Consider the following 57671-nt stretch of genomic DNA (forward strand, 5'->3'; position numbering starts at 1 on the left):
CCCCGAAGCCCGATGCCGCCGCAACACCCCCACCTCACGGAACGACCCCTCGTCCAGCAACAGCGCGATCCGCTCCCGCGCCGTCAGCTTCCCCTTCCCATGCTGCGCCGCGGTCGCCCGCTCCGAAGGCCCCGCCCACGCCTCCTCCCGAATCGCACGCAACTCCGCGACCCGGCCGCGCGTGTCGGCGGGAGCGGCCGTTTCTGATGCGTCCGTCGATGCATGATCGGTCATGTATAGACCCTACGAAATGCGGCCGCACTTGGCTCTCGTCAGATCCGTACAGTCTCCGCAGGTGTTTCATGGCCGCGCTGGACAGAACGCGAGTACGGGCGAAGGCCGGGTGCATGCACCGTACAGCGGAGCCGGAGCGGCACTGTTGGCTTTCTACAGTGCCGCTCGGCTCAGCGTGAGGGCTCAGTCACTCGGCCGCAGGCCGGCGCGCAGGAGGCCGTAGGTGTAGGCATCGTCCAGCGCCTGCCAGGAGGCCGCGATGACGTTGTCCGCGACGCCGACCGTGGACCACTCGGTGGAGCCGTCGCCCGTCGTGATCAGGACGCGCGTGGTCGACTGGGTGCCGTGCCTGCCCTCCAGGATGCGCACCTTGTAGTCCACCAGCTGAATCCTGGCCAGCTGCGGGAAGCTCCGCTCCAGCCCCGTACGCAGGGCGCGGTCCAGCGCGTTGACCGGGCCGTTGCCCTCACCGGTCGCGAGGATCCGTTCGCCCTTGGCCCAGATCCGCACGGTGGCCTCGTTGTCCACCGAGCCGTCCGCGCGCTGGTCGGCGATGGCGCGCCAGGATTCCAGGGAGAAGAAGCGCTGCGGGCCGCCGTGCACCGCCTCGCGCAGCAGCAGCTCGAACGAGGCGTCGGCCGCCTCATAGGTGAACCCCTGCTGTTCCCGCTCCTTGACCCGTTCGACGATCCGGCCGACCAACTCACGGTCACCCAGGTCGTAGCCCAGCTCCTTGCCCTTCAGCTCCACCGAGGCCCGGCCGGCCATGTCGGACACCAGCATGCGCATCGAGTTGCCCACCAGCTCCGGGTCGATGTGCTGGTACAGGTCCGGGTCGACCTTGATGGCGGAGGCGTGCAGCCCCGCCTTGTGCGCGAAGGCCGAGATCCCGACGTACGGCTGGTGGGTCTCGGGGGCGAGGTTGACGACCTCGGCGATGGCGTGCGAGATGCGCGTCATCTCGGTCAGGGCGCCGGGCGGCAGCACGCGCCGGCCGTACTTCAGTTCCAGGGCGGCGACCACCGGGAAGAGGTTGGCGTTGCCGACGCGTTCGCCGTACCCGTTGGCGGTGCACTGCACGTGCGTCGCGCCCGCGTCCACGGCGGCCAGGGTGTTGGCGACGGCACAGCCGCTGTCGTCCTGCGCGTGGATGCCGATACGCGCGCCGGTGTCGGCCGCGACGGTCCGCACGACGGCCTGCACCTGCGCGGGCAGCATCCCGCCGTTGGTGTCGCACAGCACGACGACGTCCGCGCCGGCCCGGTGGGCGGTGCGCACGACGTCGAGGGCGTAGCCCGGATTCGCGGCGTGGCCGTCGAAGAAGTGCTCGCAGTCGACGAAGACGCGCCGCCCGTGGGCCCGCAGGTGGGCGACCGTGTCGCCGACCATCGCGAGGTTCTCCTCCAGCGTGGTGCGCAGCGCCAGCTCCACGTGCCGGTCGTGGGACTTGGCGACCAGCGTGACGACCGGGGCGCCCGAGTCGAGCAGCGCCTGCACCTGCGGGTCCTCGGCCGCGTCGGCACCCGCCCTGCGGGTGGAGCCGAACGCGACGAGCTGGGCGTGCCGGAACGCGATCTCCTCGCGGGCGCGCCGGAAGAACTCGGTGTCCCTGGGGTTGGCGCCCGGCCAGCCGCCCTCGATGAACCCGACGCCGAACTCGTCGAGGTGGCGGGCGATGGTCAGCTTGTCGCCCACGGTGAGGCTGATGCCCTCGCGCTGCGCGCCGTCGCGCAGCGTGGTGTCGAAGACGTGGAAGGCGTCGCCCACGGCCTGGGTGTCCGGATCGTCCGTCGTCATGGCGGTGCGTGCTCCTGTGATGGGGGAAGTCGGGGAGTCGGGGGCCCGGGAGCGTGCCCGGAAAACGAAAAGACCCCTCGCGGATGCGAGAGGTCTGCACGCGGGTCCCGGAGGTTTACCGAGGACCGGCGCGCCGGTCACCAATAATCATGGCGAAGCGAAGCATGAGGGCAGTGTGGCACAGGCGCGGGCCTGTGCCACCCGCCGTCTCACCATCCGGACCGCGGGCCGGACGTCAGGCGATGTGGTGCATCCAGCCGTGGCGGTCCTCGACCGTTCCGGTCTGGATGCCGAGGAGCTGCTCCCGCAGCCGCATGGTGATCGCGCCCGGCTGACCGTCGCCGACCGTCCAGGCCGCGTCGGCGGACTTGACCGAGCCCACGGGCGTGATCACGGCCGCGGTGCCGCAGGCGAAGACCTCGTTGATGGTGCCGTCCGCGTTCCCGCGTTCCCAGTCGTCGGTGGAGATGCGGACCTCGTCGGTGGCGTAGCCGAGGTCACCGGCGATGGTCAGCAGCGAGTCGCGGGTGATGCCGGGCAGCAGCGTGCCGGTCAGCGCGGGCGTGACGATGGCGGCGCCGGCGCCCGTTCCCCTGACGAAGTACAGGTTCATGCCGCCCATCTCCTCGACCCAGCGGCGCTCGTCGGAGTCGAGCCAGACGACCTGGTCGCAGCCCTGGCGCGTGGCCTCGGCCTGGGCGACGAAGGCCGCGGCGTAGTTGCCGCCGCACTTGGCCTCGCCGGTGCCGCCAGGGGCGGCGCGCACGTACTCCCGGGACAGCCAGACGGAGACGGGCTTGATGCCGCGCGGGAAGTACGCCCCGGCGGGCGAGGCGATGATCATGAAGAGGTATTCGTTGGCGGGCCGGTTGATGCCGAGGCCGACCTCCGTGGCGAACATGAACGGCCGCAGGTAGAGCGACTGCTCCCCCTCGGTCGGGACCCACGCCTTGTCCTGGGCGACCAGCAGGTCGATGGCCTCGACAAAGGTCTCGACGGGTAGTTCGGGCATGGCGAGCCGGCGCGCGGAGAGCTGGAAGCGCCGGCCGTTGGCGTCCGGGCGGAAGACGGCGACCGAGCCGTCGGGCTGCCGGTACGCCTTCAGCCCCTCGAAGATCTCCTGCCCGTAGTGCAGGACCATGGTGGCCGGGTCCATCGGGACCGGGGCGTACGGCTGGAGCTGGGCATCGTGCCACCCGCGGCCCTCGGTCCACCGGATGGTGACCATGTGATCGGTGAAGTAGCGGCCGAACCCCGGATTGGCGAGGGCGGCGGCGCGCTCCTCATCGGACAGCGGCTGGGCGGCGGGCTTGAGGTCGAACGGGATGCGGGTGGTCATGGATTACGCGTCCTTCACGTCAGGGTCGGGCGGGCTGTCTGCCCGCCGCCCGCGCGGTAGTAGGACGTCCGAGCATCGGGGGACGACGGCCCCGCGTCGATTATTGCTCGGTGGTCCCGCCGCACGGTACGGAGGTTCAGGCGGCCCTGGGAACGATGGTGGCACCCCGCGGCGGACTTGCGTAGGCCGCCGGGCACCCGAGCCCGGCGGCACGTGCGGCCGGCGGGACTAGCCGGCTACTCGTCGGGCGAGGGCGTCGCCGGTCTCCGCGGTGGTGCGGGGGGTCGCGGCGTCACGTTCGGCGAGGTCGGCGGTGACCGCGTCCTCGACGCGGGCGGCCTCGGCCTCGTGCCCGAGGTGGCGCAACAGCAGGGCGACGGACAGCACGGTGGCCGTGGGATCGGCCTTGCCGGTGCCGGCGATGTCGGGCGCGGAGCCGTGAACCGGCTCGAACATCGACGGGTAGGTGCCGGTCGGGTTGATGTTCCCGGACGCGGCGAGGCCGATGCCGCCGGTGACGGCGGCGGCCAGGTCGGTGAGGATGTCGCCGAAGAGGTTGTCGGTGACGATGACGTCGAAGCGCTCCGGCTGCGTGACGAAGAAGATGGTGGCCGCGTCGACGTGCAGATAGTCGGTGGTGACCTGGGGATACTCCGCGCCGACGCGGTCGACCGTGTTCTTCCACAGGTGGCCGGCGTGCACCAGGACGTTGTTCTTGTGGACCAGCGTCAGCTTCCGGGCGGGGCGGGCCGCGGCGCGCTCGAAGGCGTCGCGCACGACGCGCTCGACGCCGTAGGCGGTGTTGATGCTGACCTCGGTGGCGACCTCGGCGGGCGTGCCGGTGCGCATGGAGCCGCCGTTGCCGACGTAGGGGCCCTCGGTGCCCTCGCGGACGACGACGAAGTCGATGTCGGGGCGGCCGGCCAGCGGGGTCGCCGTGTTCGGGAAGAGGCGGCTGGGCCTGAGGTTCACGTAGTGGTCGAACGCGAAGCGGAGCTTCAGCAGCAGGCCGCGCTCCAGGACACCGGAGGGCACCGACGGGTCGCCGATCGCGCCCAGCAGGATCGCGTCGTGGCCCTTGAGCCGGCCGAGATCGGCGTCGGGCAGCGTCTCGCCGGTGGCGTGCCAGCGGGCGGCACCCAGGTCGTAGGCGGTGGTCTCCAGCTTGACGTCCCTGGGCAGAACGGTCGTCAGGACCTTCAGTCCCTCGGCCACCACCTCCGGGCCGATGCCGTCGCCGGGAATCACTGCGAGATCGATGCTCCGAGCCATGGGGGGACCCTACGCCGCGTCCCAGGAACTGACACGACGCGTCCACGATGCGGACGGGTCAGTGCTCCCCCGCCCCGCCGTTGTCCCTGCGGTCGAGCGCGCGCTGGAGGGCCGCGGCGGCCTGCCTGCGGCTGGCCTCCCGGGCCTCGCGGGCGGCGGCCCGGGCGCGGCCGAGGGCCGACCCCGCGCCGGAACGGGAGGTGGTGCCGCGCTGCGGAAGGGTGGCTGTGGCATCCATGACGGATCAGCTCCAGTGAGGGAGACGTGACGGCAGGGGGCGACGGTGCCCGAAGTGCGACCTCCACAAAAGTAGCGGTGATCCGCCGTGATGTCTCGCCAAATACCTGGGCGTCCTACTATCTGAGACGACCGGGCTCCCCGTCCGTTTCGCCTGTGGCGGACGGGGAGCCCGGGACGTGCGGGGCCGGGGGGCACCCCCGCACGTCAGCCCATGTGCGGGTAACGGTGGTCGGTCGGCGGCACCTGCGTCTCCTTGATGACACGCGGGGAGGCCCAGCGCAGCAGGTTGAACTTCGAGCCCGCCTTGTCGTTGGTCCCCGAGGCGCGCGCCCCGCCGAAGGGCTGCTGGCCGACGACGGAGCCCGTGGGCTTGTCGTTGAGGTAGAAGTTGCCCGCGGCGAACCGCAGCCGCTCACCGGCCGCCGCGGCCACCGCCCGGTCCCGCGCGAAGAACGCGCCGGTGAGGGCGTACGCCGCGACCGACTCCATCTGGTCGAGCATCGTGTCGAACGTGTCGTCCTCGTACACGTGCACGGCGATAACCGGTCCGAAGTACTCGGTGCTGAACACCTCGTTCTCCGGGTCGGAGCAGGTGAGCACCGTCGGCCTGACGAACCAGCCGACCGAGTCGTCCCAGGTGCCGCCCGCGACGATCTCGCAGGACGGGTCGGCCTTGGCCCGTTCCAGCGCCGCCGTCACCTTCGCGAAGGACCGTTCGTCGATGAGCGCGCCCATGAAGTGCGACAGATCCGTGGGGTCGCCCATCGACAGGCCGTCCGCCTCCTGCGCGACGGCGTCCCGCAGGCCGCCCTCCCACAGCGAACGCGGCACGTAGGCGCGCGACGCCGCCGAGCACTTCTGGCCCTGGTACTCGAACGCCCCGCGGATGATGGCCGTCTTGACCGCCGCCGGGTCGGCGGTGGGATGTACGACGATGAAGTCCTTGCCGCCGGTCTCCCCCACGATCCGCGGGTAGCCGCGGTAGTTCTCCAGATGCGTGCCGACCTGCTGCCACAGGTGGCGGAACGTCGCGGTGGAACCGGTGAAGTGGATGCCGGCCAGGTCGGGGTGCGGCAGCGCCACCTCGGACACCGCGCGGCCGTCGCCCGTCACCAGGTTGATGACGCCGTCGGGCAGGCCCGCCTCGCGCAGCAGCCGCATCAGCAGCACCGCGGAGTGCGTCTGGGTGGGCGACGGCTTCCACACCACGACGTTGCCCATGATGGCGGGGGCGGTCGGCAGGTTGCCCGCGATGGCCGTGAAGTTGAACGGCGTCACCGCGTAGACGAAGCCCTCCAGCGGGCGGAAGTCCATGCGGTTCCACACGCCCTTCGGCTGGACCGGCGGCTGCTCGGCCAGGATCTCGCGGGCGAAGTGGACGTTGAACCGCCAGAAGTCGATCAGCTCGCAGGGCGCGTCGATCTCCGCCTGCTGCACCGTCTTGGACTGCCCGAGCATGGTGGACGCGGCGATCGTCTCCCGCCACGGCCCCGACAGCAGCTCCGCGGCCCGCAGGAAGACCGCCGCCCGGTCGTCGAACGGCAGCGCGCGCCAGGCCGGCGCCGCGGCGAGGGCCGCGTCGATCGCGTCCCGGGCGTCCTGCTCCGTGGCATGCGCGGCCGTGCCCAGCCGCGCCTCGTGCTTGTGCGGCTGCACGACGTCGAAGCGCTCGCCGCCGCCGAGCCGCTCCGTGCCGCCGATGGTCATGGGCAGCTCGATCGGGTTCTCGGCCAGCTCCTTCAGCTTCCGCTCCAGGCGGGTGCGTTCGGGGGAGCCGGGGGCGTAGGTGTACACGGGCTCGTTGACCGGTGCGGGAACCTGGGTCACGGCGTCCATGGCCGTCAACTCCTTCGGTGTCTGCGGCTGATTGCGGCGGTCGGCGGGGCACCGCCCGGAACGGGCCGGGCGGCGGGCGGGGTCAGGTCCTGGTGGCGAGGGAACGCGCGAAGAAGGCCAGGTTGGCGGGCCGCTCGGCGAGGCGGCGCATGAAGTAGCCGTACCAGTCGGTGCCGTACGGAACGTAGACCCGCATGCGGTGCCCGTCGGCCGCCAGCCTGCGCTGCTCCTCCTCGCGTATGCCGTACAGCATCTGGAACTCATAGGCGTCCCGCGCCCGGCCGAGGCGGGCGGCCAGCGCCTGCGTCACGGCGATCAGGCGCGGATCGTGCGTTCCCACCATCGGGTAGCCCTCCCCCGCCAGCAGAATCCGCAGGCAGCGGACGTACGACCGGTCCACGTCCCGCCGGTCCTGGTACGCGACGGCGGCCGGCTCGCGGTAGGCGCCCTTGACCAGCCTGACCCGCGCCCCCGCGGCGGCCAGCGCGTGGCAGTCCTCCTCGGTGCGGAACAGGTACGACTGCACCACCGCGCCGGTCGCCGGGAACCGCGTCCGCAGATCGCCGTGGATGGCGAGGGTCGAGTCCGTCGTCGTGTGGTCCTCCATGTCCAGCGTCACCGTCGTGCCCGCCGCCGTCGCGGCCTCCACCACCGGCAGGACGTTCCGGTGCGCGAGGTCGTGACCGCCGGGCAGGGCCTGGCCGAAGGCGGACAGCTTCACGGACAGCTCGGCGTCCCCGGCGAGACCCGCGCGCCCCAGCGCCTCGACGAGGGCCAGGCAGGCATCGCGGCTGCGCTCGGCCTGCGCCTTGTCCGTGACGTCCTCACCGAGGTGGTCGAGCGTCACGCCGAGGCCGCGCGCGGCCAGCCCGGCCGAGACGGCCACGGCGTCCGGCAGCTGCTCCCCCGCGACGAAGCGGGCCACGACGGAACGGGTGACCGGGACGGCTGACACGGCACGGCGGATGCCGTCGCTGCGCGCCGCGGCAAGAAGAACGGGTCCCAGCACGGGCCACCTCCGGGTATCAAGGCGAGTTACCCGAGAAGGTAAGGATCGCCCGGGTTCGCGGCCATCGACAGGTGTCCTGCATCGGTGTCCCCGATCTCAGACAGTTGTATGAGGCCGGGCGAGAATGGGAGGTGAGGAGGTGAAGGACGAGGCATGAGAGCGGACTACCAGGAGCTGATCGACGAGGTCAGCGCGCTGCTCGGCACCCCGGCGACGCTGGAGGGCCGCGACTTCGCGCTGATCGCCTTCGGCGCGCACGAGAGCGAGGACGACCGGGTCATGGACCCGGTGCGCACCCGGTCCATCCTGCGCCGCCGTTCCCCGCCCGCGGTGCGCGCATGGTTCGAACGCTTCGGCATCGCCACCGCGCGCGCCCCCGTGCGCATCCCGCCGGAGCCGGCCGCAGGCGTGCTGACCGGGCGGATCTGCCTGCCCGTGCGGCACGGGGCGGTGGTGTACGGCTACATCTGGCTGCTCGACGACGACGTGCTGACGCTGGACGACCCGCGGCTCGACGACGCCATGGCCACGGCCGGGCGGATCGGGACGCTCCTCGCCGAGGAGGCGCGGGCCGGCGCGCGGCTCGGCGAACTGCTGCACGCCCTGCTGGCCGAGGCCGGGCAGGGTGCGGCCGACGCGCTGGCCGAGGCGCTCGGGCCCGCGGCCGAAGGGCCGCTGACCTTGGTCGCGGTGACCCCCTGGCCGGTCACACAGGGCAGGGAGCCGGCCGACGTGCCGACGGCACCGCCGGGCGCCCTCGCGCTGTGCCTGATGCCCGGGGGCCAGGCGCACGGCCGGGTCGCGCCGGCCGCGCTCGCCGCGCTGACGCGCCCCGGCGCGGCGCGCGCGGTCGCGGAGCGGCTGCGCGGCGGCGCCACCGCCGGCATCGGCGGCGCCGGTCCCGGCCCCGAGGATCTGCCCGGCGCCTGGCGCCAGGCGCTGGCCGCGGCGCGCGCCGCGGGAGCGGAGGACCGGCTCGGCGCCGTCGCCGCGTGGACGGCCCTCGGCCCCTACCGGCTGCTGACCGCGCTGCCCGAGGGGGCGCCCGATCCGGCGGTCGCGCCCCTGCTCGCCCCCGGGCACCGGGAGCTGGCGCGCACCGCGGAGACGTTCCTCGACCATGCCGGGCAGGCCGCCCGCACGGCCGCGGCCCTGGGCATCCACCGGCAGACGCTGTACTACCGGCTGTCCCGCGTCGAACGGCTCACCGGCCTCGACCTGGGCTCGGGTGCGGACCGGCTGCTGCTGCACATGGCACTGAAGGCGGACCGGCTGCGGCCCTGACGGGCGGGGAACGGGAATCCGCCGTCGCAGGAGGCGGACCGGCCGCGGTGGACCAGCGGGTCCGCGACTGGCCCGGCAACGACTTCGGTCAGCGGCGGTCGGCCGGTCGGCTGTGCACCACTGCCGGTACCGGTAGTGGCCGGAAACCGGGTGCGGACCGCCAGCGCGTTCGTGTGTGATCGGGAGTATGACGATTGCGTTGGGCAGGCCGGGAGTCGACGGGTTGAGCGAGGCTGTGGGCACGCTGCGGGAGTGGCAGTACGACGGGGCGCCGATGCGGCTGCATCCGGGGGACCTGGGCTGGTTCTGGCGGTTCGGTGCCGAGGCGACGGCCGCGGCGGTCCGGACCTGGAGCCGGAACGGACAGATCCTCGCCGTCGGGCTGCTGGACGGTCCCGAGCTGCTGCGGCTGACGATCGCGCCGGACGCCCAGCGGGACGAGGAGCTGGCGCGGCAGTTGGTCGAGGACATGGCCGAGCCGGAGCGCGGCGTGCTGGGAGAGGGGCGGGCGTACATCGAGGCACCCATGGGCGCACTGGTCCAGGACCTGCTGTCCGAGGACGGCTGGAGCACCGACGAGCCGTGGACGCCGCTGCGCCGGGACCTCACGGAGCCGGTGGCGGAGCCGGGTGTGCGGATCGAGGTGATCGGGCCGGAACGGGCGCACGTGCGGACCGCCGCACATCGGTCGTCGTTCGGCAGATCGACGTTCACGGACGAGCGCTGGCACGCGATGGCGGCTGGATTGCCGTACGCCGACGCCCGGTGTCTGGTCGCGTACGACGACCGGGGCAACGCGGTGGCGGCGGTGACGGTGTGGTCGGCCGGCCCGGGGAAGCCGGGGCTTTTGGAGCCGATGGGCGTGCCCACGGAACATCGCGGTCACGGCCACGGCAAGGCGATCACCGTCGCCGCGGCGGCGGCACTCCAGGAGCTGGGCTCGTCGAGCGCGATCGTCGGCACCCCGAGCGCCAACGCCGGCGCCGTCGCCACCTACGAGTCGGCCGGCTTCCGGAAACTCCCCGAGACCCGGGACCGACGCCGCGACGCCCAGGGTCGCCCTGTCCAGCCGACCGAGCACCGGTAAGCATCACCGTCCGGCACTGCGGCAGCACGCGCGCCTGGTGCTCACGAGTCCGCGGGCTCCGCACCTGACGCCGGGCCTCATCCGGTGCCGCGTCGGCCGCCGCGGCGTTCCTGGAACGGGCGACCGCCCTCGCCGGCCGGGGCCTCACCGGGGAACGACGCGGAGCCCCGTCCGCTGCCGGGGCGGCGGACGGGGCTCGCGAAGCGGTGGCGCGGGCGTCAGCGCGTCAGTTGAAGTTGACGTCGCTGCACAGGTAGTACACCTGGTCCATGTGCGAGGCCTGCCAGATCGTGAAGACGACGTGGTGGCCGCTGCGGCCGGGCGCGCTCACGTCCACGGAGATGTTCTGGCTGGGGGCGTAGCTGCCGGTCTCCTCGACCAGTTGGAGGTCGTCCCAGCCGAGCGGCTCGCTGGCCGGGTCGAAGCCCTGGCGGGTGACGTAGATCTGGAAGTAGTCGGCCCCGTGGCTGGCCTGGTCGTAGAGGTGCACCGAGAAGTTGGCGCCGACGTCGGTGGTCTTCCAGGGACCGACGGCGTCAAGCGAGTTGTACCGGCCGCCCTCGGTCTGGCCGCCGCTGCAGAGCTGACCGCTCGGCACCTGGCCCTGGTGGTTGCCGCCGACGTTGTTGCGGTACAGCCCGTTCCAGTTCCACATGGCGTTCGGGTTGTCCTGCCACGCCTGCCAGCACATGGGGTCTTCCTGCGCCATGGCCGGGTTCAAGTGGTCGTCGCCCCAGCGGTCCCAGCAGCCGTAGTTGCGGGAGGCGGGGTCGACGATCGATCCGTGGGCGGCGGCGTTGTCCGCCCAGGGGATCAGGAACATCATCGCCGCGGACAGCAGCGCCAGGGCGCGGAGCGCCCAGCGGGGGGTGTGAGTCTGTCTCAGTACGTGCATGACGCGGTCTCCGACTTCCGGTTGTGGGTTCCGAAACTGGGAGCGCTCCCAAATTACCGTGGCTTTACCCCACGACACACTGCCGAAACCGGCGCGCCGAGATCCGGCGCGCCCCCGAGCGCGCCGGAGCACCGTTCCGCGACGATGCGCGACGGGCCTCACCGCCACGCCGCATCACCTTCGCGGATGAATGCCGACAAACCATTAGCAAGCAGGCTCGACCGGTGAGCGAATGCCGACCCGTTCCCTTCGAGTGCGTCCTCACCGTTTACTCGGCTCAATCGAACCGCTATGTTCTGCGGCTATGGGAGCGCTCCCACCCCCCCCACATTTTCGTCCCGAAGGGAACGAGCCTGCATGCGCACCCCACGAGCCGCACAACCACCCGACGACCGCACACGCCCCCGGCGCGCCCGGCGCGCCCCCCTGCTGCTCGCCGCCGGCGCGGCGCTCGGCGGCGTGTTCGCGTGGACCGCCCTCCCCACCGCCCAGGGCGCCTCGGCCGACCTGCCCGGCGACGCGGTGTTCCACAACTATCCGCTCCAGGTGCACGAGTGGGTCGAGGAGAACGCCGGGGACGCCCGGCAGCCGCTCATCGCCGAACGGATCGCGAGCCAGCCGCAGGCGGTGTGGTTCTCCAATTACGAACCCGGCACCGTCACCCAGGACGCGGCGGAGGTCACCTCCGCCGCCGCGGCGGCGGGCGAGGTCCCCGTGCTGGTCTCGTACATGATCCCCAACCGCGACTGCGGCGGGGCGTCGGCAGGCGGCGCCCCGGACTTCCCGAGTTACCTGGAGTGGGCCGAGGGCTTTGCGGCCGGGCTCGGCAGCGACCCGGTCGCGATCATCCTGGAGCCGGACTCGCTGGCCCTGACCACCTGCCTGGACGACGCGGAACGCGCCGAACGTTTCTCCGCGCTGGCGCAGGCGGCCGACACCATCCACGCCGCCAATCCCGAGGCTCGCGTGTACTTCGACGCCGGGCACTCGGCCTGGCACGAGCCGGCCACGATGGCCGGCACGCTCACCGAGGCCGGAATCCTGGAGAGCGGGGACGGCATCTACAGCAACGTCTCCAACTACCGCGTCACCGAGGAGGAGGTGGCCTTCGCGGAGGGCGTGCTCGCCGCGCTGGGGGACGACAGCCTGCGGGCGGTCATCGACACCAGCCGCAACGGCAACGGCCCGGACGGCGCCGAATGGTGCGACCCGCCCGGCCGCCTCGTCGGTGAAAACCCCACCGCCGACACGGGGAACGACCTGATCGACGCCTATCTGTGGGTGAAGCCGCCCGGTGAGCTGGACGGCTGCGCCGGCCCGGCCGGGCAGTTCTCGCCCGATATGGCGTACCAGCTGGCAGGCGGCTGACGCGGTCCTTGAACCGCGCGCGACGACGTCAGTCCGTCTGCCCGAACCGGTGCCGCCCCTGCCTTCCCAGGGCGGCACCGGTTTCGACTGCCGTGATCACGCGTCCCACTGAGACAAAAGTCCCACTGGGACATCTCGGCGTACGCTGGAGAGCGTGACCACCGAAGCTCCGGCGGCCGACCGCCGCCGACGCAAGGCCCTGCGGACCAGGAAGGCGCTGGCGAATGCCGCGTTCGAGCTGGTGCTCGACCACGGGCTCGCCGCCGTGACCGTCGAGCGGATCGCGGAGCGCGCCGACGTGGCGCGGCGCACGTTCAGCCGGCACTTCGGCAGCAAGGAGAGCGCGGCGCTCGACGTCATCCGGGCCGACGGCGCGCGTATCAACGCGCTGCTGCGCGCGCGCCCGGCCGACGAGCCGCCGCTCGCCGCCTACCGCGCCGCGGTCCTGTCCTGGCTGGCCGACGCGACCGAGCCGCCCTGGCCCTACCGGCCCCGGATGCCCGAGTTGCTGCGCCTCACGCTGCGGGAGCCGGCGCTCCACGCCGCCTTCCACCACATCCGGGCCGAGGCGCAGCGCGAGTCCACGCGCATCGTGGCCGCGCGGCTCGGCCTCGACCCGCACCGCGATCCCCGCCCCGCCGTGCTCGCGGGCGCGGCGGCCGGCGCCCTGAGCGCGGCCCAGGAGCTGTGGATCGCCGGGAGCGAGGAGGGCGGGGCGGACGCGGGGAGCGACCTCACCGCACTGGTGGAACGTGCCTTCTCCGTTCTGGCCCTCCGCCCCGGGGCGCTGCCGAGGCAGCGCGCGGAGGACGGGGCGGACCGGAGGACCGGCAGGACCAGTAGCACCGGCAGCACCGGCAGCACCGGCAGCGAAGGAGCAGCAGGCACATGACCGTCACCGACTACCGCACGGAGTTCTCCGGCCGGACCGCCCTCGTCACCGGCGCGGCCTCCGGGATCGGCCGGGCCGTCGCCGACCGCCTCGCCGCGGGCGGCGCGAGCGTCGTCCTCGCCGACTACCAGGAGACGGCCGCCGCGAAGGCCGCCGACGAGATCGCCGGCACCGGCGCCCAGGCCGCCGCGATCCGCATGGACGTCACCGATCCGGCGTCCGCGGAGGCCGCCGTCGCGTTCGCCACCGGAACGTTCGGGGCCCTGCACCTGGCCGTCAACAACGCGGGCATCGGCGGGGCGAGCGCCCCGAGCGGCGCCTACCCGCTCGACGAGTGGCGGCGGGTCGTCGACACCAACCTCAGCGGCGTCTTCTACTCCATGCGCTACGAGCTGCCCGCCATCCTCGAAGCGGGCGGCGGCGCGATCGTCAACATGGCCTCCATCCTCGGCACCAACGGCTTCGCCGGCTCCGCCGCCTACGTGGCGGCCAAGCACGGTGTGGTCGGCCTGACGAAGACCGCCGCCCTGGAGTACGCCGCCCGCAACGTCCGGATCAACGCGGTCGGCCCCGGCTTCATCGACACGCCGCTGCTGCACGCCTCGGAGGACATCGACGTCGGTGCGCTGGTGGACCTGCACCCGGCCGGACGCCTCGGCACCGCGGCGGATGTCGCGGAGCTGACCGTCTTCCTGCTGTCGGAACGGGCCGCGTTCGTCCACGGCAGCTACCACCTCGTCGACGGCGCCTACGCGGCCCGCTGACGGAAGCCGAAGGCCAGACCGGTAGACCCGAAGGAGCCGCCATGAAGGCCGTTCAGTACCTGGAGATCGGCGCCGCCCCCGCAGTCGTCACGCTCCCCGAGCCGGAGCCAGGCCCGGGGCAGGTGCTGCTCGAGGTGGCCGCGGCCGGGGTGTGCCACTCCGACATCGCGCTGATGAGCTGGCCCGCGGACCAGTTCCCCTACCGGCTGCCGCTCACCCTCGGCCACGAGGGCGCGGGAAGAGTGGCCGGGTTCGGCCCCGGCGTCACCGGCCTCGCCGAGGGCGATCTCGTCGCGGTGTACGGGCCGCAGGGCTGCGGGCGCTGCGCCAAGTGCGCCGAGGGCAAGGAGAACTACTGCCTGGACGCGGCCCGGCTCGGCATCTTCCCGCCCGGCCTCGGCGCGCCGGGCGCCATGGCCGAGTACCTGCTCGTCGACGACGCGCGGTTCCTGCTGCCGCTGGACGGCCTCGACCCGGTCAGGTCGGTGCCGCTGACGGACGCCGGGCTCACGCCGTACCACGCGATCAAGCGGTCGCTGCCCAAGCTGGTGCCCGGCAGCACGGCCGTGGTCATCGGGGCCGGTGGGCTCGGTCACGTCGCCATCCAGCTGCTGCGGGCGCTGACCCCGAGCCGGGTGATCGCGCTCGACGTGGCCGAGGAGAAGCTGGCGCTGGCCAGGTCCGTCGGGGCGCATGACACGGTGCTGTCCGACGAACGCGCCGCCGGCCGGGTGCGGGAGCTGACGGGCGGCCTCGGCGCGGAGGCCGTGTTCGACTTCGTCGGTGCCCAGCCCACCGTGACGACGGCGGGCGCGGTGGCGGCGGTGGAGGGCGACGTCTCCGTCGTCGGCCTCGGCGGCGGTGCACTGCCGGTCGGCATCAACACCACCGCGTTCGACGTGGCCGTCGCCGCGCCCTACTGGGGCAGCAGGGGCGAACTGCGCGAAGTGCTCGACCTCGCGCGGTCGGGCGCGCTCGACGTGCACATCGAGACGTACGGCATCGACGAGGCGCCGCTCGCCTACGAGCGGCTGCACGCGAGGAAGGTCAACGGCCGCGCGGTGATCCTGCCGAACGGCTGACGCGTCCCGGCTCCCGGAGTGGTGGAGCCGCCGGGGCCGGGACGAGGTGCGCGCGGCCGGGCGCGCGCCGTGCTCAGTCCGTCAGGTCGACGCCGCGGGCCGAAGTGGCGCCGATCTCCGCGGCGATCTCGGTGAGAACGGAAGCCGGGATGGTGCCGTCGACGGTGAGGGCGATCAGCGCGTCGCCGCCCTCCTCGGCACGTGCGACCTGCATGCCGGCAATGTTGATGTGGGCCTCGCCGAGGATGCGGCCCAGCGTGCCGACGACGCCGGGGCGGTCGGTGTAGCGCAGGAACGCCATGTGGTCCGCCACGGTCAGGTCCAGCGTGTGGTCGCCGATGCCGACGATCTTCTGCTGGTGCTTGGGCCCGGCCAGCGTCCCGGCGACGGACACCACCTCGCCGCTGGTGAGGGTGCCGCGCACGGTGATCATGTTCCGGTGGTCGGCGGACTCCGAGCTGGTGGTCAGCCGGACCTCCACGCCGCGCTCCTGCGCGAACAGCGGGGCGTTCACATAGGAGACCGTCTCCGCGACGACGTCCTCGAAGACGCCCTTCAGCGCGGACAGCTCCAGCACCTTCACATCGTGCTGGGTGATCTCGCCGCAGACCTCGACGTCGAGACGCAGGGCGACCTCCCCGGCGAGGGCGGTGAAGATACGGCCCAGCTTTTCGGCGAGGGGCAGCCCGGGGCGCACGTCCTCGGCGATGACGCCGCCCTGCACGTTCACCGCGTCGGGGACCAACTCGCCCGCCAGGGCCAGGCGCACCGACTTGGCCACGGAGATACCGGCCTTCTCCTGCGCCTCGCCGGTGGAGGCGCCCAGGTGCGGGGTGCCGATCACGGTGTCGAACTCGAACAGCGGGGAGTCCGTGCAGGGCTCGGTGGCGTAGACGTCGAGCCCCGCGCCCGCGACGCGGCCTTCCTTGAGCGCGCTGAGCAACGCCGTCTCGTCGACGATGCCGCCGCGGGCCGCGTTGATGACGCGGACGGACGGCTTGACCTTGTGCAGGGCCTCGTCGCCGATCAGCCCCAGGGTCTCCGGCGTCTTCGGCAGGTGGACGGTGATGAAGTCGGCGGCGGCCAGCAGCTCGTCGAGGGAGGTCAGCCTGACGCCCATCTGTGCGGCGCGCGCCGGCTGCACGTAGGGGTCGTAGGCGACGACGTCCATGCCGAACGCCGCCATGCGCTGGGCCACCAGCACGCCGATGCGCCCGAGGCCGACGACGCCCAGGGTCTTCTCGGCCAGCTCGACGCCGGTGTACTTGCTGCGCTTCCACTCGCCGTTCTTCAGAGCGGCGTTGGCCTGCGGAATATTGCGCGCGGTGGAGATGATGAGGCCGCAGGCCAGCTCGGCCGCGGTCACGATGTTGGAGGTGGGCGCGTTGACCACCATCACGCCGGCCTTGGTGGCGGCGGGCACGTCCACGTTGTCGAGGCCGACGCCGGCGCGGGCGACGACCTTGAGGCGGCCGGCGGCGGCGATGGCCTCCGCGTCGACCTGCGTGGCGCTGCGGATCAGGATGGCGTCCACGTCGGCGATGGCGCCGAGCAGGTCGGCGCGGTCCGCGCCGTCACAGCGGCGGATCTCGAAGTCCGGGCCCAGGGCGTCGACCGTGGCGGGCGAAAGCTCTTCAGCGATGAGTACGACGGGCTTGCTCACTATGTCTCACTGGTCCTTTGCGGAAGGCCGCGTCCCGACGGCCGACGGCGGGGGGAGAGGAGGGCAGCCGCGTGGAGACGCACGACGCTGTGAGCCTGTGACGCGCTTCGCCATGCAGTGTATCGGCGCGGTGGTGGGCCCGGCAGACGGCCGCCGAGCCCACCGCTCGATCGAGCGAACTCCCGCGGAACGCAGGGGCGGGAGGGGGCTCAGGCCCCTTCGTCGACCCAGCTCATGAGCTTGCGCAGCTCCTTGCCCGTGGTTTCGAGGAGGTGGTCGCCGTCCGCCTTCTTGTACTCGTTGTACTTGGGCAGCCCCGCGCCGTACTCGGCCATCCAGCTCTTGGCGAAGCTGCCGTCCTGGATCTCGCCGAGAATCCGCTTCATCTCCGCCTTGGTGTCGGCCGTGATGATGCGCGGGCCCGAGACGTAGTCACCCCACTCGGCGGTCTCGGAGATGGACCAGCGCATCTTCTCCAGGCCGCCCTCGTACATGAGGTCCACGATCAGCTTCAGCTCGTGCAGGCACTCGAAGTACGCGATCTCCGGCTGGTAGCCGGCCTCGACCAGCGTCTCGAACCCGGCCTTGACCAGGGCGGAGGTGCCGCCGCACAGCACGGCCTGCTCGCCGAAGAGGTCGGTCTCGGTCTCCTCGGTGAACGTCGTCTTGATCACGCCGGCGCGGGTGCCGCCGATCGCCTTGGCATACGACAGGGCCAGGGCGAACGCGCTGCCGGTGGCGTCCTGCTCGACGGCCGCGATGCAGGGCACGCCGCGGCCTTCCTCGTACTGGCGGCGCACGAGGTGGCCCGGACCCTTGGGGGCGACCATGCACACGTCCACGCCGGCCGGGGGCTTGATGAAGCCGAACCGGATGTTGAAACCGTGGCCGAAGAACAGCGCGTCGCCGTTCTTGAGGTTGTCGCGCACGGACTCCTCGTACACCTTGCCCTGGATCGGGTCGGGAACGAGCATCATGATCACGTCGGCCTCGGCGGCGGCCTGGGCCGGGGTGGTCACCCGCAGGCCCTGCTCCTCCGCCGTCACCCGGGACTTGGAGCCGTCGTGCAGGCCGACCCGGACGTCGACGCCCGAGTCACGCAGGGACAGCGCGTGGGCGTGGCCCTGGCTGCCGTAACCGAGGACCGCGACCTTGCGGCCCTGGATGATGGACAGGTCGGCGTCGTCGTCGTAGAACAGCTCGGCCACTTTGAGTTTTCTCCTCTGTAGTTCTGTGCGCCGCGGCCCCGGTGGCCACGTCCTTCGCCCCCTTGCGGGAGCCCTGCGCACGGTTGCTGCGGGCCGGGTGGTCCGCGCCTGCGGACCACCGTAAGCCGCGGGAATCGGTGGGGTGCGGGGCCGTCTCGCTATGCGGTCCGCTCCAGGGCGCGCAGCGACCGGTCGGTGATGGAGCGGGAGCCGCGGCCGATGGCGATGGCGCCGGACTGGACCAGCTCCTTGATGCCGAACGGCTCCAGCATGCGGAGCATGGCCTCCAGCTTGTCGCTGCTGCCGGTGGCCTCGATGGTGACGGCCTCGGGCGCCACATCGACCGTCTTGGCGCGGAACAGCTGCACGATCTCGACGATCTGGGACCTGCTCTCGTTGTCGGCGCGGACTTTCACCAGAACGAGCTCCCGGTGAACGGCGGCCGACGGGTCGAGCTCAACGATCTTCAGCACGTTGACGAGCTTGTTGAGCTGCTTGGTGACCTGCTCGAGCGGCAGGCTCTCGACGCTGACCACGATCGTGATGCGCGAGACCTCGGGGTGCTCGGTCGTGCCGACCGCGAGCGAGTCGATGTTGAACCCGCGGCGGGAGAACAGCGAGGTGATGCGGGCGAGGACGCCCGGCTTGTTCTCCACCAGGACGGAGAGCGTGTGTTTCGACATGTCGGTTCGTTACCTCGGCGGTGGTCTCGGTCAGTCGTCGGCGTCGCTGAAGTCCGGGCGGACCCCGCGGGCCGCCATGACCTCGTCGTTGGAGGTGCCGGCCGCGACCATGGGCCAGACCATGGCGTCCTCGTGGACGATGAAGTCGATGACGACGGGACGGTCGTTGATGGCGTTGGCCTTCTCGATGACGGCGTCGAGCTGCGCCGGGTCCTCGCAGCGCAGCCCCACGCAGCCCATGGCCTCCGACAACTTGACGAAGTCGGGGATGCGGGTGCCGGTGCTCGTGGCCGCGCCGTCCGCGCCCGGGCCGTCGCGCAGCACGGTGTTGGAGTAGCGCTGGTTGTAGAAGAGGGTCTGCCACTGCCTGACCATGCCCAGCGCGCCGTTGTTGATGACGGCGACCTTGATGGGCACACCGTTCAGTGCGGCGGTGGCCAGCTCCTGGTTGGTCATCTGGAAGCAGCCGTCGCCGTCGATCGCCCAGACCGTGGCGTCGGGGCGGCCGGCCTTGGCACCGAGCGCGGCCGGGACGGCGTAGCCCATGGTGCCGAGACCGCCCGAGTTCAGCCAGGTGCCGGGGCGTTCGAAGGGGAGGTAGTGGGCGGCCCACATCTGGTGCTGGCCGACGCCCGCGGTGTAGATGGTGCCCTCGGGGGCGAGGCGGCCGATGCGCTCGATGACCTGCTGCGGGGAGAGCGTGCCGTTTTCCGGCAGGTCGTAGCCCAGCGGGTAGGTGTCGCGCCACCGGTTCAGCTGGTCCCACCAGGCGGCGTAGCGCTCGCGCGCGGCGGGGCCGCGGGAGGCGCCGGTCTCGTCGCCGCGCAGGGCGGCCGTCAGATCCGCCATGACCTCCTTGACGTCGCCGACGATCGGGACGTCGGCCACCCGGTTCTTGCCGATCTCGGCCGGGTCGATGTCGGCGTGCACGATCTTGGCCAGCGGCGCGAAGGAGTCGATGCGGCCGGTGACCCGGTCGTCGAAGCGGGCGCCGAGCGCAACGATCAGGTCGGCCTTCTGGAGGGCGGTGACGGCGGTGACGGAGCCGTGCATGCCGGGCATGCCGACGTGCTGGGGGTGGCTGTCGGGGAACGCGCCCAACGCCATCAGCGTCGTGGTCACGGGCGCGCCGGTCAGCTCGGCCAGCTCCAGCAGCTCGGCGGCGGCGCCCGCCTTGATGACCCCGCCGCCGGCGTACAGCACGGGGCGCCTGGCCTCGGCGATCAGCCGGGCCGCCTCGCGGATCTGCTTGGCGTGCGGGCGGCTCACCGGGCGGTAGCCGGGCAGGTCGTGGCTGGGCGGCCAGGTGAAGCTGGTCCGGCGCTGGAGCGCGTCCTTGGCAATGTCGACGAGAACGGGCCCGGGGCGGCCGGTGGCGGCGATGTGGAACGCTTCGGCGATGGTCCGCGGGATCTCGTCCGGATCGGTGACCAGGAAGTTGTGCTTGGTGATCGGCAGGGTGATGCCGCAGATGTCGGCTTCCTGGAAGGCGTCGGTGCCGATCGTCTTGCTGGCGACCTGGCCGGTGATGGCGACCAGCGGCACCGAGTCCATGTGGGCGTCCGCGATGGGCGTCACCAGGTTGGTCGCGCCGGGGCCCGAGGTGGCCATGCACACCCCCACCTTGCCGGTGGCCTGCGCGTATCCGGTCGCCGCGTGGCCCGCGCCCTGCTCGTGGCGGACGAGGATGTGCCGGACGGCGGTGGAGTCCATCATCGGGTCGTAGGCGGGCAGGATCGCGCCACCGGGAATACCGAAGACGGTGTCGGCACCGACCGCTTCGAGGGAGCGGATGAGGGACTGGGCGCCCGTCAGGTTGGCGACAGTGGTGGGTTGCGGCGCCCCGCCTCGGGGTGCTCGTGGCTGCGGCTTCGGCGCCCCGGTGGCCTGCTCGGTCATGGTCGATCTCTTCTCGGCGTATGAGGGTGGTGGAGCTGATGCGGGTGCTGGTCGGGAGGGGGGTGGGGAGAGGTCTTCCGCGCACTGGTGCAACAAAAAACCCCTCGTGCCGTAAGGCATGCGAGGGGGAGCGCGCCGCTGTGGGTCCTCGGGGTGAGCCCGGGGTCAGCCGACGCGCCGTCCAAGTACGAGAATTCGGGTGCGCATGGGTCAGACACTGCTCTTTCCTCCTGCCGTGTGTCAAGCGAGCGCGAATGACGTCTCACTATGTGGGCGCGGTGGAGGAAGGGGTGGAATCGGCCGCGGTCCTGCCCGTGCGGGGCGGCACCTGCACCGGATGTTGCGCCGTCACCCGGGCGGTGTCGGGCGGAACCGGCAGGTGGCCCACGTCCAGCACCCGGCGCAGCCGGACGGGCTCGAGCGGCTCGCTGAACGCCAGGCCCTGGCCGCGGCGGCAGCCGAGGGCGCGCAGGGCGACGGCCTGCTCCGGCAGGTCGACCCCGTCGGCGAGCGAGTCGATCCCGAGGTCGGCGGCCATGCGCAGCAGCCCCGCGGCGATGGTGCTCAGCGGGGCCGACTCCAGCAGCCCGTCGACCAGCTCGCCGTCGAGGCGGACCAGGTCGACGGGCAGGCGGTGCAGGGCGGCGGCCGCGGTGCCGCCGCTGCCGAACCCGCCGAGGGCGATGCCCACACCGAGGCGGCTGAGGTCCGTCAGGCGGCCGCGCAGCTCGCCCGAGGCGAGGACGGTGTCGGCCTCGGGCAGCTCGATCATCAGGGCCTCGGGCGGCAGCCCGTGCCGCCCGAGCAGCGTCTCGACCCCGCCGACTCCGAGGGCGCGGTCGGCGAGGCGCCCGCTGGGGACGCGCACGCTGACGGGAACGGTCAGGCCCGTGCGGTGGCGGCGGGCGGCCTCGGTGACGGTCTGCTCCAGTAGCCAGCCGGTGACCTCGGCGGCGCGGCCGTCCTCGGGCGTCGGGGCGGCGGGCAGCTCGCGGGGGCCGCCCCTGAGGAACTCGATCGGGGTGGCGAGGTGGCCGTGCGCGGAGCGCCAGCGGGCCTGGGCGCAGACGGCGGCGACACGTCCGTCGGCCAGCTCCACGATGGGCTGGTGGAGCAGGGTGAACTCCCCCGCGTCCAGCGCGCGGCCGAGCCGGTCGGCCAGCTCCGTGCGGCGTACGGCCTCGGCCTGGAGCCGCGGGTCGTACAGCTCGACGCGGCCCTTGCCCGACTGCTTGGCGCGGTACATGGCCAGGTCGGCCCTGCGCATCAGCGCGGCGGGGCTCGCGCCCGGCTCGGCGAAGGCGACGCCGATGCTGGCGGTCACGCGGATCTGCCGGCCGTCGATCGCATAGGGACGGCTGAGGGCGGCCCGCACCCGCTCGGCGATCTCCAGTATCCGGTACTCCCTCGGCTGCTGCTCGCCGCCGGCGTCGCCCGCGATGAGCGCGGCGAACTCGTCGCCGCCGAGCCGCGCGGTGGTGTCCCCGGCCCGCACGGACTCCCGGAGCCGCTGGGCGGCCTGGATCAGCAGCTCGTCACCCGCCTGGTGGCCGACCGAGTCGTTGACCGCCTTGAAGCCGTCGAGGTCGATGAACAGCACCGCGGCGTCGGGCCCGCCGCCCCCGCCGAGGGCCAGTCGGACCCGCTCGATGAACAGGGCGCGGTTGGGCAGGTCGGTGAGCGTGTCGTGGGAGGCGTTGTGCTGGAGCTGCGCCTGGAGCCGCACGCGCTCGGTGACGTCTCTGGTGTTGAAGATCAAGCCGCCCTGGTGCCGCTTCACGCTGGACTCCACGTTCAGCCAGTGGCCCGCGGCGTGCCGCACGCGGCACTCGATCCTGGTGGCGTGCTCGCGGGCGGCCGGGGCGGAGAGGAAGCGGAGCAGTTCGTGCTGGACGCGGCCGAAGTCGTCGGGGTGGATCAGCTCGGACAGCGCGCTGCCGGTCAGGCGCTCGGCCTCCCGCCCGTAGACGCCGCTCGCGGCGGGGCTGACGTAGCGCAGGCTCCCGTGCCGGTCGGCGATCATGATGACGTCGCTCGACCCCTGCACCAGCGACCTGAAGTAGTTTTCCTTCTGCGCCAGCTCCCTGGTCAGGGACACGTTGTCCATGAGCGTGATGCCCTGGCGGACCAGCAGCGCGAGCACGACCCCGCAGGCGGCGAAGACGACCACCCGGTCGACGTGCCGGCCGCTGACCACGGTGAACAGGATGCTGAGCACGCAGACGGCGGCGGCGAGGTAGGGCGCGAGCCCGGCCAGCGAGCCGCCGAGCGCCCGGCAGGGCCATCCGGCGGACGCGGGGTCCGCCCGGTCCTCGGCCGTCCCGCCCTCTTGCGGGCGTGGAGCCATCCACGGCGCGCAGGCGAGCAGCAGCGAGCCGGCGAACCAGCCGGCGTCGAGCAATTGCCCCGAGCTGTACTGCTCGCGGAGCATCGGCGAGGTGAACAGCGCGTCGCACAGCACGGTCAGGCCGAGCGCGCCGATCGCCGCGTTGATCGAGGGGCGGTGCACGGCGCTGCGCCGGAAGTGCAGGACGAGCACCATGCTGACGAGCGCGATGTCGAGCAGCGGGTAGGCCAGCGCGAGGGCCGCCCGGGTCAGCGTCTCGCCCTGCCGCTCGGCGGCCTGCGCGAGGGCGACGCTCCAGGAGAGCGTCATCATCGAGCCGCCGATGAGCCAGGAGTCCAGGCCGAGGCAGACCCAGCCGGCCCGGGTGACCGGCCGCTTGGCCAGCAGGAGCAGGCCGATGATCGCCAGCGGCGCGAACAGCAGGAAGCACAGGTCGGCCACCGAAAGGAGCGGCACCTGCCGCTGGAGCACCACCTCGTACCAGCCCCAGATCCCGTTCCCCAGGGCCATCATGACCGAGGAGATGCCGAACAGGGCCCAGGCGGTGCGGCATTCACCGGCGTGGTCGCGGGCGTACCACAGGCAGGAGCCCGCGGCGAGGAGGGCGGCGGCGCTCAGTCCGAAGTCCCCCATGGCCGCGGCCACGCGGGGCGACCCCCAGCCGAGGACGGCCCCCGCCGCGTAGCCCGCGCAGACCGCGGCGAGTGCGAGCTGCGGCAGGGACCCCACCGGAGCCCGATGGCCCCGCGACAGCTCCCCGTTCTCCCGTGGGCAGTGCATCGCCTTGTCGCCCCCCTCTCGTTCCGGGCTCACCCCGGACGGACGATACACCAGAACCGTCACGCTGCGACATAGGAAACTTACCTAAAGTAACGGCATGGGGGAAGCTCGTCACACGGTTGACGCGCCCCCCGTCGCGACGACGTGGCGCAGCGGCTCACCCGCCGCGAAACGCGCGAGCTGGGCGTGCAGCAGCCGTTCGGCCCGGGGCCTGAAGGCGCTGGTCGGGCCGCCGACGTGCGGGGTGATCAGCACGCCGGGCGCCCGCCACAGCGGGTGCTCCGCGGGAAGCGGCTCCGGGTCGGTGACGTCGAGCGCCGCGCGCAGCCGCCCCGCTTCCAGCTCGGCGAGCAGCGCCTTGGTGTCCACGACGGCACCGCGGGCCACGTTCACCAGCAGGGCGTCGTCGGGCATGCGGGCGAGGAACTCGGCGCCGACCAGACCGCGGGTGGCCTCCGTCAGCGGCGTGGTGACGAAGACGATCTCGGCCCGGGGCAGCAGTCCTGGCAGCTCGTCGATGCCGTGCACGGGCCCGCGTTCGCTCTCCCGCGCGCGGCTGGCGACCCGTATGACCTCGGCGACCTCGAACGGAAGCAGCCGGTCCTCGACGGCACCGCCGATGCCGCCGTAACCGAGGATCAGCACATGGCGATCGGCGAGCGAGGGGCGCACGGCCGACTCCCAGCGCCCCTGCTGCGCGTTGCGCACCGCGCCGGGGATGTCGCGCTGGGCGGCCAGGGCGAGGGCGAGGGCCAGCTCGCCGGTGCTGGTGTTGTGCAGGTCACCCGCGTTGCACAGCACGGCGTCCGCGGGCAGGTCGGGCACGCGGGGCAGCATGTGTTCGACGCCCGCGGTCAGGGTCTGCACGACGCGCACCCGCGGCATGTGCGCGAGCGGACGCACCGCGACCTCCGCGCCCTTCATGTAGGGGACGGCGTAGAAGGCACAACGGGCCGGATCGGCAGGGAAGTCGGGCTCCCCGTTCCAGTGGACGTAGTTCAGCGAGCTCGGCAGGGACGCGAGCTCCGCGGGCGGGAAGGGCAGCCAGACATCCGGTGTGGTCATAGCGCCAGGCTAAGCCCTGGCCATGGCCCGGGGCGGGGGCTGTCAGCGGCAGCCGTTACGTTGGAGACGGCGCTGCGGGGCGAGTGCGTGGAGGGATAGGCGGCAGGTGCGGTACCGGACGATGGGGGCGGGGGCGCTGCGGGTCGGGGCCGTCGGGCTCGGCTGCATGCCGATGAGCTGGGGCTACACGACGCCGGGGCGGCACGGCGACGCGGCGCTGCGCGCCGTGCACGCCGCGCTGGACGAGGGATGCTCGCTGCTCGACACCGCCGACATGTACGGGCCGTTCACCAACGAGCTGCTGCTCGGCCGGGTGCTCAAGGAGCGGCGGGCCGACGCGTTCGTCGCGGCCAAGTGCGGGCTCGTGGTGGGCGAGCAGCACATCGTGGCCAACGGGCGCCCCGAGTACGTGCGTCGGGCCTGCGACGCGTCGCTGCGCCGGCTGCGGACGGACGTCATCGACCTCTACCAGCTGCACCGCGTCGACCCGGAGGTGCCGGTCGAGGAAACCTGGGGGGCGATGGCGGAGCTGGTGCGGGCGGGGAAGGTCCGGGCGCTGGGCCTGTGCGCCGTGACGGCGCGCGGCGGCCCCGGCGCCTCCGCGGCGCAGGGTTACGGTCCGGCGCTCGGGGCGCTGTCGCGGGTACAGCAGGTGTTCCCGGTGAGCGCGGTGCAGGCCGAGCTGTCGGTGTGGTCCACCGCGGCGCGGGCGGAGCTGCTGCCCTGGTGCGAGACGAGGGGCATCGGGTTCCTGGCGGCGATGCCGCTGGGCAGCGGCTTCCTGACCGGCACGCTGGTGCCCGGCGGCGGCTTCGAGCCGGCCGACCTGCGGGCCAGACACCCGCGGTTCACGGCCGAGATGATGGCGGCCAACCAGCCGGTGGTGGCCGGACTGCGGCGGGTGGCCGCCCGGCACGCCGGGGCCACGCCCGCGCAGGTGGCGCTGGCGTGGCTGCTGGCACAGGGCCCCGGCGTGATCGCCCTGCCCGGCACCCGGCGGGAGCACTGGGCCAGGGAGAACGCGGGGGCCGCCGGGCTCGACCTGACCGAAGAGGACCTCGCGGAGATCGAAGCGCTGCCGCCCGCGCGCGAGTCGTGGGAGTGAGGCGACGCGCACCGGGCACTCTTGGAGTCGGTGCCCGGGCAGCCGGGCCACGCGGTGCTGTTCCGCGGATGAGCCGGGAGGTGCTGATGACCGTACGTGGCGTCCGGCGCGGTGGGGCGGCCGCGCTTCTCGCGCTGGCCCTGCTCGCGGCCGGCTGTTCCTCGGACGGCGAGGACGAGGAGGGCGACGGCGGCCGGGAGGAGTCCGCGTCCGCCTCGGAGCCGGCCCCGTCGGACAGCGCAGAGGAGCCAGGGGAGACCGGGGAGACTGCGGAGTCGAGCCCTTCGGCCGCGCCCGCCCAGGGCGAGGCGGAGGTGGTGGAGACCGTCGCCGAAGGGCTCGACTCCCCGTGGGGCATCGTCTCGCTGCCGGACGGCGACCTGCTGGTGGGGTCGCGGGACGGCGGCCGGGTGGACGTGGTGGACGCGGACTCCGGCGAGACCGAGGAGGCGGGCGCGGTGCCCGGGGTGGCGGGCGGCCAGGGCGAGGGCGGGCTGCTCGGCCTCGCGCTGGAGCCGGACTTCGAGCCCGGCGGGCGCCTCTTCGCCTACTACACCGCGGAGTCCGACAACCGCATCTCCGTCTTCCGCTACGACGGGTCCGCGCCCGCGGGCGAGCGGCTGACGCCGGACGGCGAGCTGCTCACGGGCATTCCGCGGGGCGAGGTGATCCACAACGGGGGCGGTCTGGCGTTCGGCCCGGACGGGATGCTGTACGCCTCGACCGGGGACATCGGCAACGGGGACCTGGCGCAGGACGCGGAGTCCCTGGCGGGCAAGATCCTGCGCATCGACCCGGAGACGGGCGAGCCGCCACAGGACAATCCCGACCCCGGCTCGCCGGTCTACTCGATGGGCCACCGCAACGTGCAGGGGCTGGCGTGGGACGGCACGGAGCAGCTGTGGGCCGCCGAGTTCGGCAATGACGCGTGGGACGAGCTGAACCGGATCGAGCCCGGCGCCAATTACGGCTGGCCCGAGTACGAGGGCAGGGGCGGCGAGGACGCCGGATTCGTCGACCCCGTGGAGCAGTGGCCGCCCGCGGAAGCCTCCCCGAGCGACCTCGCGTACAGCCAGGGCTCGCTGTGGCTGGCGGCGCTGCGCGGCGAGCGGCTGTGGCGCGTACCGCTGGACGGGAGCGAGCCGGCCGCCGAGCCGCAGTCCTTCTTCGAGGGCGAGTACGGGCGGCTGCGCGCACTGCTCGCGACCGGCGGCGACGAGCTGCTGCTGGTGACGAACGAGACGGACAGCCGCGGCTCACCGGACGGGGACGACGACCGCATTCTGCGGCTGCGCGTCCGCTGACGGGCGCGAACCGCGCGGCGGCCGGGCCGGCCCCGGCAGCGCGCGCGGGATCGCACCCGCGGTCCCGGCGGGTCCGCGGGAAGCCGTGGGACGGACGCGGCGCTCGGCCGCCGGTCCGCTCTCAGGTCGGCGTGGCGACCTCCGTGCTGACGATGCCCAGCCGGTGGGCCAGGGCCGCGGCCTCGCCGCGGCCGGCGACTTCGAGCTTGGCGAGGATGTTGGAGACGTGGACGCTCGCCGTCTTCGGCGAGATGAACAGCTCCTCCGCTATCTGCCGGTTGCTCCGGCCGGCGGCCACCAGCGTCAGCACGTCCCGCTCGCGCCGGGTCAGACCGAAGGTCTCCGGCTCGCCGGGGCCCGCCGCCCCGGCCCCACCCGCCGTCAGGGGCAGCCGGGCGCGCCGGGCCAGCCGCTCGGTCTCCGCCCTCAGCGGCCCGGCGCCCAGCCGCACCGCCACCGCGTGGGCCTGCACGAGCAGGTCCCCCGCACGCTCCCGCTCGCCCTCGGCGAGCAGCGCCTCGGCCCAGCGGGTGCGCATCCGCGCCAGCTCGAAGGGGCGGCACACCTCCTCGAACGCGGCCACCGCCGCCGCCCAGTCCGCGGCCCGAGAGGTGCCCTCCGCGCGGCGCAGCTCCGCCTCGACGAGCGCCGCGTAGCCGACCCACACCGGGTAGTCGCGGCGTATCCCGCTCGCGTAGGCCCGGATGGCGGCAACCGCCTCGGGCTGCCCCGGCGCCGCCGCGGGCACGCCGCGCGCGGCGGACTCGGCCTCCGCCGCGGCGGCCAGCATCGGCCACGTATAGGAACCCGAGCCGGTGCCGAGGCCGACCGCGGCGACGTCGGCGAAGAGGCGGCGGGCGTCGAGGATGCGGCCCTGGTGCGCGGCGAGCGCGATCTGGTGCTCCGCCGCCGCATGCGCGTACTGCGCGGCCGCCCCGTGGTACGGGCGGTGGTGCTCCCGCATGGCCGCGATCTCCGTCTCGGCCGCGGCCAGGTCGCCGTGGGCGAGCGCGAGCCGGGCGAGCCGCTGCGCGGCCAGGGTCCGCGTCACCGGCATCTGACCGCTGCGCCGCGCGCTCAGCGCGGCCTCCTCGGCCTCCGCCCACCGGCCGAGGGAGAAGAGGGCATCCGACCGGTTCCCATGGAGCCACGACTGGGTGTCGGCCAGTCCGTAACGGTAGGCCAGCTCGATGCCCTCCTCGGCCACTTCAAGGGACTCCTCGGAGCGGCCCATGGACTGAAGCAGCGACTGGAGATTGATGTGGCTGCGGGTGAACACCCCCACCAGATCGGAGTGGACGACCCGCTCCAGCACCCCCCGCATGTCGGCGACGCCCGACTCGCCGCGGCCCGTCTCGATCAGCAGCCCACCGCGGCTGAGCAGCGCGTTCAACTCGGCATTCTCGTCGCCGACCTCCCGGGCCAGCTCCACCGCGCGCCTGGCTATCGCCAGACTGCCGGGCCCCGGGTCGAAGACGGCACCCCACAGCGCGGCCTCGGTCAGCACCCGGGCGTGCACCGGGGAGGGGTCGAAGCCGCGCAGCAGCTCCTGCGCGGTGCCCAGCTCCTCCCAGCCGGTGCCGCGCCCGAGGTTGCGCATGAGACGCGACTTCTCCGCCCAGAACCAGGCGGCGCGCAGCGGGTGGTCGAGCCGCTCCAGGGAGCGGAGCGCCCGGTTGATCACGGACAGGCCCCGCTCGGGCTCGCCCGCGTACCGGGCGGCGAGCGTCATCTCGGCGAGCATGTCGAGGAAGCTCAGCGCCTCGTCCCCGCAGTCGCACAGCGGGTAGGACTCGGCGTCCTCGGCGACCTCCAACGACCGCTTCACCTCGGCGGGCGCGTCGTCCCACAGCTCGAGTGCGCGCTCGAGCAGCTGGAGCTGCTCGGCGTAGGCGTGCTGACAGCGGGCGCCGGTGGCCGCCCGCACCACGGCGGGCAGCGCCTTGGCCGGGTCGTGCGCGTGGTACCAGAACGTCGCGAGGCGGGCGGCGCGCTCGCCGGCCGGCACCAGGGCGGGCTCGGCCTCCAGGGCCTGCGCGTACTGGCGGCTGAGCCGGGAGCGCTCGCCCGGCAGCAGATCGTCGTCGACGGCCTCACGGACCAGCGCGTGCCGGAAACGGTAGGTGCCGTCCTCCGCCGCCCGGAGGATGCTGGCTCCGACCGCGGCACGGAGGGAGGCGATCAGCTCGTCCTCACCGAGCCCGGCCACAGCGCGCAGCAGCCCGTACTCCACCTTGGAACCGCCCTTGGCCGCGACCCGCACCACGCTCTGCGCGGTCTCCGGCAGGGCCTCGACCCGCACGAGCAGCAGATCGCGGATGGAGTCGCTGATGCCGCCCGAGCCGCAGCCGTCGGAGATGCTGGCCAGCTCCTCCACGAAGAAGGCATTGCCGTCCGAACGCCGGTAGACCTGGTCGAGCAGATCCTCGGGCGGCCGGCTGCCGCGTATGCCGGCGAGCTGGCTGCGCACCTCTTCGCGCGTGAAACGGGGCAGCTCCAGGCGCTGCACCGTCCGCAGCCTGTCCAACTCGGCGAGGAACGGGCGCAGCGGGTGGCGCCGGTGGATGTCGTCGGAGCGGTAGGTCGTGACGATCATCACCCGGCCGCCCTGGAGGGAGCGGAACAGGTAGCTCAGCAGCTCCCGCGTGGAGGTGTCCGACCAGTGCAGGTCCTCGATCACGAGGGCGAGCACCCGCTCCTGCGCCAGCGTCTCCAGCAGCCGGCCCGTCAGCTCGAAGAGGCGGCCGCGCACCTCCACGTCGCGGGCCGCGCGCACCGCGGCACTCGGCTCCCCCAGCTCGGGGAGCAGCCGCGCCAGCTCGCCGCCGAACCCGGCGGCGGCCTGCGTCAGCTCCTCGCCGAGCTGGCGGTGGAGCGCGCGCAGCACGGTGGAGACGGGTGCGAACGGCAGACCGTCGGCTCCGACTTCGACGCAGGCGCCGACGGCGGTGACCGCCCCGGCGTCGCCGGCCTGCCGCAGGAACTCCTCCACAAGACGCGTCTTGCCGACCCCGGCCTCGCCACCGATCAGCACGGCCTGCGGTCGGCCGTCGGTGGCCTCGGCGAGCCCTTCGGCCAGGGCGGTGCGCTCGGGCGCACGTCCGACGAAGACGGGACTGACGGTTTTGGTCTGCATGTCTCGCAGCATCGCATATGCCACTGACAGCGGATCGGCCATTATCAGGCCCCCGTGCCCCACCGCAGCAGGCGACGCCACCCGGCGCCGACCGCAGGCAATCCGGCTCGCTCGCGCCCGTCCCGGGCCCGGGCGGCGGCCTCCGCGGCGCGGCGTTCCCTGCGCGCCCTGCGCACCTCGGCGGCGAGCCGCTTCTGTGCCGCTTCCTCGCGCCTGGCCCGCATCCTGGCTTCCAGTTCGTACATCTCGTGCAGCATCGTCCGCTCCTCGGTCCCGGGCCTTTCCCGGTACCTCAAGGCTCCGCGGCAAGGAGGGGCCGCCGCATCGGGCAGCATCCGGAACTGTGCGCCGCCCCGGTGCCTTAGACGACGGGGTGCGGGGCCTTAGGCCGCGGCCGCGGCGGGTCCCGACGTCCGGTCCCTGGCCGACGGGCGCCTGCGGCCTGAGGTGCCGGGCGGGGGCGGCGGGAGACGCAAGGCGGCGGGCGCGGTGGTGGTCAGCCGGCCGGGACCAGCTTCAGCCGGCGGGCGAGGGCGGCGGCCTCGCCGCGGCCGGGGACCGCCAGCTTGCTGAGGATGTGGGAGACGTGGACGCTCGCCGTCTTCGGCGACATGGACAGCTCCTCGCCGATCTGCCGGTTGCTCCGCCCCGCGGCCACCAGCGCGAGCACCTCGCGCTCCCGGCGGGTCAGGCCGAACGGGTCCCGCGCCGCGGCGGGCGTCAGGACGCCGGGGTCCGCGAGGTCGATACGGGCGCGGGCCGCGGCCTTCCCTGCACGCGCGCCCAGCGGCTCCGCGCCCAGGGCGGCGGCCGTGGCGCGGGCCGACCGCAGCAGCTCGGCGGCCTGGTCGCGGTCCTCGGCGCGCGCGGCGGTCCGGCCCGCGGGGCCGCCGAGCAGCGCCTCCGCCCAGGACAGGCGGGCGGCGGCCAAGTGGTGGGGCAGGCCGAGCCCTTCGAACGCGGTGACCGCCTCGGCCCAGTGGGCCGGGGCGTCCCTGCCCTCGGCCCGCAGCAGCAGCGCCTCGACGAACAGCGCGTGCGCGGACCACGTCGGGGGCTTCCTCGGCCGGACCTTCATCGTCTGCCTGATCCGCGCGACGGCCGCGGCCCGGCCCGGCGCGGCGGCGAGCCGGTCGCGGGCGACCGCCTCGGCATCCGCGGCGGCCAGCAGCAGGCCCCACACCTGGGGTGAGCTGAACGGCGGGAACGTGCCGCTCGCCGCGCGCGCGAACGCCTCCCTGGCCGCCTCGGCGCGCCCCTCGGCCGCCGCGGTCGCCACGTCGAGCCGGGCCAGCTCGATGACGAACGCGGGCCGCGGGTCGGGGGTACGGATTTTGCCGCGGATGTCCGCCGACGCGGCGCGGGCCGCCGCGAGGTCGCCCCGCAGCACGGCCAGGTGGCCGGCGACCAGCAGGCCGGAGACCCGCGGGTGGACGGCGTGCGCCCGTTCCCCGGCGACGGCCAGGGCGGCGTCCGCCTCCTGCCAGCGGCCGAGCTGGACCAGGGCGTTCGCGTGGGCGGCCGCGAGCCGGCCCCGGGTGTCGGCCAGACCGTAGCGGTCGGCGAGACCCAGCGCTTCTGCGGACAGCTCCGCGGCGGGCCCGAACTGCCCGGCCAGGCCCAGCGTCGACACCTGGCCGACCAGGCAGCGCCCGAGCAGGCCCACCTCGCCGCGCGCCAGGATGCGGTCGCGCACGGCGGACAGCTCGGCCAGCCCCTCGGCGGTCTCCCCCGCGTCGGCCCGCAGGCGGGCGAGGGTGATCCGGGCGTCCAGCTCGACGCTCTCCCCGCCCACCAGACGGGCCAGCGCAGCGGCGCGCTCCGCGGTCTCGAACAGCTCGGGCCCCGGCCGCTCCGCCAGGAGCCTGGCGGCGGCCAGCGCCATCACCTGGGCGTGGACGAGGGACGGCGGCAGGCCGCGCACCAGGTCCCGGGCGCGGTCCAGCTCGGCATGGCCCTCGCTGCGGCCGAACCCTTCGCGGAGGCGGGCGCGCTGGGCCCAGAACCAGGCGGCGCGCAGCGGTTCGTGGCGTTCGTCGATGAGCCGCAGGGCCCGCCCGCTCAGGGTCAGCGCCCGGTCGGGGCGGCCTGCGAGGGCGGCGGCCCCGGTCGCCTCGGCGAGCAGGTCCACCAGGGTCACGGGCCGCGGGCCAGGGCCGGCGCCGGGGTGGCCCCCGATCCGCCCGCCCGGCCGCAGCCCGGCGAGCACGGCCGGTGGGACGCCGTCCCACAGGCCGAGGGCGCGTTCCAGCAGCCGCAGTTGTTCGGCGTAGGCGTGGCGGCGGCGGGCCCGGTCGGCGGCGGCGAGCACGGCCGGGAGCGCCTTGGCCCGGTCGCCCGCGTGGTACCAGTGGCCGGCGAGGCGGGCGGCCCGTTCGTCCTCGGGCACCAGGTCGCCGTGCCGTTCGAGGGCTTCGGCGAAGTGCCTGTTCAGCCGGGCCCGTTCACCGGGCAGCAGGTCGTCGAGGACGGCTTCGCGCAGCAGGGGGTGCCGGAAGCGGTAGCCGTCGCCCTCGCCGGTCGGCGCGAGCAGGTGGGCGCCGACCGCGGTGCGCAGCGCCGTCAGCAGCTCGGCCTCGGGCCGCCGGACGGCCGCGGCCAGCACCCGGTGCTCCACCCGGTGGCCGCCCGCCGCGACGGCCCGCAGCACGTCCTGCACCGCGTCGGGCTGCGCCTCGACGCGCACGAGCAGCAGGTCGCGCAGGGTGCGGCTGAGGCCGGTGCCCTGGCCGCCCGCGGTCAGCTCCTCGACGAAGAACGGGTTCCCCTCGGAGCGTACGTGGACGGCGGAGAGCAGCTCGGGACCGGGCGCGGCGCCGGTGAGGCCGGTCAGCTGGGCCGCGACCTCGGCTCTGGTGAACGGGCGGAGTTCGGTGCGCCGGACGGTGCGCAGCCGGTCGAGCCCGGCCAGGTACGGGCGGAGCGGGTGGCGGCTGTGCAGGTCGTCGGTGCGGTAGGTGGCCAGGACGAGGAGCCGGGTGCCGTGGTGCACGGAGCGGAAGAGGTAGCCGAGCAGGTCGCGGGTGGAGCCGTCGGACCAGTGCAGGTCCTCGATGGTGACGACGAGCGGCCGGGCGGCGGCCAGCCGTTCGAGGAGCCGGGTGATCAGTTCGTGCCACCGGGCGCGGTCCGGGGACTCGCCCGCGGTGCGGCCCGCGGCGCCCAGCTCGGGCAGCAGCCCGGCCAGCTCCGCCTCGTGCCCGGCGGCGGCCCGGGCCACGGCCCGGCCGAGGCGCCGGTGCAGGGCGCGCAGCACGGCGGCCACCGGCGCGAACGGCAGCCCGTCCGCGCTCAGCTCGACGCACGCGCCGGTGGCGGTGACGGCGCCCTCGGCCCGGGCGCGGGCCAGGAACTCCTCGACCAGCCGCGTCTTGCCGATGCCCGCCTCGCCGCCGATCACGAACGCCTGGGGCACGCCCGCGCGGGCCCGGCCGAGACCGGCCGACAGCTCCGCCAGCTCGGCGGCGCGGCCGACGAACACGGGGCTCGGGCTGCGGGTCTCCACGCCGTCGAGGATGGCACGCCCGGCCGGCCGCACGGTACCTGCGGTCACCCCGGGAACACGGCCGACCGGAACGAACGGCAGCGCGGAACGAACGACCGCACAGAACGAACGGCGGCGCGGAACGAACGGCGCGGCCGGAAAAGGCCCCGGCCGGCCCGCTCGGGGCCGGCCGGGGCCGCGGGACGGGAACTCCCCGCTACTCGGCGGCGCCCAGCCGTTCCAGGATCAGCTGCCGCGCGCGGGCGGCGTCCGCCTGACCCCGGGTCGCCTTCATCACGGCGCCGACCAGGGCGCCCGCGGCGGCCACCTTGCCGCCGCGGATCTTGTCCGCGATGGCCGGGTTGCCCGCGATGGCGTCGTCCACGGCCTGTCCGAGGGCCCCCTCGTCGGAGACGATGCGCAGGCCGCGCTTCTCGACCACCTCGTCCGGGCCGCCCTCGCCCGCCAGCACGCCTTCGATGGTCTGCCGCGCCAGCTTGTCGTTCAGCGAGCCCTCCGCGACCAGGGCGGCGACGCGCGCCACCTGGGCCGGGGTGATGGGCAGGGCGGCCAGCTCGGTGGCCTGCTCGTTGGCCCGGCGGGCCAGCTCGCCCAGCCACCACTTGCGGGCGGCGGCCGGGTCCGCGCCCTCGGCGATCGTGGCGACGACGAGGTCGATGGCACCCGCATTCAGCGCGGACTGCATCTCGTGCGCCGAGATCCCCCACTCCTCGCGCAGCCGGGTGCGGCGGGCGAGCGGCAGCTCGGGCAGCTCGGACCGCAGCTCCTCCACCCACGCGCGCTCCGGGGCAACCGGCACGAGGTCGGGCTCGGGGAAGTACCGGTAGTCCTCGGCCTCCTCCTTGACGCGGCCCGAGGTGGTGGTGCCGTTGTCCTCGTGGAAGTGGCGCGTCTCCTGCACGATGGTGCCGCCGTCGCCGAGCACGGCCGCGTGCCGCTGGATCTCGAAGCGGACGGAACGCTCGACGCTGCGCAGCGAGTTCACGTTCTTCGTCTCGCTCCGGGTCCCGAACGCCTCCCGGCCGTGCGGGCGGAGGGAGACGTTCACGTCGCAGCGCAGCTGGCCCATCTCCATCCTGGCCTCGGAGACGCCGAGGGACCTGATCAGCTCGCGCAGCTCGGCCACGTAGGCGCGGGCCACCTCGGGCGCGCGCGCCCCCGCACCGGTGATCGGTTTGGTGACGATCTCGATGAGAGGAATGCCGGCCCGGTTGTAGTCGAGCAGGGAGTGCGAGGCGCCGTGGATGCGGCCGGCCGCGCCCCCGATGTGGGTGGACTTACCGGTGTCCTCCTCCATGTGGGCGCGCTCGATGCCCACACGGAACACCTCGCCGTCGGCCAGCTCGACGTCGAGGTACCCGTGGAACGCGATGGGCTCGTCGTACTGCGAGGTCTGGAAGTTCTTCGGCATGTCCGGATAGAAGTAGTTCTTCCGGGCGAAGCGGCACCATTCGGCGATCTCGCAGTTGAGTGCGAGCCCGATGCGGACGGCGGACTCCACGCCGACCGCGTTGACCACGGGCAGCGCGCCGGGCAGGCCCAGGCAGGTCGGGCAGGTCTGCGTGTTGGGCTCGGCACCCAGGGTGGTGGCGCAGCCGCAGAACATCTTGGTCTTGGTGCCCAGTTCGACATGGACCTCCAGGCCCATGACGGGGTCGTAGGACGTGAGCGCGTCCTCGTACGACACCAGTTCGGTGACGGTCACAGGGGTACTACCTCTCGGATGCTCGTGCCGCTCAGTCGGGGAGGATGCCGGAGCTGTCCTCGTTGATGCGGCGCAGCTCCCGCGTCAGCAGGGCGACACCGGTGACGATGGCGGCGGCCGAGACGACGGCGTCCGCGAGTTGGAGCGTGTCGCCCTCCCGCCGGGCGTCCTTCAGCCGCCTGACGACGCTCACCGTGCCGAACAGCGTCGTACCCAGCGAGATGTACATGCTCGTCTTGGACTTCTGCTTCTTGCTCATAGCGCGGGTGCCTCCTCCAGGATCGGGTGGCCCCAGCGTGCCTCGAACGCGGCCTCGACCGCGGCTCCGACGCGGTACAGCCGGTCGTCGGCCAGGGCGGGGGCGATGATCTGAAGCCCCACGGGAAGCCCGTCCTCGGGGGCCAGGCCGCAGGGCAGGGACAGGGCGGTGTTGCCCGCGAGGTTGACCGGGATGGTGCACAGGTCGGCGCGGTACATCGCCATCGGGTCGTCGGCGCGCTCCCCGATGGGGAACGCGGTGGTCGGGGTGGTCGGCGCGACGACGACGTCGACCTGCGCGAACGCCCGCTCGAAGTCCCGCGTGACGAGCGTGCGGGCCTTCTGCGCACTGCCGTAGTAGGCGTCGTAGTAGCCGGAGGACAGCGCGTAGGTGCCCAGCATGATGCGCCGCTTGACCTCGGGCCCGAAGCCCGCCTCGCGGGTGAGGGAGGTGACCTCCTCGGCCGACCTGGTGCCGTCGTCGCCCATCCGCAGGCCGTAGCGCATGGCGTCGAAACGGGCCAGGTTGGACGAACACTCGGACGGGGCGATCAGGTAGTAGGCGGCGAGCGCGGAGTCGAAGGACGGGCAGGACAGCTCGACCACCTCGGCACCCAGCTCGCGCAGCAGGTCGACGGACTCCTCGAACCGCTGGAGCACGCCGGCCTGGTAGCCCTCGCCGCGGAACTCCCGCAGCACGCCCACCCGCAGCCCGGCCACCGAGCCGTTGCGCGCGGCCTCGACGACCGGCGGCACCGGGGCGTCGATGGAGGTGGAGTCCAGCGGGTCGTGGCCCGCGATGACCTCGTGCAGCAGCGCGGCGTCCAGGATGGTGCGCGCGCAGGGGCCGCCCTGGTCGAGCGAGGAGGAGAACGCGACCATGCCGTACCGGGAGACGCCGCCGTAGGTGGGCTTGACGCCGACGGTGCCGGTGACGGCGGCGGGCTGCCGGATGGAGCCGCCGGTGTCGGTGCCGATGGCGAGCGGCGCCTGGTAGGAGGCGAGGGAGGCAGCGGAGCCGCCGCCGGAGCCGCCGGGGATGCGGGTGAGGTCCCACGGGTTGCCCGTGGGGCCGAAGGCGCTGTTCTCGGTGGAGGACCCCATGGCGAACTCGTCCATGTTGGTCTTGCCGAGAATGACGATCCCGGCCTCCTTCAGGCGGCGGGTCACCGTCGCGTCGTACGGCGGGACCCAGCCGTCCAGGATGCGGGAGCCGACGGTCGTCGGCACGCCCTCGGTGGTGAAGATGTCCTTGAGGGCGAGCGGCACCCCGGCCAGCGGGCCGAGCTTCTCGCCCCTGGCCCGCTTCTCGTCCACGGCCCCGGCCTGGGCGAGCGCGCCCTCGCGGTCCACGTGGAGGAAGGCGTGCACCTTCTCGTCGACGGCGTCGATGCGCGCGAGGTGCGCCTGCGTGACCTCGACGGCGCTGACGGTGCCGTCCGCGATGCGCGCGGCGAGCTGCGCCGCGGTGGAACGGGTCAGATCGGTCATGTCGGTCACTCCTCCCCCAGGATCTGCGGCACCTTGAAACGCTGCTGCTCCTGGGCGGGTGCCCCGGACAGCGCCTGCCGCGCGGTCAGGCCGGGCCTGACCTCGTCGGGGCGCATCACGTTGGTGAGCGGCAGCGGGTGGGAGGTCGGCGGTACGTCCTCGGTGGCGACGTCGGCGACGCGGGCGACCGCGCCGATGATGTCGTCGAGCTGTCCGGCGAAGTGGTCGAGCTCCTCGTCCGTCAGCTCCAGACGCGCCAGCCGGGCGAGGTGGGCGACCTCCTCGCGCGTGATGCCGGGCATGTGGCGATCCTCTTGCTCGTCGCGGGCTTCAAGTTCACGGCCAATCCTATGGCGCCCGCTCCCGGGCCCGCGCACACGTTCTCCGCCGGGCGGCGGTCCCGGGAAACGGGCCCGGCGGACCGCGCGCTCAGCGGACCGGCTCGGCGTCCGCGGGGTCGGCGGCGGGGAGCGCGGTGGCGTGGGAGGACTCCGCCTCGGGCGGCGCGGTCTCACGGGCGCGCAGCCAGGCGGTGGTCTCGGCGGGCGGCATCGCGGCGGCGACCAGCCAGCCCTGGACGGCGTCGCAGCCCAGGGCGCGCAGCCGTTCCCAGGTCTCGTCGTCCTCGACCCCCTCGGCCACGACGACGAGGCCGAGGGAGTGCGCCAGCTCGACCGTGCAGCGCACGATTTCGGCGTCCTCGCTGTCCACGACGAGCCGGGCGACGAACGAACGGTCGATCTTCAGCTCGCTCACCGGCAGCCGGCGCAGGTGGACCAGGGAGGAGTAGCCGGTGCCGAAGTCGTCCAGCGACATGCGGACGCCGTGCCCGGTGAGACCGGCGAGGGTGTCGGCGGCCTGCTGCGGGTCCTCGAGCATCACGTGTTCGGTGATCTCCAGCTGGAGGGAGCCGGCCGGTACGCCGTGCCGGGCCAGGCGGGCGGCCACGGCCCCGGCGAACCCGGGAGTGTGCACGTCGCGGGGCGAGACGTTCACCGCGACGGGAACGGTGAGGCCGTCCGCGCGCCAGCGGGCGACCTGGCCGAGGGCGGTTTCCAGCACGTACTCGGTGAGCCGGGGCATCAGTCCTGAGGTCTCGGCGATGGCGATGAACTCGTCGGGCGGGACGCGGCCCCGGTCCGGGTGCTGCCAGCGCAGCAGGGCTTCGAGCCCGGCGACGACGCCGTCGAAACGGACCTTCGGCTGGTAGTGCAGCTCGACCTCGCCGGTGTCGAGGGCCCGGCGCAGGTCGCCCAGCAGGGCGAGCCGGTCGGGGGTGTTGACGTCTCGGCTGGCGTCGTAGACCTCGACGCCGCTGCGGTCGCGCTTGGCCGCGTACATCGCCACGTCGGCGCGGCGCAGCAGCCCCTCGCCCTCGGGGGCGTGGTCGGGGAAGACGGCCACGCCCACGCTGGCCTCGACCACGAGCGTGAGTCCGTCCAGATCGAGCGGGGCGCTGAGGGAGCCGATGAGGGCGCGGGCGGCGCGCTGCGCGCTGGTCGCGGACGGCACGCGCGGCAGGAGCACGGCGAACTCGTCGCCGCCCAGCCGGGCGGCCTCCGCGTCCCCGGGCAGCTCGCGCCGTATCCGGTCGGCTATCTGGAGCAGGAGCCGGTCGCCGGTGAGGTGACCGAGAGTGTCGTTGACAGAACGAAAGCTGTCCAGGTCGATCAGCAGGAGTGCGGCGCGGTCGCCCCTCAGGGCCGCCTCGTCCAGGGCGGTCTGCGTGCGGGCCAGCAGCCACTGGCGGTTGGGCAGGCCGGTCAGCGGGTCGAGGAGCTGGTCCTCGTCGCGGGCGCGCGCCATCCAGAAGGAGGAGTCCAGGGCTATCAGCGGCACCGCGAACAGCGGTAGCACCAGGGGGCGTTCGACGGCGACGACCACGATCAGCGGCGCCGTGCACAGCAGTGCCACGGCGACCAGGCCCTGCCGGAGCAGCGCGGTGAACGCCAGGGAGTCGAGGCCGCCCGGCGGATCGGTGCTCAGCCACAGCAGGGTGCGGGATATGACCAGGTAGGCGCAGGCCCCGAGCAGTAGCTGCGGCAGGGTGGAGGGCTGCCAGTCGCCGGGCTCCCAGGGGTGCTCGACGCTGGGCCTGGTGCCCCAGGCCGCCAGCGCCAGGGCGGCGGCGCCGACGCCCAGCATGTCGATCGCGCCGTGCAGCAGGGCGTCGGGCCAGCGGTCCTTGCGCGCGGCGCCGACCAGGGTGACGACGGCCAGGCTGACCAGCACCGCCGGGACCCAGCCGTAGAGCAGCAGCATGGCAAGGGCGAGGGCCGCACCCGCGCCCGAACCGCCCCACCAGCGGTCGCGGTCGACGGCGACCAGGTAGGCGACGATGATGCCGGTGAGAACGGCGAAGCCCCAGCCGGGGCGGTCGCCGGGGAAGAGGGCGCGGCCGTCGGCGAGCACCCGGCTGACGCCTATCAGGAGTGCGACTCCGGCGCACGCCAGGACGGCGGGCCTCAGATACCGGGAGAGCCAGGCCGGACCACGCAGCGGAACGGGCCTTCCGCGGGGGGCTGACTGCATGCGGGATTCCCTCTCACGGCCGGTGTCGCCGGCGCCCGAGCGGGCGCACCTCCCCACCCTAGGCCGCCTGGCGGCGAGTGGGGCAGGGAACCGGCGCGCTTCCTGAAAGGCCCTCACATGCGCTTATTCCTCTGGTATATGCCGAACGCATGGCCGGGTGGAAAGGGTCCCGCTCCTCACGAGGCCGACCCGCCCTCGGCCGCCTGCCCGCCCGCGGACTCCCCCTCGCCGGCGTCCGCGCCCGCCGCCGTGCCCGCTTCCGCTGCCGTGCCCGCTTCCGTGCCCGCTTCCGGCTCCGTGTCCGTGTCCGTGGGCAGGGCCGCCTCGCGCGCCGCGTCCGGCCCCTGCTCCAGCAGGATGGCGAACCCGGCCTCGTCGAGGATCGGCACCTTCGCCTGCACCGCCTTGTCGTACTTCGAACCAGGGCTGTCCCCCACGATCACGAAGTGGGTCTTCTTCGAAACCGAGCCGGTCACCTTGGCGCCCCTGCTCTGGAGGGCCTCTTTCGCCTCGTCCCTGGTGTGGCTCGCGAGCGTGCCGGTGACGACCGCGGTGATCCCGGCCAGCGGGCGCGGCCCGGCCTCCTCGTCCCCCGACTCGGCCAGCCTGACGCCGGCCGCCCGCCACCGTTCGACGATGTCGCGGTGCCAGTCCACGGCGAACCAGTCCTTGAGCGAGGCGGCGATCGTCGGGCCCACGCCCTCGGTCGCGGCCAGCTCCTCCTCGCTCGCCTCGGCAATGCGGTCGAGCGAACGGAACTCGCGCGCCAGCGCCTGCGCCGCGACGGGCCCCACGTGCCGGATCGACAGGCCGGTGATGATGCGGGCCAGGGGCCGCTGCCTCGCCTTCCGGAGCCCCTCCAGCATCTCCAGCGTGTTTTTCTTGGGCTCGCCCTGCTTGTTCGCGAAGAAGGTGACGATCTTCGGCTCGCCGGTCTCCGCATCCCGCTTGGGCAGGCCGGTGTCCTGGTCGAGCACGTACGACTTGATCGGCAGCAGCTCCTCCACCGTCAACTCGAAGATCCGCCCCTCGTCGCGCAGCGGCGGCTCGGTGGGCTCCAGCGGCTGGGTCAGCGCGGTGGCCGCCACATAGCCGAAGTGGTCGACATCCAGGCATCTGCGCCCGGCCAGGTAGAAGATCCGCTCCCGCAACTGGGCGGGACAGGATCTGGCGTTGGGGCAGCGGAGGTCGATGTCGCCCTCCTTCATCGGCATGAGGGCCGTGCCGCACTCCGGGCACTCGGCCGGCATCACGAACTCCCGCTCATGGCCGTCCCGCAGATCGGCCACCGGGCCGAGGATCTCCGGGATCACGTCCCCGGCCTTGCGCAGGGCCACCGTGTCCCCGATGAGCACGCCCTTGGCCTTGACCACCTGCTGGTTGTGCAGGGTGGCGAACTCCACCTCGGAACCGGCCACCGTGACCGGCTCGACCACCGCGTACGGGGTGACGCGGCCGGTGCGCCCCACGCCGACCCGGATGTCCACCAGCTTGGTGTTGACCTCCTCCGGCGGGTACTTCCACGCCAGCGCCCAGCGCGGCGCCCGCGAGGTGCTGCCCAGGCGGCCCTGGAGCGGAATCTCGTCCACCTTCACCACGACGCCGTCGATCTCGTGCTCCACCGCGTGCCGGTGCTCCCCGTAGTGCGCGATGAACTCCCGCACCCCGTCGATGGAGGAGACGACCCTGCCCGCCCGCGCGGTGGGCAGGCCCCACCCCTTCAGCAGCTCGTACGCCTGCGACAACCGGTCGATGTCGAAGCCCTCGCGGGCGCCGATGCCGTGCACCACCATCTTGAGCGGGCGGCTCGCGGTGACCTTCGGGTCCTTCTGCCGCAGCGAACCGGCCGCCGCGTTCCGCGGATTGGCGAAGGGCTTGTCGCCCGCCTCGACCAGCCGCGCGTTCAGCTCCTCGAAGCGCTCCATGGGGAAGAAGACCTCGCCGCGGATCTCCACCAGCTCCGGCACTTCATCGCCCGCGAGCCGGAGCGGCACCTCGTCGATCGTGCGCACATTGGGCGTGATGTCCTCGCCCGTCCGCCCGTCGCCGCGGGTGGCCGCCCGCGTCAGCCGGCCGTGCTCGTACGTCAGGTTGACCGCGAGCCCGTCCACCTTCAGCTCGCACAGGAAGTGGTACGGAATGCCGCGCAGCTCCTCCGCGATCCGGTCGGCCCACGTGTCGAGGTCCTCGTCGGCGAACGCATTGTCCAGTGAGAGCATCCGCTCGCGGTGCGGAACGGAGGTGAACTCCGTCTCGTAGACGCCGGCGACCTTTTGCGTCGGCGAGTCGGCCGTGCGCAGCTCCGGGTGCTCCTCCTCAAGACCGGTCAGCTCGCGCAGCAGCTTGTCGAAGGCGGCGTCGCTGATGACGGGCGTCTTCACGTAGTACCGGAAACGGTGCTCCTCGACCTGCTCGGCGAGGCGGGCATGCCGCTCCCGGGCCGAAGCGGGCACTGACGACTGCTGCTCGACGCCACGTTCCCCAGCCACTGTCTCGTCTCCCGTCACTCAGGGTTGTCCGCGAGGGATCTCGCCGCCCGGGCGCAGTGGACGAGCGCGGCCCGCGCGTACCCGGGGGAGGCACCCGCGAGACCGCAGGCCGGGGTGGGTGTCACCAGCTCCGCGAGGAGCCCGGGAGACAGGCCCAGCCTGCGCCAAAGCGACCTGACTCCACCGACAGTACCGGCCGGGTCCGACAATTCTTCCGCCTCGGCGCCCCGCCCTGGCACGACGCCCGCGAAGAGGGCGGTACCGCCCTCGGCCGCCTCCCCCACCGCCTCGTCGTCACGCTCGGTGAGCAGCCCGGCGTCGAAGGAGATCCCGGTCGCCCCGGCCCCGCGCAGCAGTCCGAACGGCACCTCCGCGGCGCAGCAGTGCACGACGACGGGGATGTCCCCGGCGGCGGCGATCAGGCCGCGCAGCGCCTCCTCGGCGACCGCGGGGTCGACGGCGCGGTGGGCCCGGTAGCCGCTGGCGGTCCGCACCCGGCCGGAGAGCACCGCGGGCAGCGAGGGCTCGTCGAGCTGGAGCACGGGGCGGACGCCCGGCAGCCGGCGCCGCACCTCCGCCAGGTGGGCCGCGAGCCCCTCGGCCAGTGACGCGGCCAGGTCCCTGCGGGCGCCGGGGTCGCCGAGCATCGCCTCGCCGTTGCGGCGCTCCAGGGCCGCGGCCAGCGACCAGGGGCCGACGGCCGACACCTTCAGCGCGCCCTCGTAGCCCTGCGTGAACTCCTCGATCGCGTCCAGGTCCTCGCGCAGCCACGCCCGTGCGCGCCGCGTATCGCGCCCCGGGCGGTCGGCGATCCGCCAGCCGCTCGGCTGGAGGTGCGCGTACAGCTCGGCCAGCAGCCCCGCGGTGCGGCCGGTCATGTCGGCGCCGGGGCCGCGGGCGGGCAGCTCCGGCAGGAAGGGCAGTGTCTCCAGCGTGCCGGTCACGATCCGGGCCGCCTCCCGGACGTCCTCGCCCGGCATCGAGCCGACCCCGGTCGCGGCGGCCGGGCCCCAGGGGAACTTCCACGTGTCTGTCACGGGGACAACGTAGGTCACCGGGCGGGTGCCGCTCCCGGCAGGCGGGTCATCCCGCCGGGCGGACGGTCAGGTCGGTGACCTCGGCGCCGCGCGGCATGTCGAGTGCGGTGAGCACGGTGGTGGCCACCGCGTCGGCGGTCAGCCACCGTTCCGGGTCGTAGTCCTTGCCCTCCTGCCGGTGCACCTTCTCCTGCATGGGCGTCGCGGTGCGCCCGGGGTAGACGGTGGTCACGCGCACCCCGCCCGGCGCCTCCTCGCCACGCAGGGCGTCGGCGAGAGCCTTCAGCCCGTGCTTGCTCGCCGCGTACGCGGACCACTGCGGGCTGGCGCGCAGCCCGGCGCCGGAGTTGACGAAGACCACGTGGCCGCGGGCGGCGCGCAGCTGCGGCAGCAGCAGCCGGGTCAGCTCGGCGGGCGCGACGAGGTTGGCAGCGAGCGTGGCCTGCCAGATCCGCGGCGTCAGCTCCCCGACGCCGGCGAGGTCGACGACGCCGGCGCTGTGCACGAGCGAGTCGATGCGGTCGGGCGGCGACTGGTGCCCGAGGGCCCACGAGAGCCGCTCCGGCTCGGCCAGGTCGCCCACCAGCGTGCGCGCGCCGGGGAAATGCTGCGCAAGCTCCCGTGCGCGCCCCGCGTCCCGGGCCCACAGCCACAGCTCGTCACCGCGCTCCGCGAGCCGCCGCGCCACTGCCGCGCCGATTCCGGACCCTGCCCCCGTGATCACATGCGTTGCCATACGACCATGGTCTCCTATGCCCCGACAGCGAAGGAGGGCTCCCCGTGCGGATCGCAGTGAGTCAACTGGCGTCCGGCGTCTCGCCGGCGGACAATCTGGCGGCCATCGCGGAACAGACGGCGCGGGCGGCGGCCGAGGGTGCCGACGCCGTGGTCTTCCCCGAGGCCGCGATGGCCAGGTTCGGCATCCCGCTCGGCCCGCTCGCCGAGCCGCTCGACGGGCCGTGGGCGACGCGGGTGCGGGCCGTGGCGGATGCCGCGGGGGTGCTGGTGGTCGCCGGGATGTTCACCCCGGCCGGGGCGGGCCGGGTCCGCAACACCCTGCTGATCACCGGCCGCGGCATCGACACGCACTACGACAAGCTGCACCTGTTCGACGCGTTCGGCTTCGCCGAGTCGGCGACCGTCGCGCCCGGTTCGCGGCCGGTGACGGCGGAGCTCGACGGCGTGGTGCTGGGCTTCGCCACCTGCTACGACGTCCGTTTCCCCGGCCTGTTCACGCGGCTCGCGGACGACGGCGCCCGGATCGTGCTGCTGCCCGCCTCGTGGGGCGCGGGGCCCGGCAAGGCGGAGCAGTGGGAGCTGCTGGTGCGGGCCAGGGCGCTCGACAGCACCTGCTGGCTGGTCGCGGCCGGGCAGGCGGACCCGGCCAGCGTCGGCGAACCGCCCGCGACGTCCGCGCCGACCGGCATCGGGCACAGCATGGTGGTCTCGCCCTACGGCGAGGTCCGCGCCCGGCTCGGCGCGGAGCCGGGGCTGCTGGTCGCCGATGTCGATCCGGCCGAGACGGAACGGGCCAGGCGGACCCTTCCCGTGCTCGCCAACCGCAGGCGCGACGTGGTGTGAGCCGGCGCGAACGGCGCGCGGCCGTCAGCCGACGGCCGCGCCCGCGCGCTCCGTTGCGGAAATGGTCGCGGACCCGACCACCCGCGTCCCGTCGTACAGCACGATCGCCTGGCCGGGCGCGACGCCGCGCACCGGCTCGGCGAACCGCACCCGCAGCGAGCCGCCGTCCGGCTCCGCCGTGACCGGCGTCTCGCCGCCGTGCGCGCGCAGCTGCGCGGTGTACGCGGCGGGACCCGTGGGCGCGGCCCCGCACCAGCGGGGCCTGATGGCGGTGAGGGCGACCACGTCGAGCGCCTCGGCCGGGCCGACCGTCACGGTGTTGGTGACCGGCGAGATGTCCAGCACGTAACGCGGCTTGCCGTCCGGGGCCGGGTGGCCGATGCGCAGGCCGCGGCGCTGGCCGATCGTGAAGCCGTGCGCACCGCGGTGGGTGCCGACCTTCTGGCCCTCCTCGTCCACGATGTCACCCTCGGCCGAGCCGAGATGGCCCGCCAGGAAGCCCTGGGTGTCGCCGTCGGCGATGAAGCAGATGTCGTGGCTGTCGGGCTTGCGGGCCACGGCCAGGCCCCTGCGCTCGGCCTCGGCCCGGATCTCCCGCTTGGTGGCGCGGGTGTCGCCGAGCGGGAACATGGCGTGGGCCAGCTGCCGTTCGTCCAGGACGCCGAGCACGTAGCTCTGGTCCTTGGAGAGGTCGGCCGAACGGTGCAGCTCCCCGCGCCCGTCCGCGCCGCGGACGACCGTCGCGTAGTGCCCGGTGCAGACCGCGTCGAAGCCGAGGGCCAGCGCCTTGTCCAGCAGCGCGGCGAACTTGATCTTCTCGTTGCAGCGCAGGCACGGATTGGGGGTGCGGCCCTCCCGGTACTCCGCGATGAAATCCTCCACGACGTCCTGCCGGAACCGCTCCGCCAGGTCCCAGACGTAGAACGGGATGCCGATGACGTCGGCCGCGCGGCGCGCGTCGCGCGAGTCCTCGACGGTGCAGCAGCCGCGGGCGCCGGTGCGGAAGGATTTCGGGTTGGCCGACAGGGCGAGATGGACGCCGGTCACCTCGTGCCCGGCCTCGGCGGCGCGGGCGGCGGCGACGGCGGAGTCCACCCCACCGGACATCGCGGCCAGCACGCGCAGGCGTCCCGGGCCGCCTGCGGGTCCAGGAGCGGGGACGGAGTCAGTCATCACTCCACCAGGGTAGTGCCCCGTACCGGTGCCCCCCGGTCAGGTGAGCCCGGCCGTGCGGGCCCGCTCGACGGCGGGCCCGATCGCGCCGGCAACGGCGGCCACGTCGGCCTCGGTCGAGGTGTGCCCGAGGGAGAACCTGAGCGTGCCGCGCGCCAGGTCCGGGTCGGCGCCGGTGGCGAGGAGCACGTGGCTGGGCTGGGCGACGCCCGCGGTGCAGGCGGAGCCGGTGGAGCACTCGATGCCCTGGGCGTCGAGCAGCAGCAGCAGGGAGTCGCCCTCGCAGCCGGGGAACGCGAAGTGCGCGTTCCCCGGCAGGCGGCCCGCCGGGTCCGGGTCGCCGCCGAGCACGGCGTCGGGCACGGCCGCGCGGACCGCCTCGACGAGCGCGTCGCGCAGCGCCGCGACGCGGCGGGCCGTCGCCGCGCGGTGGGCCGCGGAGTGTTCGGCGGCGGCGGCGAAGCCGGCGATGGCGGGCACGTCGAGGGTGCCGGACCGCACCTCGCGTTCCTGGCCGCCGCCGTGCAGAACGGGCGTCGGGGTCCAGTCGCGGCCGAGCAGCAGGGCGCCGATGCCGTAAGGACCGCCGATCTTGTGCCCCGACACCGTGAGCGCTGCGAGCCCCGAGGCGGCGAAGTCCACTTCCAGCTGGCCGACGGCCTGGACGGCGTCGGAGTGCATCGGAATGCCGTGCTCGGCACAGATGGCGGCCAGCTCGGCGACCGGCTGAAGGGTACCGATCTCGTTGTTCGCCCACATGACGGTCACCAGCGCGACGTCGGCCGGGTCCCGTTCGACCGCCGCGCGCAGCACGCGGGGCGCGACGCGGCCGTACGCGTCGACCGGCAGCCATTCGACGCGCGCGCCCTCGTGGTCGGCGAGCCACTGCACGACGTCGAGCACGGCGTGGTGCTCGACCGGGCTGGCCAGCACGCGGGTGCGGCGGGGGTCGGCGGCGCGGCGGGCCCAGAACAGGCCCTTGACCGCGAGGTTGTCGGCCTCGGTGCCGCCGGAGGTGAAGACGATCTCGCTGGGCCGGGCGCCGAGCGCGGCGGCCAGCGTCTCGCGCCCCTCCTCCACCGCCCGCCTGGCCCGCCGCCCGGAACCGTGCAGGGCCGAGGCGTTGCCCGTCGTGGCGAGGCGGGTGGTCATCGCCGCGATGGCCTCGGGGAGCATCGGGGTGGTGGCGGCGTGGTCGAGGTAGGGCATGGTGAGCCGATTCTACGAGCCGGTGCGGAACCGGCGGCGGGGCCTCGGACGTTCTTTCCGACCGGAGGAGATGCGCGATGGGTGAGCATTCCGCGGGTGGGCATTCCGCCGGGCGCGGCCCGCGGGAGCCGCGCGGCGGGCCCGGACGCCGGGCGCTGCTCGTGGGCGGCGCGGCCGGGGCTCTCGGCGTGGGCGGGTACGCGGCGCGGGACACGCTCTCGCGCTGGTGGTGGCGGTACTCGGGGAGCGAGACCCCGCGCGTCGAGGGCGAGGTGGACCACGCGGGCGCCGAGTGGGTCCCCGCGTCCTCCGCCAACTACCGGCAGGCCAGCCGCCCGCGGGACTACGGCATCGACCGGGTGGTGATCCACATGCCGGAGGCCACCTACCCGATCACGCTGCGCGTCTTCCAGGACCCGGGGCACGGGGCCGCGACGCACTACGTGGTCCGTTCCGCCGACGGGCACATAGCCCAGCTGGCCAGGGAGCTGGACGTCGCCTACCACGCGGGGCACCAGGGGTTCAATGAGCGCAGTGTCGGCATCGAGCACGAGGGGTGGGCGGACCGGCCCGAGTACCTGACCGACGCGATGTACGAGTCGTCCGCGCGGCTGGTGGCCGGCATCTGCGACCGGTACGGCATCCCGGTCGACCGCGAGCACATCGTCGGGCACAACGAGGTGCCGGACGTGGTGCGGGTGTGCCCGGGCCCGCACTGGGACTGGGACCGCTACATCGAGCTGGTGCGGCGGGCCGCGGGCGCGGCGTGACGGCGCCAGGTGCCGCGGTGCCTCAGGCCCTGCGGCCCGAGTAGGTCAGCATCAGCGGGAGCGCCGCCGCGGCCCGCTCCGCCGCCTCGGTGCGCGCGGCGGCGCGCAGCGTCCGGCGCGCGCGGCGCAGCCGGAGGCGCGCGGTGGTGCGGCGGACGCCGAGTGCCGCGGCGGCCTCGGCAACGGTGCGGCGGCCGCCGGCGGTGAGGCCGACCAGGGCGCGCTGCGTCTCGGGGAGGGCGGCCAGCGCCGCGCGGACGCGGGGTCCTGCGGCCCTGGCCAGGTCTTCCGGCTCGGTGTGCACGTGAGGTCTCCGTCCTGGTTGTCCGGCCCCGCGGCGGGCGGCGCGGTGCCCTCCCCTGGTTGTCCGTTCGGCGCCGGGCGTCACGGTCTCCGCGCCCATGCCCGATCTGCTGCCCTGTTGAGCCCGTCGGGCTGCCGTCGGTTGCAGTGGAGTTCCCGGTTCAGGGGCGCGGAGTCCAGTCGGCGGCGTGGCCGAGCCGGTCCACGACGCGCTTGCGCACGTCTTTGATGGAGATGCCGGGGCCGCGCGGGTCGACCTTGCCCGGCTGCCATTCGAAGTGGCCGATCACCGAGGTGTCGCCGTCCTTGCCCCAGCCGTGCGCGCGGCAGATCGCGGCCGAGGCCCGCACGATCGCCTCGACCTGCTCCTTCGGCCAGGAGTCGTCGCCGTCGCCGAGGTTGACGCACTCGAAGCCGTAGAAGTGGGGGTTGCCGTCGGTGTCGGAGGCGTTGTCCTTCGGCAGGGAGCGCTCGGCGATGACGGCGTTCAGCACGTCGCCGTCGCCCTTGCCCGCGTGGTTGGCGCGTCCGTGGCCGACCAGGTGGACGGTGCCGTCCTTGGCGATGACGCCGTGGCACAGCGGTCCGGGCAGGTCGGAGCGACCGTCGTAGCACAGCTCGACCGAGCTGTCGGTGCCCGAGGTGGCGGTGTGGTGGATCATCACGCCGTGCACGGGGCCCCAGGCCCCGGACTTGTTGCGGTTGTTGGTGCGCCAGGAACGGTGCTCGACGAGGTCGACGCCTTCGTCGCCGAGCGCTTTCAGGAGTTTGTCCGCAGACAGTGGAGTAGCCATGTACGACTTGTAGGATGAGTCCGGAGTGCGACACAAGGGCACCCCATGCTCCTTCTGGGCCGGAACCGCCCACGTTCTCGCCTTTGAAGGTCAACGCCCCCTGCAATGCGCGTAGTTGGCGTTTGTCAGTGAAACTCGTGAATCTTCCGGTTCGACCGGGTGCTTTCAACAATTAAGATTCCTTCATCCTGCTTTCATGAAGCGCAGCACAGTCCGACCGCAGCCTTGTTCGTATGGCTTTCTCGCACCGCATGGCAGCGCTCGCCGCCGTTGTCCTCATACCCGTGGGCATCGCCGGGACGAGCTACCTGCTCAGTGACGATCCCGAACCGCCCGCGGTCCCCTCCGACGTAGAGCTGGAGGAGCCGTCGCCCACGGTGCCGCCCAACGAAGAAGTGGTGCCAGGGCCCGACCCGACCGAGGTCCCCATCGATGGACACGACCAGCAGCACCTCGACGACGGGGACGACACGGACGACGACCGGGACGACGACGGAGACGAGGACGGGGACGGGGACGACTTCGACGACTGAACGCGGCACCCGGGCGCCCTCACGCGTCTCCGCCCGGTTCCGCATCCTGCTGTGGCTCGTGGTCGTGATGGCCGTCGCGCTCGCCGCCGTCGTCACCACCACGCGGTCGATCCTGCTGCGCGACGTGGAGGAGCGCACCAGCCAGATACTGACCCAGGAGTCCTCCGAGTTCCGCAACTTCGTGTCGCGCGGGCGCGACCCGGGCACCGGGCAGCCGTTCACCGACGCGCGCCGCCTGCTCAACCTCTACCTGGAACGTCAGTACCCGGACCCGGCCGAGGAGCTGCTCGGCTACATCGTGGAGTCGCCGCGGCCCACGGTGATCAGGCAGCCGCGGGACATACCCTCCCGCCTGCCGCTCTTCCAGGACCCCGCCTCGCTGGCACTGATCGCCGAGGACACCGCCCGGACCGGCACGCTGAAGCGGGACAGCGGCGAGGTCAGCTGGGCGAAGGTCCCCATCACGCCCACGGGTGACGAGCCGCCCGCCATGTTCATCGTCGCCTTCCACTCCGACCGCGCACAGTCCTCCGCGCAGAATGTGGTCAACATCCTGCTGGTGATCTCGGGCGTCGCGCTGCTGATGACCTGCGCCGTGGGCTGGGCGGTGGCGGGCAGCATCCTCGCGCCGGTCCGCCTGGTGCGGGCCACCGCGGCGCAGCTCACCGAGCAGGACCTCACGCGGCGCATCCCGATCCGCGGCCGCGACGACATCTCGGCACTCGCAGAAACGTTCAACGCGATGCTCGACCGGCTGGAACGCGCCTTCGCCGCCCAGCGGCGCTTCGTGGACGACGCCGGGCACGAGCTGCGCACGCCCATCACCATCGTGCGCGGCCACCTGGAGCTGATGAGCGAGGGCGAGGGCCCGGAGAGCGTCGCGGAGCGGCGCGAGACGGTGCGGCTGGTCACCGACGAGCTGGACCGGATGAGCCGCATCGTCGAGGACCTGCTGCTGCTCGCCAAGGCGGAACGGCCGGACTTCGTGCAGCCCGCGCCCGTTCAGCTGGCCGAGCTGACCGCCGACGTGTTCGTGAAGGCCAGGGCCCTGGGCGACCGGCGCTGGGAGCTGCCGGAAGTGGCCGAGTGCGAGGCACAACTGGACGCGCAGCGCATCACACAGGCCATGGTGCAGCTCGCGCAGAACGCCGTCGAGCACACCGGCCCCGGGCAGGCCGTGCACATCGGCTCCCGGCTGACCGAGCGGCACGTGGAGCTGTACGTGGCCGACTCGGGGCCCGGCGTCCCGGCCGAGGACGCCGACATGATCTTCGAACGCTTCCGGCGCGGCGACGCCAGGCGCGGCGGCAGGACCGGCGGCGGCAGCGGGGCCGGGCTGGGCCTGTCCATCGTCAAGGCGATAGCCGAGGGCCACCACGGCCGTGTGGACCTGCGCCCCACTCCCGGCGGGGGCGCCACCTTCGTACTCGTACTGGAGACCCCATGAACCGCATCCTCATCGCCGAGGACGAGGAGCGCATCGCCTCCTTCGTCGAGAAGGGCCTGCGGGCCAACGGCTTCACCACCACCGTCGCCGTGGACGGCGACGCCGCGCTCGACTACGTGAGCACCGGCGGCTACGACCTGGTCCTGCTCGATATCGGGCTGCCGGGCCGGGACGGGTTCACGGTGCTGCGCGAGATGCGGGAGTCCCGCGTCACCGTGCCGGTGATCGTGCTGACGGCGCGCGACTCGGTGCGCGACACCGTGGCCGGCCTCGAAGGCGGTGCGGACGACTGGATGACCAAGCCGTTCCGCTTCGAGGAGCTGCTGGCCCGGGTGCGGCTGCGGCTGCGCACCGCGGCCAGGGCGCCCGAGGTGACGGTGCTGCGCAGCGGCGACCTGAGCCTCGACCTGCGAACGCGCCGGGCGCGCGCCGGGGGCGCGATGGTGGACCTGACGGCGCGCGAGTTCGTGCTGCTCGAACTTTTTCTGCGGCACCCGGGACAGGTGCTCTCGCGCGAGCAGATCCTGTCCCACGTATGGGGTTACGACTTCGACCCGGGCTCGAACATCGTGGACGTGTACGTGCGCGCGCTGCGCAAGAAGCTCGGCGCCGCGCGCGTCGAGACGGTGCGCGGCATGGGGTACCGGCTGCCGCAGTGAGGCGCGGGAGGGCGTCGCCCGGCCGATGAAGTTCCCCTCATGAAGGGTTCATCGGTCGCTCACCCGGCGTTCGGAGACTGGTCGGGTGACACTCACCTTCCGTCAGGCCGCGGCGCTGTGCGCGACGCTGAGCTTCTGCGGGCTGCTGCTCGTTCCGCGGAACTTCCCGGAGCTGGCCGGCGACGCGCGCATCACGCTCGCCGTCTTCGCGCTCGCGACCTGCGCCTGGATCGCCTCGTCGATCGACGACACCTACGTCGCGCTCGGCGCCGGTCTGGCCCTGACGGTGACCGGGGTCACCAGCGCGGACGCCCTCTTCGGCACCCTGGGCGACGCGACGATATGGCTGCTGATCTGCGCGTTCGTCCTGGCCGCCGCCGTGGCGGCCACCGGCCTCGCCGGGCGCGCCGCCGCCTTCCTCGTGGGCGGCGCGCGCACGGTGCGGCAGCTGGTGCACCTGACGACGGCGGCCCTGGTCGTCTCGGCCTTCGCGGTGCCCGCGACCTCGGGCCGCGCCGCGCTGGCCCTGCCCGTCTTCCTCGCCCTGGCCCGCGCGCTGGCCGACCGCAAGCGTCTTGTCGTCGCGCTGGCCCTGCTCTTCCCGACCGTGATCCTGCTGTCCGCGGTGGCCACGCTGATCGGCGCGGGCGCCCACCTCATCACCGTCTCGGTGCTGTGGGAGACCACGGGGGAACGGGTCGGCTTCCACGAGTGGCTGCTGCTCGGGCTGCCGCTGGCCGTGGTGTCCTCCCACCTCGCCGCCGAGGTGGTGCTGCTCACGACGACGCGGCGGGCGGACCGGCGCGGGGGCGTGCGGGTCTCCGCCGAGGCGATCGAGGAGCACAGCGAACGGCCGGTGACCGGGCGGCTCTCGCCGGCCGAGACCCGCTGCGCCGCGCTGCTGACCACCGTCGTCGCACTGTGGTGCAGCGAGCCGCTGCACGGGGCGTCGCCCGCCGTGGTCGCGCTGATCGGCGCCGTCGTCGCGACGGCGCCCGCGCTCGGCACGATACGGCTCAAGGACGCGCTGGCCACGGTGCCGTGGTCGCTGCTGCTGTTCATGGCGGCCACCATGGCGATGGGGGTGGCGCTGGCCGAGTCGGGGGCCGCGACGTGGCTGATATCGGGCCTGCCAGGGGACGCCGTCCCCGCGTGGGCGTTCCTCGCCGTCGTCGTCGCGGTGAGCACCGCGGCGCATCTGGTGCTCCAGTCCCGCTCCGCCCGCTCCAGCGTGCTGGTGCCGCTGGTGGTGGCCGCCGCGATGGCCGCGGGGGTCGACCCGGTCGCCGCCGCGCTGGCCTCGACGGCGGCGGCGGGCTTCTGCCACACCCTGCCGGCCTCCGCCAAACCGGTCGCCCTGTTCTCCGATGTGCCCGGCACACCGACGTACACCCCCGGTGACCTGCTGCGGCTGTCCGCGGTGCTCGCCCCGCTCACCGCCGCCCTCGTTCTGCTGTTCGCCCTGGCCGTGTGGCCGCTGTTCGGCGTCACCCCCTGAGGAGTGCCCGTGATCCCCCCGTACCGATTTGCCGTGGCGCCCAGCGGCCTCAAGGAGTCACTGTCCGCCTCCGCCGCCGCCGACGCCATCGCCGAGGGCCTGCTGCGGGCCGCACCCGGCTCGCACATCGACCTGCTGCCCCTGGTGGACGGCGGCGAGGGCACGGCCGAGGCGCTCGCCGCCACGGCCGGCGGCCGGCTGGTCCACCGCACCGCGACCGGACCCGTGGGCTCGCCGGTACCGACGCACTTCGCGCTGCTGAAGGGCACCGCCGTGGTGGAGATGGCCGCGGTCGCCGGTCTTTCGCTGGTCCCGCCGGGGCAGCGCGATCCGGGTGCGACGACGACGTACGGCGTCGGCGAGCTGATCACCGCGGCGCTCGACACCGGGGTGCGGCGCATCCTGGTGGGCTGCGGCGACTCGGGCACGTCCGACGGCGGCGCGGGCGCCCTCCAGGCGCTGGGCGTCCGGCTGCTGGACGCGGACGGACGGGACCTGCCGCGCGGCGGAGCCGCGTTGCGGCGGCTGCACCGCATCGACGCGCGGGGGCTCGACCCGCGGCTCGCCGAGGCCGAGGTGCTGGTCGCGTGCAACCCGTTCAACGTGCTGTGCGGCCCGCGCGGCGTCGCCCGCGTCTTCGGGCCGCAGAAGGGCGCGGGGCCCGCGCTGGTGGAGGAGCTGTCCACGGCGCTCGACCACTGGGCCGGCGTACTGGCCCGCGACCTGGCGCCCACGGGCATCGACCTGCGCACGGGCGCGGGCACCGGCGCGTCCGGGGGCCTGGGTGCCGGTCTGGCCGCCGTGGGCGCGCGGCTGCTGCCGCGCTTCGACGTTCTGCTGGACCACGTCGACCTGGACGCGCGGCTGGCGCGCGCGGACCTGGTGGTCACCGCGGAGGGCGCGCTGGACCGGCAGTCCTCCCGCGGGAAGATCCCGGGCGAGGTGGCCCGGCGCGCGAAGGCGCTCGGCATTCCGGTGCTCGCCCTCGCGGGCACCCTGGGCGAGGGCGCGCACGAGGTCAGGCTGATCGGCGTCGACGCCTGGAGCGGCATCCTGCCCGCGCCGGTCGGCCTGCCGGAGGCGCTGGCGCGCGGCGGGGAGTTCCTGGCCGACGCGGCGGAACGGGCGCTGCGTATGGTACTGCTCGGCAGCCGGATGGCCCGCCCCGCGGTGCGGCCCTGAGCGCACGCTCGGCGCGGCGCCGGAGCGCGGGCCGGCGCGCGCCGGCCCGCAACGTTCCGGTGGGGCTCAGGACAGCTCACGGCCGAGTGCGGCCAGCTCGCGCCAGTGCGCGATCGGTGCCGCGGTGGGGTCGGCGGTGAGCACCTGGAGGCAGACGTGGTCGGCGCCGGCGTCGAGGTGGGCACGCACCCGCGAGCCGATGGCGTCCAGGGCCCGGGGACCGCCGCCCGCCACCAGCGCCTCGACGACCCGGTCGCTCGGCTGCTCGGCGAGTTCGTCGGGCCGGTAGCCCAGGCGGAGCATGTTCCTGGTGTACGCGCCCCCTCCGGCGAGGTAGGCGCCGACATGGGCGCGGGCCAGCTCGCGGGCGGCACCGGGGTCCGGCTCCAGCACGACCGCCTGTTCGACGGCGACCAGCCCCCCAGGGCCGGTCCTGGCGCGGGCGGCCTCGGTGTGGGCGACCGGTACCAGGTAGGGCAGCACGCCGTCGGTCCTGGTGGCGGCCAGATCCAGCATGCGCGGTCCCAGCGCGCCGAGAACGCGGCGGGCGGGGACGGCCGGCGGCGGGCCCTGGAGGGGCACCGCGTCCATCGCGTCGAGGTAGGCGCTCATGGTGGCAACGGCGCGGCCCGCGGAGGGGACGCGGTAGCCGAGGTACATCAGCGGCCGGTCGTCGACCCGGTGTCCGCCGAGCCCGAGGACGAACCGGCCGGGATGCGCCTCGGCCAGCGAGCGCTCCGCGGCGGCCATCGCGATCGGGTCGCGCAGGAAGACGTTCGCGATGCCGGTGCCGACCACCAGCCGCCGGGTGGCGTCCAGCAGCAGCGCGGCCTGCGTCGGCGCGTCCCGGCCAAAGCCCTCACCGAACCACAGCGCGCCGAAGCCGAGCTCTTCGATCTCCGCCGCCAATTCGCGTACACGCGTCGCGGGCTCGGTGTCCAGAGCCGCGGTCCACAGGCCGACGCGGCCGATTGCCGAGTTCATCCGTCCTCCCCAGACGATAGTGAGAACCTCTCATGTTTCACACGTTACTATAGTGAGCAGTCCTCATGTTCCGGAGGTGACGTGAGCCAGGCCCCCAGAACGCAGCGCGCCGATGCACGCCGCAACCGTGAGCAGCTGCTCGACAAGGCCGACGCCGCCTTCCGCCGGCACGGCGTGCGGGCGTCGCTCGCGGAGATCGCGCGCTCTTGCAATATCGCCATCGGCACCCTGTACCGGCACTTCCCGACCCGCGAGGCGCTCCTGGAAGCGCTTCTGCGCGACAGGATCGAGTCCCTGCGCAACCATGCGGAACGGCTCGCCGGTTCCCCGGAACCGTTGGAGGCGCTCATCGAGTGGCTACGGGAGTTCGGCCAGTGCTCGTCTGCCTATCAGGGCCTGCCGGAGTCGGTGGTCGCCACCGCCGGGGACGAGGAGTCGGACCTGCACGCCGGCGTGATGAGCATGCACGCGGCCGCCGGCGCACTTCTGACGCAAGCGCAGCGCAGCGGCGCGGTCCGGCCCGACGTCTCGCGCGCCGAGGTGCTGGCCCTGGCCTGCGGGGCCGCCACCGCGAGCCAGTACGGCACCGCCGACCCCGATCGCCTCCTGCGCCTCGTCGTCGAAGGCATCAGGACGCCCGCCGGAGCCGCAGGGGCCGACGGCTGACGCCGCGCCCACCCCGCTCCCGGCCCTTTACTCCCAGATGTCGGGCCCGCCGCCGCGCCATTCGAAGAGGCCGGGGTCGCGCAGGTCCACGTCGTCCGGGTCGAGCCCGGCGCGCCGCAGGAATTCGAGCAGCTCGCCGAGCGACCTCGCGCGGCCGAGGATTTCGCCGTTCGCGCGCACCCGCCGCCCGCCGCCCTCGGTCAGCGGATAGACGACGATGCGTGTGGCCATGCGCCAAGCGTGCACCCCGGCGCGCGCCCGCGCACCCCCAGCGGCGCACGCAGGTCCGGAACGTTCGGCCCGGGAAAACGGCCTCAGGTTTCGTTCCCGGACGCCGCCGCGGGACCCGCAGGGCCGACCGGCGCGAAGCCGCGCGCGGGCGTTCCGTCTGTGCTCGACTGAGGTCAGCGCAAAGGAAATCCCCGCTCTATGCTGGCAAGTGACGAGCAAGCCTCGCAGGACGGGGACTGTCATGCACGACGAAAGCTCAGCGGGAGATCAGCTTCGATACCTCCGCAGGAGCCGCGGCCTCACCCAAGAGTCCCTGGCCGAGCGCGCCGGCCTGCGCCCCGGGGTGGTGAAGAAGATCGAGGGCGGCGGGAACGCCAGGATCGAGACCTACCACGCGCTCGCACGTGCCCTCGACGTGCGGACCAGCAGGCTGTTCGAATCGGGCCCGCCCCACCGCGACCGGCGCGGCGATGAGGACAACCTCGTGCTCATGCCCCTGCGGCAGGCGATCGCCCCGGCTGTCGGTGCCGCCGGGCCACTGGCCACGTGCGGGACCGTGGAGCCGGACCCGGACCTCGCGCAGATGCGGCGCACCTCGGACGCATTGGCCGACTCGTACCACCGCGACGAGTACGCCACCGTTGCCGAGGTGCTGCCGCCTCTCATTCACTCGGCGCACCTTGCCGTGCGTCATTTCGATGGCGGGGCGGACCGCACCGAGGCACTGCGGCTGCGTGGCCGAGTCCTTCAGATGGCCGGGCGGTACCTGGTTCAGGTCCGCGCCTATGACCTCGCGCAGACGGCGCTCCGGCACGCTGTGGAGGACGCGGCCACTTCCGGGGATCAGGCAGGGGTGGCCGCAGCGGTCTACCAGCAGGGCTGGCTACTGATCCGTCAGGGACGCCTCGATGAGGCCGAGCAGGTGTCCGTGGTGACTGCGGATGACGCCGAGCCCCGTATCTCACGAGCGTCGCGGGCAGCACTCGGTGCGTGGGGCAAGCTGCTCGTTCATGCTTCTTCGGCGGCGGCTCGGAACAACCGCCCGAACGAGGCGCGTGAGATGCTGCGGCTGGCCCGGACCGCTGGGGTCGCCCTTGGGGGCGCCACGGCGGTGGACAACGGCAGTTGGGGGCGCTTCGACTGGCGCACGGTGGCCTACCAGGCGATCGAGAACCAAATGGTCGCTCAGCGCCCCACGCGGGCGCTGGCGCTGGCGGCACGGATGCCGCCGCTGCCCAAGGGGCAGACGTTCGGACGGCGGCACCTTCTGGATGTGGCGCAGGCCCACGCGATGCTGCGGCAGAGCGACGACGCGTTGGGGATTCTTGCGTCGCT

Annotated in this window: 47 protein-coding genes and 1 pseudogene (1 of these 48 running past the window's edge); 17 read left to right on the top strand and 31 right to left on the bottom strand. The window is 73.6% G+C overall.

The window, feature by feature from the left end; translation table 11 throughout:
• The 7 genes from STBA_RS08400 to STBA_RS08430 all read right to left on the bottom strand — a co-directional run.
• On the bottom strand, positions 1-234 hold a 234-nt coding region (locus STBA_RS08400), incomplete at its 3' end, for a carboxyl transferase domain-containing protein (protein WP_290443761.1).
• A 183-nt stretch (positions 235-417) separates the two neighbouring features.
• Positions 418-2031, bottom strand: coding sequence for a citramalate synthase (gene cimA / locus STBA_RS08405; protein WP_077058643.1), 1614 nt, complete (start codon positions 2029-2031; stop codon positions 418-420).
• A 235-nt stretch (positions 2032-2266) separates the two neighbouring features.
• Positions 2267-3370 (bottom strand): branched-chain amino acid aminotransferase, encoded by a 1104-nt coding sequence (locus tag STBA_RS08410; protein ID WP_077058644.1) that lies wholly within the window; start codon positions 3368-3370, stop codon positions 2267-2269.
• A gap of 228 nt (positions 3371-3598) precedes the next feature.
• Positions 3599-4642 carry a 3-isopropylmalate dehydrogenase gene (locus tag STBA_RS08415; RefSeq protein ID WP_077058645.1) on the bottom strand — a complete coding sequence of 348 codons (1044 nt, stop codon included), beginning with the start codon at positions 4640-4642 and terminating at the stop codon, positions 3599-3601.
• Between the two features lie 58 nt (positions 4643-4700).
• Positions 4701-4880 carry a hypothetical protein gene (locus STBA_RS08420; protein ID WP_077058646.1) on the bottom strand — a complete coding sequence of 60 codons (180 nt, stop codon included), beginning with the start codon at positions 4878-4880 and terminating at the stop codon, positions 4701-4703.
• 206 nt (positions 4881-5086) lie between these two features.
• A complete protein-coding gene (pruA, locus tag STBA_RS08425) occupies positions 5087-6718 on the bottom strand; it encodes an L-glutamate gamma-semialdehyde dehydrogenase (protein ID WP_077058647.1) in 1632 nt (543 codons plus the stop codon).
• Positions 6719-6800: 82 nt separating this feature from the next.
• Complete coding sequence (locus STBA_RS08430) at positions 6801-7727, bottom strand: proline dehydrogenase family protein (protein ID WP_077058648.1); 927 nt, start codon at positions 7725-7727, stop codon at positions 6801-6803.
• Between the two features lie 153 nt (positions 7728-7880).
• On the opposite strand from STBA_RS08430, the gene STBA_RS08435 reads away from it, so the two are divergent.
• Positions 7881-9011: a helix-turn-helix domain-containing protein gene (locus STBA_RS08435; RefSeq protein ID WP_077058649.1), complete on the top strand. Its 1131-nt coding sequence runs from the start codon at positions 7881-7883 to the stop codon at positions 9009-9011.
• A 187-nt stretch (positions 9012-9198) separates the two neighbouring features.
• Positions 9199-10098, top strand: a complete 900-nt coding sequence (locus STBA_RS08440) for a GNAT family N-acetyltransferase (RefSeq protein ID WP_077058650.1) — start codon at positions 9199-9201, stop codon at positions 10096-10098.
• Positions 10099-10324: 226 nt separating this feature from the next.
• Here STBA_RS08440 and STBA_RS08445 read toward each other — a convergent pair whose 3' ends face one another.
• Entirely contained in the window at positions 10325-10993 is a 669-nt protein-coding gene (locus STBA_RS08445; protein ID WP_077058651.1) for a lytic polysaccharide monooxygenase auxiliary activity family 9 protein, read from the bottom strand.
• A 357-nt stretch (positions 10994-11350) separates the two neighbouring features.
• Here STBA_RS08445 and STBA_RS08450 point away from each other — a divergent pair, with 357 nt between their 5' ends.
• The 4 genes from STBA_RS08450 to STBA_RS08465 all read left to right on the top strand — a co-directional run bounded on the left by STBA_RS08450 (position 11351) and on the right by STBA_RS08465 (position 15099).
• Entirely contained in the window at positions 11351-12361 is a 1011-nt protein-coding gene (locus tag STBA_RS08450; RefSeq protein ID WP_077058652.1) for a glycoside hydrolase family 6 protein, read from the top strand.
• 154 nt (positions 12362-12515) lie between these two features.
• Positions 12516-13253, top strand: coding sequence for a TetR/AcrR family transcriptional regulator (locus tag STBA_RS08455; RefSeq protein WP_077058653.1), 738 nt, complete (start codon positions 12516-12518; stop codon positions 13251-13253).
• Positions 13250-14017: an SDR family NAD(P)-dependent oxidoreductase gene (locus STBA_RS08460; RefSeq protein WP_077058654.1), complete on the top strand. Its 768-nt coding sequence runs from the start codon at positions 13250-13252 to the stop codon at positions 14015-14017. Before STBA_RS08455 ends, STBA_RS08460 begins: the two co-directional genes overlap by 4 nt.
• Before the next feature lie 41 nt (positions 14018-14058).
• Complete coding sequence (locus STBA_RS08465) at positions 14059-15099, top strand: NAD(P)-dependent alcohol dehydrogenase (protein WP_077058655.1); 1041 nt, start codon at positions 14059-14061, stop codon at positions 15097-15099.
• A gap of 73 nt (positions 15100-15172) precedes the next feature.
• Here the strand turns inward: STBA_RS08465 and serA are convergent, their stop codons facing one another.
• From serA to STBA_RS08495, 6 genes are all read right to left on the bottom strand, one after another.
• On the bottom strand, positions 15173-16762 hold the full coding sequence (serA, locus tag STBA_RS08470) for a phosphoglycerate dehydrogenase (protein WP_077058656.1): 1590 nt from the start codon (positions 16760-16762) through the stop codon (positions 15173-15175).
• Positions 16763-16971: 209 nt separating this feature from the next.
• Positions 16972-17970: a ketol-acid reductoisomerase gene (gene ilvC / locus STBA_RS08475; RefSeq protein ID WP_077058657.1), complete on the bottom strand. Its 999-nt coding sequence runs from the start codon at positions 17968-17970 to the stop codon at positions 16972-16974.
• A gap of 158 nt (positions 17971-18128) precedes the next feature.
• Positions 18129-18653, bottom strand: coding sequence for an acetolactate synthase small subunit (gene ilvN, locus STBA_RS08480; protein WP_077058658.1), 525 nt, complete (start codon positions 18651-18653; stop codon positions 18129-18131).
• A 30-nt stretch (positions 18654-18683) separates the two neighbouring features.
• Positions 18684-20552, bottom strand: coding sequence for an acetolactate synthase large subunit (locus tag STBA_RS08485; protein WP_077058659.1), 1869 nt, complete (start codon positions 20550-20552; stop codon positions 18684-18686).
• Positions 20553-20817: 265 nt separating this feature from the next.
• The gene (locus STBA_RS08490; protein WP_079251800.1) at positions 20818-23679 is read right to left on the bottom strand and encodes an EAL domain-containing protein; all 2862 of its coding nucleotides are present in this window, start codon (positions 23677-23679) and stop codon (positions 20818-20820) included.
• A gap of 111 nt (positions 23680-23790) precedes the next feature.
• Positions 23791-24744 (bottom strand): 2-hydroxyacid dehydrogenase, encoded by a 954-nt coding sequence (locus STBA_RS08495; RefSeq protein WP_077058661.1) that lies wholly within the window; start codon positions 24742-24744, stop codon positions 23791-23793.
• 106 nt (positions 24745-24850) lie between these two features.
• Here STBA_RS08495 and STBA_RS08500 point away from each other — a divergent pair, with 106 nt between their 5' ends.
• On the top strand, positions 24851-25849 hold the full coding sequence (locus tag STBA_RS08500) for an aldo/keto reductase (RefSeq protein ID WP_107485002.1): 999 nt from the start codon (positions 24851-24853) through the stop codon (positions 25847-25849).
• Between the two features lie 86 nt (positions 25850-25935).
• Positions 25936-27153, top strand: coding sequence for a PQQ-dependent sugar dehydrogenase (locus STBA_RS08505; protein ID WP_077063187.1), 1218 nt, complete (start codon positions 25936-25938; stop codon positions 27151-27153).
• 121 nt (positions 27154-27274) lie between these two features.
• On the opposite strand, the gene STBA_RS08510 is transcribed toward STBA_RS08505, so the two are convergent.
• The 11 genes from STBA_RS08510 to STBA_RS08560 form a co-directional block, all read right to left on the bottom strand.
• Entirely contained in the window at positions 27275-30289 is a 3015-nt protein-coding gene (locus tag STBA_RS08510) for a helix-turn-helix transcriptional regulator (protein ID WP_079252365.1), read from the bottom strand.
• A gap of 44 nt (positions 30290-30333) precedes the next feature.
• Positions 30334-30546, bottom strand: coding sequence for a hypothetical protein (locus STBA_RS08515; RefSeq protein ID WP_077058662.1), 213 nt, complete (start codon positions 30544-30546; stop codon positions 30334-30336).
• 239 nt (positions 30547-30785) lie between these two features.
• A complete protein-coding gene (locus STBA_RS08520; protein WP_253194584.1) occupies positions 30786-33842 on the bottom strand; it encodes an AAA family ATPase in 3057 nt (1018 codons plus the stop codon).
• 148 nt (positions 33843-33990) lie between these two features.
• Positions 33991-35499, bottom strand: a complete 1509-nt coding sequence (gatB, locus tag STBA_RS08525) for an Asp-tRNA(Asn)/Glu-tRNA(Gln) amidotransferase subunit GatB (protein WP_077058663.1) — start codon at positions 35497-35499, stop codon at positions 33991-33993.
• Between the two features lie 31 nt (positions 35500-35530).
• Positions 35531-35758, bottom strand: a complete 228-nt coding sequence (locus STBA_RS08530; protein WP_077058664.1) for a hypothetical protein — start codon at positions 35756-35758, stop codon at positions 35531-35533.
• Positions 35755-37248, bottom strand: coding sequence for an Asp-tRNA(Asn)/Glu-tRNA(Gln) amidotransferase subunit GatA (gatA, locus tag STBA_RS08535; RefSeq protein ID WP_077058665.1), 1494 nt, complete (start codon positions 37246-37248; stop codon positions 35755-35757). Before gatA ends, STBA_RS08530 begins: the two co-directional genes overlap by 4 nt.
• Before the next feature lie 5 nt (positions 37249-37253).
• Positions 37254-37550, bottom strand: a complete 297-nt coding sequence (gene gatC, locus STBA_RS08540; protein WP_077063190.1) for an Asp-tRNA(Asn)/Glu-tRNA(Gln) amidotransferase subunit GatC — start codon at positions 37548-37550, stop codon at positions 37254-37256.
• Positions 37551-37677: 127 nt separating this feature from the next.
• Positions 37678-39780 carry a bifunctional diguanylate cyclase/phosphodiesterase gene (locus STBA_RS08545; protein ID WP_107485003.1) on the bottom strand — a complete coding sequence of 701 codons (2103 nt, stop codon included), beginning with the start codon at positions 39778-39780 and terminating at the stop codon, positions 37678-37680.
• 176 nt (positions 39781-39956) lie between these two features.
• Positions 39957-42269 (bottom strand): NAD-dependent DNA ligase LigA, encoded by a 2313-nt coding sequence (gene ligA / locus STBA_RS08550; RefSeq protein WP_077058666.1) that lies wholly within the window; start codon positions 42267-42269, stop codon positions 39957-39959.
• Between the two features lie 14 nt (positions 42270-42283).
• On the bottom strand, positions 42284-43306 hold the full coding sequence (locus STBA_RS08555) for a methionine synthase (RefSeq protein WP_077063191.1): 1023 nt from the start codon (positions 43304-43306) through the stop codon (positions 42284-42286).
• 46 nt (positions 43307-43352) lie between these two features.
• Positions 43353-44042 (bottom strand): SDR family oxidoreductase, encoded by a 690-nt coding sequence (locus STBA_RS08560; RefSeq protein ID WP_077058667.1) that lies wholly within the window; start codon positions 44040-44042, stop codon positions 43353-43355.
• A gap of 44 nt (positions 44043-44086) precedes the next feature.
• On the opposite strand from STBA_RS08560, the gene STBA_RS08565 reads away from it, so the two are divergent.
• Complete coding sequence (locus STBA_RS08565; protein WP_077058668.1) at positions 44087-44887, top strand: carbon-nitrogen hydrolase family protein; 801 nt, start codon at positions 44087-44089, stop codon at positions 44885-44887.
• 24 nt (positions 44888-44911) lie between these two features.
• Here the strand turns inward: STBA_RS08565 and mnmA are convergent, their stop codons facing one another.
• Both mnmA and STBA_RS08575 read right to left on the bottom strand, forming a co-directional pair.
• A complete protein-coding gene (mnmA, locus tag STBA_RS08570) occupies positions 44912-46060 on the bottom strand; it encodes a tRNA 2-thiouridine(34) synthase MnmA (protein WP_077058669.1) in 1149 nt (382 codons plus the stop codon).
• A 39-nt stretch (positions 46061-46099) separates the two neighbouring features.
• The gene (locus STBA_RS08575) at positions 46100-47269 is read right to left on the bottom strand and encodes a cysteine desulfurase family protein (protein ID WP_077058670.1); all 1170 of its coding nucleotides are present in this window, start codon (positions 47267-47269) and stop codon (positions 46100-46102) included.
• A gap of 77 nt (positions 47270-47346) precedes the next feature.
• On the opposite strand from STBA_RS08575, the gene STBA_RS08580 reads away from it, so the two are divergent.
• Positions 47347-48039: an N-acetylmuramoyl-L-alanine amidase gene (locus tag STBA_RS08580; protein ID WP_077058671.1), complete on the top strand. Its 693-nt coding sequence runs from the start codon at positions 47347-47349 to the stop codon at positions 48037-48039.
• Positions 48040-48061: 22 nt separating this feature from the next.
• Here STBA_RS08580 and STBA_RS08585 read toward each other — a convergent pair whose 3' ends face one another.
• Both STBA_RS08585 and STBA_RS08590 read right to left on the bottom strand, forming a co-directional pair.
• On the bottom strand, positions 48062-48343 hold the full coding sequence (locus STBA_RS08585; RefSeq protein WP_077058672.1) for a sigma factor-like helix-turn-helix DNA-binding protein: 282 nt from the start codon (positions 48341-48343) through the stop codon (positions 48062-48064).
• 174 nt (positions 48344-48517) lie between these two features.
• Positions 48518-49136, bottom strand: a pseudogene (locus tag STBA_RS08590) (N-acetylmuramoyl-L-alanine amidase); the annotation flags it as partial.
• A 233-nt stretch (positions 49137-49369) separates the two neighbouring features.
• Between STBA_RS08590 and STBA_RS08595 the strand changes: the two are divergent.
• From STBA_RS08595 to STBA_RS08615, 5 genes are all read left to right on the top strand, one after another.
• The gene (locus tag STBA_RS08595; RefSeq protein ID WP_077058673.1) at positions 49370-49669 is read left to right on the top strand and encodes a hypothetical protein; all 300 of its coding nucleotides are present in this window, start codon (positions 49370-49372) and stop codon (positions 49667-49669) included.
• 67 nt (positions 49670-49736) lie between these two features.
• The gene (locus STBA_RS08600) at positions 49737-51116 is read left to right on the top strand and encodes an ATP-binding protein (RefSeq protein ID WP_077063192.1); all 1380 of its coding nucleotides are present in this window, start codon (positions 49737-49739) and stop codon (positions 51114-51116) included.
• Entirely contained in the window at positions 51113-51775 is a 663-nt protein-coding gene (locus STBA_RS08605) for a response regulator transcription factor (protein ID WP_077058674.1), read from the top strand. Before STBA_RS08600 ends, STBA_RS08605 begins: the two co-directional genes overlap by 4 nt.
• 85 nt (positions 51776-51860) lie before the next feature.
• Positions 51861-53273 carry an SLC13 family permease gene (locus STBA_RS08610; RefSeq protein ID WP_077058675.1) on the top strand — a complete coding sequence of 471 codons (1413 nt, stop codon included), beginning with the start codon at positions 51861-51863 and terminating at the stop codon, positions 53271-53273.
• Between the two features lie 12 nt (positions 53274-53285).
• On the top strand, positions 53286-54455 hold the full coding sequence (locus tag STBA_RS08615) for a glycerate kinase (RefSeq protein ID WP_077063193.1): 1170 nt from the start codon (positions 53286-53288) through the stop codon (positions 54453-54455).
• Between the two features lie 66 nt (positions 54456-54521).
• On the opposite strand, the gene STBA_RS08620 is transcribed toward STBA_RS08615, so the two are convergent.
• Positions 54522-55439: a TIGR03620 family F420-dependent LLM class oxidoreductase gene (locus STBA_RS08620; protein WP_077058676.1), complete on the bottom strand. Its 918-nt coding sequence runs from the start codon at positions 55437-55439 to the stop codon at positions 54522-54524.
• An 81-nt stretch (positions 55440-55520) separates the two neighbouring features.
• Between STBA_RS08620 and STBA_RS08625 the strand changes: the two genes are divergently transcribed.
• Positions 55521-56105 (top strand): TetR/AcrR family transcriptional regulator, encoded by a 585-nt coding sequence (locus STBA_RS08625; RefSeq protein WP_077058677.1) that lies wholly within the window; start codon positions 55521-55523, stop codon positions 56103-56105.
• Between the two features lie 27 nt (positions 56106-56132).
• On the opposite strand, the gene STBA_RS08630 is transcribed toward STBA_RS08625, so the two are convergent.
• Positions 56133-56336: a hypothetical protein gene (locus tag STBA_RS08630; protein WP_077058678.1), complete on the bottom strand. Its 204-nt coding sequence runs from the start codon at positions 56334-56336 to the stop codon at positions 56133-56135.
• A 241-nt stretch (positions 56337-56577) separates the two neighbouring features.
• On the opposite strand from STBA_RS08630, the gene STBA_RS08635 reads away from it, so the two are divergent.
• A protein-coding gene (locus tag STBA_RS08635; protein WP_077058679.1) for a helix-turn-helix domain-containing protein crosses the window boundary here: on the top strand, positions 56578-57671 show its 5' portion. It continues 133 nt past the right edge of the window; only the first 1094 of its 1227 coding nucleotides appear in the window; the start codon lies at positions 56578-56580; the stop codon falls past the right edge of the window.

Source organism: Streptomyces sp. MP131-18 (genome assembly GCF_001984575.1).
Classification (GTDB): Bacteria; Actinomycetota; Actinomycetes; order Streptomycetales; family Streptomycetaceae; genus Streptomyces; species Streptomyces johnsoniae.

Bases quoted from the DNA above. Each gene is read 5' to 3' on its own strand.
- cimA (WP_077058643.1), bottom strand. From the start codon at position 2,031: ATGACGACGGACGATCCGGACACCCAGGCCGTGGGCGACGCCTTCCAC.
- STBA_RS08410 (WP_077058644.1), bottom strand. From the start codon at position 3,370: ATGACCACCCGCATCCCGTTCGACCTCAAGCCCGCCGCCCAGCCGCTG.
- STBA_RS08415 (WP_077058645.1), bottom strand. From the start codon at position 4,642: ATGGCTCGGAGCATCGATCTCGCAGTGATTCCCGGCGACGGCATCGGC.
- STBA_RS08420 (WP_077058646.1), bottom strand. From the start codon at position 4,880: ATGGATGCCACAGCCACCCTTCCGCAGCGCGGCACCACCTCCCGTTCC.
- pruA (WP_077058647.1), bottom strand. From the start codon at position 6,718: ATGGACGCCGTGACCCAGGTTCCCGCACCGGTCAACGAGCCCGTGTAC.
- STBA_RS08435 (WP_077058649.1), top strand. From the start codon at position 7,881: ATGAGAGCGGACTACCAGGAGCTGATCGACGAGGTCAGCGCGCTGCTC.
- STBA_RS08440 (WP_077058650.1), top strand. From the start codon at position 9,199: ATGACGATTGCGTTGGGCAGGCCGGGAGTCGACGGGTTGAGCGAGGCT.
- STBA_RS08445 (WP_077058651.1), bottom strand. From the start codon at position 10,993: ATGCACGTACTGAGACAGACTCACACCCCCCGCTGGGCGCTCCGCGCC.
- STBA_RS08450 (WP_077058652.1), top strand. From the start codon at position 11,351: ATGCGCACCCCACGAGCCGCACAACCACCCGACGACCGCACACGCCCC.
- STBA_RS08460 (WP_077058654.1), top strand. From the start codon at position 13,250: ATGACCGTCACCGACTACCGCACGGAGTTCTCCGGCCGGACCGCCCTC.
- STBA_RS08465 (WP_077058655.1), top strand. From the start codon at position 14,059: ATGAAGGCCGTTCAGTACCTGGAGATCGGCGCCGCCCCCGCAGTCGTC.
- ilvN (WP_077058658.1), bottom strand. From the start codon at position 18,653: ATGTCGAAACACACGCTCTCCGTCCTGGTGGAGAACAAGCCGGGCGTC.
- STBA_RS08485 (WP_077058659.1), bottom strand. From the start codon at position 20,552: ATGACCGAGCAGGCCACCGGGGCGCCGAAGCCGCAGCCACGAGCACCC.
- STBA_RS08490 (WP_079251800.1), bottom strand. From the start codon at position 23,679: ATGCACTGCCCACGGGAGAACGGGGAGCTGTCGCGGGGCCATCGGGCT.
- STBA_RS08495 (WP_077058661.1), bottom strand. From the start codon at position 24,744: ATGACCACACCGGATGTCTGGCTGCCCTTCCCGCCCGCGGAGCTCGCG.
- STBA_RS08505 (WP_077063187.1), top strand. From the start codon at position 25,936: ATGACCGTACGTGGCGTCCGGCGCGGTGGGGCGGCCGCGCTTCTCGCG.
- STBA_RS08510 (WP_079252365.1), bottom strand. From the start codon at position 30,289: ATGCAGACCAAAACCGTCAGTCCCGTCTTCGTCGGACGTGCGCCCGAG.
- STBA_RS08515 (WP_077058662.1), bottom strand. From the start codon at position 30,546: ATGCTGCACGAGATGTACGAACTGGAAGCCAGGATGCGGGCCAGGCGC.
- STBA_RS08530 (WP_077058664.1), bottom strand. From the start codon at position 35,758: ATGAGCAAGAAGCAGAAGTCCAAGACGAGCATGTACATCTCGCTGGGT.
- gatA (WP_077058665.1), bottom strand. From the start codon at position 37,248: ATGACCGATCTGACCCGTTCCACCGCGGCGCAGCTCGCCGCGCGCATC.
- gatC (WP_077063190.1), bottom strand. From the start codon at position 37,550: ATGCCCGGCATCACGCGCGAGGAGGTCGCCCACCTCGCCCGGCTGGCG.
- STBA_RS08545 (WP_107485003.1), bottom strand. From the start codon at position 39,780: ATGCAGTCAGCCCCCCGCGGAAGGCCCGTTCCGCTGCGTGGTCCGGCC.
- STBA_RS08560 (WP_077058667.1), bottom strand. From the start codon at position 44,042: ATGGCAACGCATGTGATCACGGGGGCAGGGTCCGGAATCGGCGCGGCA.
- mnmA (WP_077058669.1), bottom strand. From the start codon at position 46,060: ATGACTGACTCCGTCCCCGCTCCTGGACCCGCAGGCGGCCCGGGACGC.
- STBA_RS08575 (WP_077058670.1), bottom strand. From the start codon at position 47,269: ATGCCCTACCTCGACCACGCCGCCACCACCCCGATGCTCCCCGAGGCC.
- STBA_RS08580 (WP_077058671.1), top strand. From the start codon at position 47,347: ATGGGTGAGCATTCCGCGGGTGGGCATTCCGCCGGGCGCGGCCCGCGG.
- STBA_RS08595 (WP_077058673.1), top strand. From the start codon at position 49,370: ATGGCTTTCTCGCACCGCATGGCAGCGCTCGCCGCCGTTGTCCTCATA.
- STBA_RS08600 (WP_077063192.1), top strand. From the start codon at position 49,737: ATGGCCGTCGCGCTCGCCGCCGTCGTCACCACCACGCGGTCGATCCTG.
- STBA_RS08605 (WP_077058674.1), top strand. From the start codon at position 51,113: ATGAACCGCATCCTCATCGCCGAGGACGAGGAGCGCATCGCCTCCTTC.
- STBA_RS08620 (WP_077058676.1), bottom strand. From the start codon at position 55,439: ATGAACTCGGCAATCGGCCGCGTCGGCCTGTGGACCGCGGCTCTGGAC.
- STBA_RS08630 (WP_077058678.1), bottom strand. From the start codon at position 56,336: ATGGCCACACGCATCGTCGTCTATCCGCTGACCGAGGGCGGCGGGCGG.